This window comes from Streptomyces phaeofaciens (assembly GCF_014648915.1).
In the GTDB taxonomy this organism is placed as follows: Bacteria; Actinomycetota; Actinomycetes; order Streptomycetales; family Streptomycetaceae; genus Streptomyces; species Streptomyces phaeofaciens.
On the sequence record NZ_BMSA01000011.1, the window covers coordinates 230,687 to 273,223 of the forward strand.

A 42,537-nucleotide genomic window follows, 5' to 3' on the forward strand; every position below is an offset into this window, starting at 1 on the left:
GTCCGGGTCGTCATGTTCAGCGACGACGACTTGAAAACGCCGGCCAGCGCCGCGACCACCGGCAAGGAGTGGCTCATCGCGGACGTCCCTGTGGAAACAGTGCGGTACTTCTACGGCCACGGAAAGTGGTACGAGGTGGGAGCCGGATTCCTCAAGACGCTGGAGGAAGAGCTCCGGGAACTGCTCGGCAAGTCGGCCAGCGTCCAACTGCCCGCCTGGCCAAAGGGAGTACCGAACGCCAAGGGACGGGACTCTCACGATGAGGACTGGTACAACAAGCAGGCGGCACGCCAGGAGGGCTACCTCCTCTTCGACAAGAAGAACATCGTCACGGACAAGTTCAACGGTGGCGGCCTGGAGGTCTGCGATGTCCTCGGCCCGGACAACCAGCTGATCTGCGTCAAGAAGGCCACCAGTAGCAACGGCACCGCACCGCTGAACCACCTCTTCGCCCAGGCGGTCACCGCCGTCGAAACCCTGCGCAGCGACAAAGCCATCCGCAGCGCCTTCCTGGGGCAGGTTGCGGACCGTACTCCCGAGCACCGTCTCCTGAGCGACTTCGGCACGCTGAAGGTCGTGCTCGCCATCCTCCTCAAGGACGGAAAGGAGATCACTGTCGACTCCCTCTTCGCCTTCGCCCAGGTCTCCCTCCTCCAGTCGGCACGTCGCTTGCGCGCGATGAACGCAGAGGTCGAGGTCGTCGCTATCCGACGCTGAACCACGCCGCCCGGGGTGATCCCCACGCCCGCTTCGCGAGGGCCGTGACGCGTCCAGCACCCATTGGAACCTGGCCAGCCCAACTCAGCTGATCATCTTCCGTGAACGGCCCCGAGGCGTCCACATTGGCGGAGAAACAGCGAGCGGTAGCCCGACGAAGCAGGAGACGCAGGCATCCGCTGGAATACCCGCAGGCCGGTTTCGATTGCTTCTCTTGTAGTGATCACGGAGGGGGACGCTGGTGGCCGAGCTGATGTTGTTCCGGCAGGACGCGGACGGGCGGGATGTCGAGCTGTCCGGGTCGACGGTGGCGCTGGAGGTGGAGCTGCAGCGGCGGGTCGAGGCCGGTCTGGAGCAGATGCTCGGGATCCGGTTCTTGGCGTCGGAGTACGCGACCGGGCCGTGGCATCGGGGTCGGATCGACACGCTAGGGCTGGATGAGAACGGCAGTCCGGTGGTGATCGAGTTCAAGAAGGGCTCTGACAGCGGGGTGCTGTCGCAGGCGGTCTCGTACATGGCGTGGTTGGAGTCGGCGCAGCACGAGTTCGAGGCGCTCGTCCGGAAGGTGCTGGGGGCGGAGGCGGCCGAGTCGATCGACTGGCGGCGTCCGCGGATGGTCTGCATCGCGGCGGGCTTCTCGCACCACGATCGGGTCGCCGTGCAGCGGGTGCCTGAGCGGATCGACCTGGTGCGCTACCGGGTCTTCGAGGGCGGTCTGCTGAGCCTGCTGCTTGTGGACTCCTCGCCGGGGGTGCCCGGCACGGCGTCTCGGCGGCGGCGCGAGCGGGACGCGGCGGCCGAGGATTCGCCGACGGCCCCGGCGGCGTCCTCGTCGGCGGGTGCCGGCCTCGTCCCGGAGTGCCTGCGGGATCTGTTCACGGAGGTGGACGAGGCGCTGACGGCGTGGGGCGAGATCGAGGTGGTGCTCCTCAAGCACTACATCGCCTACCGGCGGCTGGTGAACGTGGCCTCGGTCCTGTTCCGTCCGAAGCACCAAGTGATCCTGCTCTATCTCAGACTCGACCCGGACACGGTCGTGCTGGAGGAGGGCTTCACGCGGGACATGCGCGGTGTCGGGCACCTGGGGACGGGGGACCTGGAGGTGCGTCTCGCCTCGGCGGCGGACCTGGAGAAGGCGGCGCCGTTGATCCGGCGGGCGTTCGAGGCAGCCTGAGACAAGCGGAAGGGCGGCTGGAGCATCGGCTTCTCGATGTTCCAGCCGCCCTTCGGCGTCTGCGGCCCTCCGGCCTCGGGGGCGTCGTTCTCATGATCAGCTCTCCGGTCCGGCGAGGTCGAAGTCGTCCTTGGTCAGTTCGGCGTGGAGCCGCTGTTCGGCGACGTCGGCGTAGTGCGGGGAGAGTTCGACGCCGACGAAGTTGCGGCCTTCGCGGAGGGCGGCGACGCCTGTGGAGCCGCTGCCGGTGAACGGGTCGAGGACGGTGCCGCCTTCGGGGCAGACCTGGACGAGCTGCTGCATGATCTCGACGGGCTTCTGGGTGATGTGGACCCGGCCCTTGCGGGGCTGTGAGGCGATGTAGTGGCCGGGCAGGTACAGGTCGCGGGAGTGGTCGAGGGAGCCCTTGACGCCCCAGACGATGAACTCGGAGTCCTGCTTCGGCCCGCCCTTGCGGGGCCGGCTGGCGGGCTTGATCCACGGGAGGGTGCCGCTCCAGGTCCAGCCGGCCATCTGCAGGGCGTCGGTCGTGGTCGGCTCCTGGCGCCAGTCGGTGAAGACCATGGCGACCGCGTGCTCGGTGGAGGCCCGGTACGCCTCGGTGAGCAGTTCGGTCAGCCAGGAGCGGTAGGAGCGCTGGTCGCGGTTCTCGCCGGGGAAATTGGCGAGGTCGTGTGCCGAGTTGCTGGTGACGTACTTGGCGCGCGCGGTGCGGCCGGTGCGTTCCGAGCTCGTGCGGCCGCCGGAGTTGTACGGAGGGTCGGTGATCACGGCGTTGACGCTCTCGTCCGGGAGGGACTTCAGGACGGTCAGGGCGTCGCCTCGGTGCAGTGTGTAGCTCATGGGGGCCTCTTTCAGGACGTAGCGGTTCTGTCCCCTGCTCCGGACAGCTCTCAACGGCGTTCTTCCGGGGTGGGGTTGTGCCGGAGGTTAGTGGGGTTCCCCGGCCGGACCTAACGGGGTCGGCGTGGGCGTCGGGGCTCGTTTGGTGCGGCCGGAACCCCGGTCTACTGTCTCGCCTTGTCACCGGGACTGAGTCCCGCTTCACCCCGCTGACCTGTGCTTATCCGTGCTGTCTCGTCCCATCGAGCCAGGCGGAAGGCACGTTGCCCACGTGTTTTCCGATGCCGTCCGGAGGTCCTTGTGTACCGCCTGAGATTACGAGCGCGGCTGGCTGCCGCGCATGACCTGAGACCGGCGTTCGGGAGCTACCAACTCCCCTGACCGGGCCCGCCCGAGAGGCGGATGCACATCGGCGCGGTGCCGGCGGCTTTGCACGAGAGGCTGGCACCGCGTCTCCTACGAACACCGAGGAGCCGCTGCGATGCAGCATGTCCTGATACCCCCGCGCCCCGACCTGACGCCGTCACCCGGCCGACTCCGCCGCCTCGGTGAACGGCGGAGGCGATGAAGAAGACCACCAAGGGCGTCGTCGGCCTGTTCGCGGCGGGCTCGATGCTGCTGGTCGTGCCGGTCCTCGCCTTCGGCGCCGGCACCGCGTCGGCCTCCTGCCCGACCGACGGCACGCAGTCCGTGGACACCGCGGCGGTCGCCGACCAGGTGAAGGCCATCCTGGATGGTGGCGGCAAGGCTTCGGTCTCCGTGCCGGGGCTGGACAATCCGGCCGAGCAGATTCCCTTCGCCAAGACGATTCAGGCCACCGGCGTCGCGATGAACATCCCGGCCCGCGGGCAGGTCGTGGCCCTCGCCACCGCCCTGCAGGAGAGCGGCCTGCGGAACCTGACCTGGGGCGACCGCGACTCGCTGGGACTGTTCCAGCAGCGGCCGTCGATGGGCTGGGGCACGGCGAACGAGATCCTCGACCCGGTGCATGCCTCGACCAAGTTCTACGAGGGACTCCGGCAGGTCTCGGGCTGGCAGTCCCTGTCCGTCACGCAGGCCGCCCAGGCGGTGCAGAAGTCGGGCTTCCCCGAGGCGTACGCGAAGTGGGAGCCGATGGCCACGGCCTTGCAGAAGGCCATCGAGCCCCTGCTGCCGAAAACCGGTGGCGGTGGCGGTGGTGCGTCACCGTCGCCGGTTCCGGACGGTCCTGCGCCCGGCGCCACGGGTGGCTGTGCCGCCGACGGGGACGGCACCGACTTCGGCACCATTCCAGCCGGCGCGCTGCCCGAGAAGTACAGCATCCCCGCGACCGCTCCGCGGGAGGTCCAGACGGCGATCCGGTGGGCGCTCGACCAGCGCGGTACGCCGTACCAGTGGGGCGGGACCTGCACCGACTCCCACGGGGACAAGGCGATGGGGCGGTGCGACTGCTCCTCCTTGATGCAGCAGGCGTACAAGGCCGCCGGGGTCCCCCTGACGCGTACGACGTACACGCAGGTCAAGGAGGGCAAGCCGGTCTCGGCCGATGCCCTTCGGCCGGGTGACCTGATCTTCACCGAGGGAACGGCCGCCGTACCCGAGCACGTCGGCATGGCCACGGTCAGGGCCTGGTCGTGCACGCCCCGCGCACCGGCGACGTCGTCCGCGTTACGACCGTCGCCGCCTGGAAGTCCGGGATTCTCGCGGTCCGCCGAGTCGTCTGACCGGCATCTCTCCCCCTCTCCCCTTTCTCGCACCGCCGCTCCACCTTCACGGGCTTCGGCGTGCCTTCATTCGAACTGGAGTTCTCGTGTATCTCGCCGAACAGGTCATACAGCTCGCCTACGACCCCGGGATCAAGCCGACCGAGGGCGGGCTGCCGGGCCTGAACGTCCTCAAGCAGGTGATGGGCTCCATCAACCTCTTCGGGCTCATCGCCGTGGTCGGCGCCCTCGCCGTCAGCGCGGGAGTGTGGGCCTGGGGTCACCACTCCGGCGGCCACCAGGCCGAAGCCAACGGCAAAAAGGGCGTCCTGGTGAGCGCCGGCGCGGCCCTCCTGCTCGGCGCCGCGAACGGCGTGGTCGCGTTCTTCAGCACGCTGGGGACGCAGGTCCGCTGATGCCTTCCCACTCCTCCAACCCCGGCGGCGCATCTCGCGTGCGCCGCCGGGCGCTGCTTGGCACCGTCGTCCTGGCAGTGCTCCTCGCCCTCGCCGGCCTGGCCGCCTACCTCACCCGCGACAGCAGGGAACCCGCCAAGGCCCCTGTCCCGCGTCCGAGTTCGCCGCCGGCTTCCTCCTCGGCCGTCACGCCGTCCGGGCCGCCCACGGTGATCACCCGCCCCCGCGCCCTGCCGGTTCCGCCGAGGACCACCGACCCGATCGACTTCGGGAAGGCAGCCGCAGCAGCGCTGTGGTCGTACGACACCCGGGCGTACCCGCAGGCCGAACTGCGGCGCGCTCTGCACGCGTGGCTGACCCCGGAGGCCAAGTACGCCGACGCGGCCTCCGTCGACCGAGGTATCCCCTCGGCGGTGCTGTGGAAGGAGATGGCCGCCAACGGCCAGTTCGCCACGGCCACCGTGAACGAGGGGCACTTCCCGAACGCCTTCACCCGGGCCCTTCAGGAGGACCCCGGCGCGATCACCCAGGCGTACGTCTACGCCGTCACGGTCTCGGGGAAGCAGGCGATCGCCTGGAAGGGCTCGCCCGTCGGCGGCGCGGAGAGCCGCTCCACCACCCTCGCGGTCCAGTGCCGCCCCAACCAGCCCTGCGCCCTGGCCGGCGTCATGCCGTCCGTCGCACCCTGAGTCCCGTTCACGAAAGGAGGTACCCCCATGGATGTCTGCGGCCTTCCGATGATGGACAAGGTGTGCACCGCCGTCGACTTCGTCACCAACCCGGCCGGGGCCGTCACCGACGGCATCGGCGCGTGGATCGCGAAGTCGGCCGGCGAACTGGCGGCCAGCGCGGCGGACCTCGCCGCCAAGGCCGTCAACGAGACGACCGCCATCGACCTCAACGCCGGCTGGTTCCGGGACAACTACCAGCTTCTGCTGCCCATCGGGCTCGCGCTGACCGTAGGCATCTTCTGCATTCAGCTCATGTTCGCGGCCTGGCGGCGCGACGAGCGGGCCCTGGCCCAGGCCGCGATCGGCACCATGACCGGCGTCCTGTTCAGCTTCTCCGCCATCGCCTTCACCACCGTCGCCATCACCGTGGTCGACGCCCTGTCCGACGGACTGTTCCAAGCCGCCAACACCTCGGTCGACGACGCGATCCGCCGCGTCGTGAAGATCAACCAACTGGGGGCGATGTACGGCCTGGGCTGGGGCGTTCCCGCCCTGGTCGCCTTCGGGTGCGCGATCGGTGCCTTCCTGTACTGGGGCGTCATGGTCGCCCGGAAGGTCGGCGTGCTGATCATGGTCGCCCTCGCCGTGTTCGCCGGCGCGGGCGGCGGCTGGGAGGTCGCCAAGCGCTGGCGTCGGGGCTGGATCGAGGCCACCGCCACCCTGATCGTCTCGAAGCTTCTGATGACCGTGGTCTTCCTGATCGGCGTCTCCGCCATGGGCAAGAGCGACGCCAACGACGGTCTGTCGGCCCTGTCGGACGCGATGGCCGGCATCGTCGTCATGGTCCTGGTGCTGCTCTGCCCGTACGCGACGTACAAGTTCGTCCACTGGGCGAGCGACGGCGGCGGCCACGACGACCTGCACCGCACCGGCGTCGCGGGTATGGCCGTCGCCGCCGGCGCGGCGAAGACCGCCGGCAGCCTGGCGATGCGGGTCGGCACCGGAACCCCCGCTCCCCAGGGACCGAGTCAGGTTCCCGGCGCGGGCGCCGACGGTGTCGCCTCCGGCATCAATCCTGCCGGCGGCAACCTCAGCAAGGAGGGCATCGACGCCGGACCGCCCAAGCCGCAGACCCGCTTCCGCTACGGCGAGGACCCGAACGCGACCGGCGACAAGGGACGGGCCCTGATCCAGCGCCCCGGCATCCCGCCGCTCATCACCCGGCCCGGCGAAGAGGAAGCGGAAGGTTCCCAGCCGGGTGCCCAGGCCGTCAGCGGCAGCTCCGGTCGTCCCACCAGCACGTCGGCTCCGGGCAGCGGCGTGAGCCACATCGGCACCACGCCGCCCGCCGGGCCCTCGGCGGCAGCCACCGGCTCGCCGGCGCCGACGCCCTGGGTGTTCCCCACCCAGCCGCCTGAGGGTTCCTGACCCTCCCCCACCGGGGGCGGGCTGCCCCTCCGCAGCCCGCCCCCTCCCGAATCGACCGTCGAAGGAGCCCCGCCGTGTCCTCCAGAAGAGTGCCGCCCGCCCCGTCTCTCGTTCACCTCCACCGTCTGGAACCCTCATGTCCGGTAAGCACCACGCCGAAGTCCCCTCGGCCACCGTGAAGTTCCCCCACCGCAGCAGGCGCGGCATCCTGCTCGGCCTGACCGCACCGCAGCTCCTCGCCGCCGGTCTCACCGGCCTTCTCCTTCTCGCCGTGATCCTCGCCCGCGGCGTGGTCGGCGCTCTCGCGCTCATCCCGCTGTGGGCCGTCATCGCCCTGTTCGTCTTCGTCCGCCACCGGGGCCGTGCCCTGGCGGACTGGGCTCCGGTCGTCGTCCGGTACGCGCTGCGCCGGATGCGCGGCCAGCTCCTCTGGCTCACCCGCCCCTCGCGCCGGCCGACCCGCGAGGGACTGCTCCACCTTCCCGGCACCGCCGCCAGCCTGCGCGTGGCCACCGCCCCGGACGGCCGGTACGGCGCGGTCCACGACCCGCACCACGGCACGCTGACCGCCGTCGTCAAGGTCGCCTCCCGCGCCTACGCCCTGCTCGACCCGGGCACCCAGCACGCCAACGTCTCCGGCTGGGGACGGGCCCTGGCCGCGCTCGCCCGGACCGGGCAGATCGCCCGCATCCAGGTGATCGAGCGCACCGTCCCGGACTCCGGCGACAGCCTGCGCCGCTACTGGGAGGAGCACGGCCGCCCCGACACCCCGGTGGCCGGAGCGATCTACAACGAGCTGCTCCAGAGCGCCGGTCCGGCCGCCGCCCCGCACGAGGCGTACGTCGCGCTGTCGCTGGACACCAAGGCGGCACGCCGGCTGATCAACCAGGCCGGCGGCGGCCTGACCGGGGCCTTCAGCGTCCTGGCACAGCTGACCTCGACCTTCGAGCAGGCCGCGCGGACCGCCGGGCTCAACCCGACCGGCTGGCTGACCGCCCGCGAGATCGCCGCCGTCGTCCGCACCGCCTACGACCCCAAGGCCCTCGCCACCCTCGATCGCTGGTCGGCCACCGGCCGCCCCGAGGCCGAGCCCACAGCCGCCGGCCCCATCGTGGTCGTGGAGAAGGCGGACCACATCGCGACCGACTCCGCCGTCCACGCCACGTACTGGGTGGAGAACTGGCCGAGGACCGAAACCAGCGCCGGCTTCCTGCACCAGCTCCTGTTCACCGGCGGGGTCCGGCGCACGCTGTCGCTCTGCTACGAGCCGAAGGGACTGGACGCCGCTCTGCGCGACGTCCAGCGCAAGAAGGCGTCGGTTATCGCCGATGCCGCCGAGCGGGCCCGGCGCGGGCAGGTCGACTCGGAGGCGGACTCGATCGAGTACCAGGACATCAAGGCGCGCGAGCGGCAGCTCATCGCCGGCCACGCGGACGTCGCCCTGACCGGGCTGCTGACCGTCTCGGCCGACTCCGAAGAGGAACTGCGCACCGCGTGCGCGGTCGTGGAGACCGCCGCCGTCGGCGCCCAGCTCGACCTCCGGCCGCTGACCTGGCAGCAGGCCGAGGCGTTCACCGCCGCCGCCCTGCCGCTCGCCCTCGCCGTGTAGCCCCGGCACTCCCCGCATCACTGAAAGAGCACTCCCGTGTCCCGCACTCCCAGCACGACCGCGCAGGACTTCGTGCCCTTCGCCACCGCCGCGCTCGACTTCCACCGCGCGCTCAACCTCCCCGGCGGCCCGCTCGTCACCACCCGCGCCGAGCTGGATGCCCTTCACTCCCATCTCGTCTCGCTGCACGGGCTGCTCGACGCCCACGCCGTACGTGTCGGCCGGCTCCTCCCGGCGGAGGGAGACCACCTGCGTGCCGCCCGTACCCGGATCTGGCAGGCAGTCGACCACCTCCACGCCGCCTACCACTCAGCTCCCCGCCCGGACTCCGGCGAGGTGCCCGAGCGCGAGGCGTGCCGGGCCGGCCTGCCCGAAGGGGCGCCAGAGCTGACCGTCTGCCAGCGCCATCAGCGCACCGCGCGCCTGGTCCGCCGCCGAACGACCCCGGCCGACCTGCACTCCCCGTTCACCGGCCTCACCCGCCGCTGACCCGCCCCCACTCGGAGAAACGTTCATGCCCCGTACCCGCGCCAGCGCCTCCCGCCTGTTCGTGCCCCACAAGGCATCGCGCACCGAGCGCAGGGCAGCCCGCGCCGGTTTCGCCGACGCCCACCGCCAGGCCCGTCTCGCCGGAAGGCCCCCGAACCACCGTGCCCAGGAGACCACCGATCCGGAACTTCGACCGGTCTACCCGCCGGCCGGGCGGCCCGGACCGGCCTCGGCCCGCGGCGGCAAGCTCCGCCTGCCCGCCCACCGGATGACCACCGCCACCGCTTCCGGGGCCTATCCGTTCGTCGCCGAGGGCGGTCTGGGGGCCGAAGGCGTCTTCATCGGCCGTGACGTCCATGCGGAGGCCGCGTTCTGTTTCGACCCGTTCTCGCTGTACGGCAGTGGCCGGATCGAGGGCTTCACCAACCCCAACGCCGTCCTGGCCGGGATCATCGGCATGGGCAAGTCCGCGCTGGCGAAGTCCATCGCCACCCGGTCGATCGCCCATGGCTACCGGATCTACATTCCCTGCGACCCGAAGGGCGAATGGACCGGCGTCGCGCAGGCCCTCGGCGGCTACAGCATCGCGCTCGGCCCCGGCCTGCCGGGCCGGCTGAACCCGCTGGACGCACCGGCCCGGCCCGTCTCCGTCAGCGAGGACAACTGGGCGAGCGAGGTCCGAAAGCGGCGCCTGCTGCTCCTGGCCGGCCTGGCGCGCACCGTCCTGAAGCGCGATCTGCTGCCGATGGAGCACACCGCCCTGGACCTCGCCCTCGACCTGGTCGTCGCCGAGGCCGCCGCCCGCGGCACGGTGCCGCTGCTCGGCGAGATCGCCTACGTCCTCGGCTCGCCCCAGCGCCTCGACCAGGCCCTCGGCAACTCCTCCGGGCACCTGGGGACGGCCGCCCAGGACGTCGCACACGCCCTGCGCCGCCTGGTGCACGGTGACCTGAGCGGCATGTTCGACGCCCCGAGCACCGTGGCGTTCGACCCGACCGCGCCGATGCTGTCCATCGACCTCTCCCGCCTCGGCGGCGCCGGCGACGACACCGCGCTGGTCCTCGCCATGACGTGCGCGAGCGCGTGGATGGAGTCCGCCCTCGCCGACCCCGCCGGCGGCCGACGCTGGGTGATCTACGACGAGGCGTGGCGGGTGATGCGACATGTCGGCCTGCTGGAGCGGATGCAGTCCCAGTGGAAGCTGAGCCGTGGTCTCGGCATCGCGAACTTGATGGTCATCCACCGGCTCAGTGACCTGCTCTCGGCGGGCGACGCCGGCTCGCGCGGCCGGGTCCTGGCCGAGGGTCTCCTGGCCGACTGCTCCACGCGCATCATCTACCGGCAGGAGCCCGACCAGCTCGACGCTGCCGCGTCCCTGCTCGGCCTGACCGGCGTCGAGACCCAGGCGGTGTCCGCGCTGACCAAGGGCCGGGGCCTGTGGAAGGTCGCGGGCCGGTCCTTCATCACGCAGCACATCCTCCACCCGGCCGAACGCGAACTCTTCGACACCGACGCCCGAATGTCGGCCTAGACCATGGCCGGAGAAACGATCATGTCGGTTTCCCCCAGCTCTCCCGCCCCTGCCGAGAACCAGTCGGCGGCCAGTGTGGACCTGGCGTGGCGGAGGCACATCCCGGCGCTGGCCTCTGCCGCCGCCGGGATCAGGCAGGCGTCCGACGCCTGGGACTCGGTCTCGGACTCCTTCTGCGACACCGACGGCTGGCCCGTCGACGAGCACGGGTACGAGGACGGGAAAGTGAAACGCGACGCCGAGGCGTGGCGGCACGTCGAGGTCTTCCTCGACCACGGCCCCGAGGTCCTGGCCGGCGTCCGCGCGACCGCCCGGAGCGCCGACTACACCGAGGGGCCCATCAGCGAAGAGCTCCACTGGCTGCGCGGCATCGACGCCACCCTGGAACACGCAGGGCAGCTCCAGCGCGAGTGGGACCAGATCCTGGTCCTCATGGACGCCTCCATGCCCGGTTCACGGAAGCTCTACGAGGACCGGGCGAAGGAGGAACGGAACGCTGACGGCTGGCACTACGCCGACGAGCTGGCCATCCGCGGCCCCGCCCTCGTCCGGGCCGCCGACCACCTGTCCCGCCGGGCGGACGCCGAGCGCTCCGCGCACACGACGCGGGCGCGTGCGGCTCTCGCCCGCTCCGCCTCCGGAATTCGCGGAACCCTGCCCCCCTCTCCCCCAGCACCGCCGGCACCCGGCGCACCGGTTCCAGGCCGCTCCCGCTGACACCCCTAGCACCGAGTCCGGCCGGACCAAACCGCGCGATCACCAGATCCTCGTGGACCACCGCCCGCCCCACGCGGTCCGGTCTGCGCTCACCGCGGCGTCGGCCGCCGGGACGTCTCACCACGGAGAAGACCCATGAACCCAGACCACCCCCTGGTCACCGCACGGACCAGCTCCTTCTCGCCCCTCGTCGACGCGGATCCGAAGCGGGATCGCGGGTATGGCTACCTCACCGGTCCCCTCCGCCGGCGGGGCCTGGAGGTCACCGTCGAGTACGGCCTGAGCGACTACATCGTCGACGTCGCCCTCCCCGACGGCAGTTCGATGATCATCTCGCCGTCGCAGGAACCGCCTTCCGAGAACCCCGGCTTCCCCGAGAGCTGGACGGTGGTCCGCCATCGGGAGGCCGGACCACCGGTGTACGAGGTGATCTACGACTCCGAGCCCGACGGTCCGGACGCCCGGCACGGCGGCAGCGTCTCAAGCCTGCTCGCCGCCGTCGACACGTGCCTGGACCAGCTCGGCGTACCGTCACGCCGCAAGCAGTACCGCTCCTCACAGGAGCACGCCGCCGACCCCGTTCCACCCAGGGTGAGCGCTGCTCTCTCGCCGTCCCCGTCGGCCGGATCACGCACGGTCCGCACACCTCTGGCGGCGGAATCACCCCCTCGCGCCGCGCTGCCTCCCTCGCGCTCGTCCACCGCCCCTGGTCGCTGACCTCTTCCCGTCTCGGAGCACGCCGTATGCCTCGCACCAGCAGAACCGTTCCGGCCCTCGCTCTCTCCCGTCATCGAGCCCGCACCGGATGGATCAGCCGTGTTGCCCAACTCCGCCGAAGAACTGCTCGCCGACGTCACCGTCGGCCGCCACCCCGATTACGGCATCGTCGCCGCGAACCCCAAGAACCTCCCCGCCGGCACCTGGATGCTGGAACGGCTCGACTTCCGCCCCGTCCCGGGCGAGCCCACCCTGTACGCCCTGACCGACCAGCAGCGTGACGGGCAGGGCCGCGCAACCCGGGCCGTCGAGCTGCTGCGCAACGCCGACTTCCGGGTCGATGCGGACGCCGTGTTCGAGCCCTCCCTCGCACCCGGCGCAGGCCCTGCCCCGAGCCGAGTCCCGCTCGGCGAGCCCGAGGTCGCCTTCGCCGAGCATCCGCAGCTCGGCATCGTCGCGGCCCTCGACGATCGCGCCTCCGGAATCACCGGACTCGCCCTTCTCGACCACGGCTGGCGGCACGACCCCCGCCTGGACATCTACACGCTGCCCGCCTCCACCGGCCGGGACGAGGCCCTGAGGAAGGTCGCCGGCGCCACGCTGAATCTGTACCGCTCGGATGTCCGGGTCGCGGTGCACCCTCGTCTCGCCCAGGAGGTCGCGAACCGTCGCGCCGCCCCCGCGCCGCACCCGTCCCCAGACCGCGACCGCGACCGCGACCAGCGTGCCGGCGCCCACCGTTCTCCGATCAGCGCCGCCGCGCTCGCCTCCAGCCCAGCCGTCGCCGGCCTCCCGGGTAAGCGACCAGTGGCCGCCCCCGCCATCCCCGTCACGGCGGCCCAACCTGTCGATCCGCGCATCGCCTTCTCCCGCAACCGCTGACCCAACTCCCCTAAGGAATATGCCCCATGGCTGTGAAGACCATCTGGCCGATCGATCACTCCTGCGGCCATCACTCCGACCGTGACCTGTCCGGTCGGCCGGCCGACCGTCGCGCGGGCTTCGCCGAGTGGCTCGCCACACAGGAGTGCACCGCCTGCTGGCGTGCCTCCAAGGAGGCCAACGAGCAGGACAAGGCAGCCTGGCTGGAGACCAAGCGGGCTGAGGAGCATGCCGCGTCCGAAGCCTGGTCGCAGCAGTACCGGATGCCTCCGCTGGAGGGAACCGAGCGGGCCGTCTCCTGGGGTGTGCACTGCCGTCACCAGATCCTGGCCGCCGCCTACACCGCCCTGGTCGCCGAAGACGACACCAGCGAGGTCGGCTGCGAGGCCATCGAGGAGTCCGCACGCACGATCAGTGGAGTCGGCCGAGGGCGCGGTACTGGCGTCTCCACCAGCCCGTTTCCCTCGGCCGCTCGCCCGAACCGGACGTGCGAGTCTCCCCGCATCCGGCTCTCCACGAGTCCCGCATCAGCTGATGCCGGTCTCCAGTCGCAGAGCCCACGGAGTGGGAATCGTGTTGCCTCGGTACCGGTAGCGAGTAATCGCTGTCCAGCCTGGAGGTCTGATCTCCACTCCGTCCGCCTCCGGCCACCACTTCCCACCGGGGTAGTAGCGCCGAAGGATCCACTTCTTGCTTCGCTTCGGATGCTTCTTCACCAGCCAAGCCAGGGTCCGCCACCACAGGAAGTGGTCGAGGTCCTGGAAGGCTGCCTTGGAGGCACCGTGCCGGAAGTAGAGAGCCCACCCGCGGGTGATTCTGTTCAGTTGCCGGAACAGTTCGTCCGCGGTCTGGTTCGGGACGTGTCGTGTGGCCTCTTTGACCTTGCGCTTGACCGTCGCGCGCGACTTCCGTGACGGGTAGCTGTAGATCAAGTGCCGGTCGCTTCCCCATTGCTGGTGCCGTTGGATACGGAATCCAAGGAAGTCGAACCCCTCGTCGATGTGCACCACATGTGTCTTGTCCGGCGCGAGCCGAAGCCCGACCCGACTCAAGACCCCGCCCACCTCGGTGAACAGGCACAGTGCCTGCTCCCGGGTGCCCTTCACCATCACCACGAAGTCGTCGGCATACCGGACCAGCCGGTAGGTCGCGCCTCCGCGCTGACGGAAACGGGTGCGGGATGCGTTGCTTCCGTGTGCCTGCCAGAGCTCGGTGAAGTGCTCATCGAGAACCGACAGGGCTACGTTGGCCAGCAGCGGCGAGAGGATGCCGCCCTGGGGAGTGCCGGTGGACGTGTCCCGGATGACGTTCAGTTCGTCCAGCAGACCCGCCTTGAGGAACGCTTTGACCAGGCTCAGGACGCGCCTGTCCGCGATGCGTCGCCGCACCAGCTCCATCAGAGCGGTGTGGTCGATCTCGTCGAAGCAGGCCGCGATGTCGCCCTCGAACACCCAGGTGTAGCTGCGGGGGTTCGTGGCGTAGTTGCGGATCTCCTCGATCGCGTCCTGAGCCCGACGTTCCGGGCGGAATCCGTAGCTGCACGGCTGGAAGTCGGCCTCCAGGATCGGTTCCAGTACCAGCTTCAAGGCCGCCTGCACGACGCGGTCACGGACCGTGGGGATGCCCAGGCGACGGAGCTTCCCGTTCGCCTTGGGGATCAACCGCTCCTTGACCGGAAGCGGCTGGAACGTACGGGCTTTCACATCTGCCCGCAGTTCCTCCAGCAGTCCTGCCGCGCCGTGCGCGCTGCGCTCGATCCCGTGGACGGTGCGACCGTCCACTCCCGCGCTGCGTGCGCCCTTGTTCTCCCGGACCCGTTCCCACGCCACTGCGAGGAAGGCCGGGTCCACCACGAGGTTGAACAGATCACCGAACCGGCGACCAGGATCGGCCACCGCCCAATGGTGCAGTTTCGTCTGAATCTCCAGTACCCGCTGCTGGGCCCGAAGCGGGCTCAGCAGCATGGCGCCGATGTTCACCGGCGCGTCTTCTGGCATGACAGTCCTTCCGCTGCTCGACTCGCTGCCGCCCTTCGCCCTGTGACCGGCTTTCCCGGCCTCCGACTACTACGGCGGCTCCGCCCCGCATCCGGTCCGTCAGCCGACGGTGGGCCTATCCCGCCTCCGCTGGATGCGGACTGCTGGCGGGAGAACCGGTGCGGTTCCCGTGTTCACTTGCTGCCGATCGACGGGTTAGGTGCCCAGCTTTGCCCCGGAGGCCCCCGCGCGTACGCCGCAGTTCTTCCGCGTGGGCTGCCCGGTCGCGATGGCTTCGCGCCGGGCGGACGTCATCTCCACGCTCTAGATGACAGCGCACCCCAACGCCGGCCCAGATCCACCAGGTTTCGAGCCGGCTCCACCTAACGAGGGTTCAAGCACTGGTTCCTCGCGTACACCCTCCCGTCTCGCTCGCCGGACCTGGACTGTCTGGCAGTGCCAGCCCATCCCGGCTTTGTCAGGGCTGCTTCCCACCCTCCCCGGCACCTCCCGGGTCAGGCTGCCCTCAGCTTCACCAGACCGCTGCGACGGTCCGGAGATGAAGGTCTTGCACCTCCATTCGGAACAACAAGCGCCTCACGGCGCACCCCGCGCCGGCTGGTGGATCGACCAGCGCTCCTCCGAGCCCGAAGACCTCCCCGAGCTAATCCAGGCTGCCACCGACGCCGACCGCCCCACCGAGAACCCCTACTTCTAGCCGTCCGGTGCCCCGCTGCGACGGGGCACCGGTCTCTCGCTTCCCATCGCCCAAGGGAGGCCCCAGCGCGGCTCGCGGTCTCTATCAGCGATCCCCGGCCGGGTCAAATCACGGATTCTACGGATCCTCTCCCCTGTCGATCCGATTCCCCACGCCCAGGAGCCCGTGTGCCCACCCCTTCGATCACCATCTCCTCCGAGTTCAGCGGCAGCGTCGTGGCCAGGGGTGCCGCCGACGACCTGTCCGCGATGCTCCTCAAGCACGCCGGCTTCCAGCAGATCCAGGACTGGCACGGTCGGCGCCACCGGCTTCCCACCACCATGCCGGTCGCAGACCAGGTCGCCATCGCCAGCCACGCCGCCGACATGCTCCGCGCCGCCCGCTACGGCGTCGATCTCGCCCCCTCCCTGGGCAAGGCCCGGATGAGCCCCCCGGCGAACCCCCTTGAGCCCTACGCCGCTGGCGCCGCACTTCTCCAGATCACGGACGAGATCAGGTCGGCCAAGAACGGCGAGGGCCTTCGGCGAGCCGTCGACCAGCTCCTCCACCCCGAGCACGGAGTCCTGGAGCGCATCCGGGAAGCACTGGAGGCCGCCGGCGAGCACATCAACGACCTCGACGACGAGGCGTACCGGCTGGCCGACCGGTTCGGTTTCGCTGCGGACTTCGTCGTCTCGGCACAGTCGGAACTCGTCGACTCGGAGGACGATCTGCGTCGTGTCGGCGGACCGTCCCGGTCCGAGGCCGAGTCGGCGTCGCGCTCCTCGAACCCGTCCGCCTCCCGGAGCGCGGCGCTGGCCGTCTCGCCCGTGGTGGCCAAGGCCGACGTCGCCACCGTGGCCTTCGGTAACGATGTCGCGGAACCCCGCCCGTCCGCCCGTCCGTCGCACCTCTCCGGCCCCCGGCGGTAATCGGGATGCTCTCTTCCGCCGCGTCCTCCGCCGGTCTGTCTCGTGCGTATCTCATGCGGGCGGCCGACGCCCTGGCCAGTGCGACGGCCACCTACGCGATCCCGCTCCTGGTCCTGGTCACCACCGGTTCAACCGCCTTGACGGGTCTGGCCTTTCTCCTGGAGTGGGTGCCTCGGCTGGGTGCCTTCGCCTTCTCCGGCTCGCTGGTCGACCGGTGGGGTGCCGGTCTCGTCTTTCGGATGTCGAACCTGGTGCGCGCCACCGTGGTCGCGCTGGTCGGCGGCCTTCTGTTCGCCCTGCCGAGCGCGGGGGCGGTGACGACCGGTGTCGTGCTGGTCTTCGGCGCGGTCTCGGGCCTGCTCGCGGAGGTCTCCTTCGTCGCGGTGGAGACGCTGGGTGCGGAGACGAGCCGCCGGATGGGTGGGCAGGCCCACCGCGTGCAGGCCGTACAGACCGGCATCGACCAGGGTGCGGTGCTCGTCGGCCCGCTCCTGGGAGGCGTGCTGCTGCTGCTGTCGCCCGTCGTGCTGCTGGCCGTCGTCGCATTGCTGGCCATGATCGCCGCCGTGAGCTCATCGGGGGACGTGAACGGGGCGGAGCGCAGTGCGGTGTCCAGCCGTCTGCGGACCGGGTGGGCGACGTTCCGCCGTACGCCGGCGCTCGTCTGGCTGATCGGTGGGCTCGCTGCCTCCAACCTGGCCACGGGGTTGCTGCAGGCTGCCGCCCCGATCACGGTCGTCCGCCACTTCCACGCCTCGACCGCGGCCGTGGGGGCGGTATGGAGTGCTGCGGCCGTGGCCTCCCTGGTCGCCGTGTGGGGCAGCCGCCGTGCGATCGACCGCTTCGGCATCTGGTGGGTCGGCGTGGTGTCGGCCGCCGCCGCCACGGTGGCGTGCCTGGCGACCGCGCTGGCGCCGTCCTTCGCCGTGTACACGGTGACGGTGGCGGTGGTCATGGCGGGCGAGGGCGTCATGGTCGTCGTCCTGCGCACGCTGCGTTCCCGGCTCATCCCGGCCCAGGCGTATGGCTCCACGCTCGCGGTGACGATGATCCTGGTGCTGCTGCCGCTTCCGCTGGCCGACGCCCTGGTCGCGGTCGTCCCCGCCTCCGGCCTGCCGCACCTGCTCCTCGGCTGCGCCGCCGTTCAGGGCCTGGCACTGACTGCGTGCTTCGCCGGCCTGCGCCGGCACCAGGACGCCTGCGAACCGCCCCGCCCAACGGCCCCGGCGCATCGCGAGGAGACCTCCTCCCCCGTGGGCGTCCTGTGACGGGCCGTTGAACGGCCTCGTACACCCTGCTCTTTCCCCTCCCCCTTTTCCCCTGACAGCCCTTAGGAGGCTCCCGTGCCCCGTTCCGCCCGTCCGCTTCTGATCATCGTCGGCGGCACCGATGCGGCATACCGCGGCTACTGCGTCGAGCGGGCCGCCGCCGCGTACCCGATCGCTCTGATCGACACCAAGCCGCCGTCCGAGCCGGGGTACCCGGTGGTCGACCACGAGGTCGTCGACACCCGCGATCCGCAGGCCGTGGTCGCCGCCGGCCTGGCGCTCGCCGGCCGCCATCTTGTCGCGGGCGTGGTGACCTGGGACGAGTACGCGCTCGTGCCAGCCGCCGAACTCGCCGCCCGCCTCGGGGTTCCCGGCAACAGCCCGCAGGCGATGACCGCCTGCCGGGACAAGGCGACCAGCCGCCGCCTGTTCGCCGAGCACGGCGTTCCCTCGGCGATCTCCACCCGGGTCGACACCCTCGCCGAGGCGACGCTCGCCGCGCGTCTGACCGGCTTCCCGGTCGTGCTCAAGCCCTCCTCCCACGCCGCCAGCATCGGCGTGGTCCGCGTCGACCGCGCGGAAGACCTCCCTTCCGCCTGGGAGTTCACCGCGTCCGGGGCCGGTGAACAGGGCCCCGAGGGCAGCGGGGTGCTGGTCGAGGAGTACCTGTCCGGGCCGGAGATATCGGTGGAGTGCGTCACGCGGAACGGTGTCACCACCGCGCTGGCCGTGACCCGCAAGGAGGTCGGCTTCGCCCCGTACTTCGAGGAAGTCGGCCACGTCGTGGACGCGGGCGACCCGCTCCTGGACGAGGTCGCCCCCGTCGCCGCCCAGGCCGTCCGCGCCCTGGGGATCACCGCAGGCGTGCAGCACGTCGAGATCCGCCTCACCTCGTCCGGTCCACGGATCATCGAGGTCAACGCGCGGATCGGCGGCGATCTGATCGGCGAGCTGGTCCGCCTGGCCACCGGTCTCGACCTGCCCCGGATCGCGGCCGACGTCGCCTGCGGGAACGAGCCCGACCTGGCGCGCACGACGCACTCCACCGCCGCGATCGAAATCCTCTACCCGCCGGCCAGCGGGACCCTCTCCGCCCGAAGCCTTCAGGCCGCCCCGGGCCCGGAGTATCCGTGGCTGCACCAGGTGACCTGGTTCCGCGAGGCCGGCGAGCGAGTCGTGCTGCCGCCGGCGGGCGACCTCGACACGAGCCGGGTCGGATTCCTCGTCGTCACCGCCGACAGTCCCACCGCCGCGCGCAAGCGTCTCGCGTCCCTCGGCGACGGCCTGGTCCTGTCGGTCGCGCCGTGACCCGGCCGCCGCGTTCCTCCGCCACGAGACCGGACTCGTCTCCTCGGGTGGGAGCACGTGCTCCCACCCGGCCCGTCAGCACCACCCTTCAGGAGGACCCGTGCCCGAGTACTACTCCAGCATCGGCGAGGCCATCGGCGCCGCGATGCAGCACAACATCCGGCTCGCCCACAGCGGCCGGAGGCCCATCGACGATCCGCCCCTTCAGGCCCGTCGTCTCCCGTCGGCCGCCGCCGACCCCTACTCCGTGCCGGGGATGATCGCCCGGCTCACCGAGGACGCCTCGCCCGACGAGGTGGCCGGGATCATCGAAGAGGTCAACGGCGCGCTCGTCGGTGCTCTGCCCCAACTGACCGAACTCGTCGCCGCTGCGGCCGACTGGGTCCGCGTCCGCCTGGCCTTCGACGACCCGCACCACAACCCCGCCATGGAGACCTGGACCCGGCTGGCCGCCGCCCACGGCCTACTCGAAGATGTACGGGAACAGCTGGAGGCCGCGGAAGACGGCGTCGCCGCGTGCCCGGCCGAGCGCACCGATCCCCGGCACCACAAGATGATCAGCGTCCTTCGGACGCGGGAACTACTCGACGACGTTCTCGGTGCCGGCCCGGATGCCTCACCTCCCTCCGTCCCGGCCCCGGACCGAGGGCTCTCCCCGAGCACAGCATCGGCGCCGGCACCCTCCTCCCCTTCTCTTGCCCCGCCCCGTTCTGCGGAAGGAGCCCCGATGGGCAACTTGGCCGACACCTACGGCACCGACGTCGAGATCTACACCTGGGCCGACGGCATGGTCTGGGCCGACGGACGCACCGACCTACCCGAATCGGCCCACCGCGTCCTGCGCTCCTGCGGGTTCACCGCCCCGGCCGACCCGGGCAACCCCGCCTCCTACAGCCTCGCGTCGCACATCACCGGCCCGGACCGGCAGCTGGCCGCTTCCGCTGCCGCGAGCCAGCTGACCGACCTGGGGCACCGGGTCGCGATCGACCCGGACCTGGCCGTCGGCTACGTCGGCGAGACCGTCGACACCGACGCCCGGCGCCAGGCCGCCGCCTGCCAGACCTCGCCCGTCGCGGCGAAGGTCCGCCCCGGCACCAGTACCCCGCCGCCCGCCGCATCGCCTCCGTCCGCGGGCCGCACCTCCCCTCGTTCCCGCTGAAACGTTCCCGCCCAATCCGTAAGGAGTAGTCCCGTGGCCTGCACGAGAGCCGAGCGCGCCCCGCCCCCGCCCGCTCGCACCCCAAGGAACCGCCCGTGCCTTCCCCGCGCACCAGCGCGCCGTCGACGACCACCGGCTCCGACGCGCTCCTCTACCTCCTGTTCGGCGTCCTCGGCGCCGCCATGGCCTTCGGCTCGCTGGCCTGGCTGACCGGCAACCTCACCAACTCCCTCGCCGGAAGCGGCCCATGGGCCCCGTTCCGCGCCACCGACGCCCTGCTCCACCCGGAGATGCTGTGGCCGGCCCTGAGCACCACCGCGCTGCTGACCGGCGCCCGCGTCGTTCCCGCCCTGCTCACCCTGGCCCTGCTCACCACCGTCCTGGTGCTCTGGCTGCGCCGACGCGCCGGCGCCAAGACCGGTCTCGCCCGCAAGGGCGACCTGGCGCCGCTGCTGGACAAGGAGATCACCGCCAAGGCCAAGAGCCTGCGCCCGTCCCTCGGCGACCGGGACGACAAGGAGGTCGCTCCCGCCGACCGCGGCATCCTGCTCGGCACCCTCGACCCGGGCCGTGCCGAGGTCCGGGCCTCGTGGGAGGACGTGATCGTCGCAATCATGGCGCCGCGTTCCGGCAAGACGTCCGGCCTGGCGATCCCCGCGATCCTCGCGGCCCCCGGCCCGGTCCTGCTCACCTCCAACAAGGCGGCGAACGACGCGTTCACCGCGACGGTGGACGCCCGCGCCGAGGTCGGCACGGTCTGGACGCTCGACCCTCAGCAGATCGCCCACCATCCGCGGGAGATGTGGTGGGACATCCTGGCCGACGCCCGCGATCTGGCCGGGGCGAAGCGGCTGGCGGGGCACTTCGTCGCGGCAAGCGTGGACGAGTCGAGCGGCTCCGACTTCTGGTCCACCGCCGCGTCCAACACGCTCGGCGCCCTGTTCCTGGCCGCCGCGAGCCACCGGCGGCGGATCACCGACGTGCTGGCATGGCTCGCCTCCCCCGCCGACCGGACCCCGGTCGACCTGCTCACCGACGCCGGCCACGACGCGGTCGCCGCCCAGCTCCAGGGCACCGTCTCCGGTGCGACCGAGACCCGCGACGGCATCTATGAGACGGCGAGGCAGTACGCGAGCTGCCTGCTCGACCCGGACGTCGCCGCCTGGGTCACTCCGAACGAGGACCTCCCCGAGTTCAAGCCCCTCGCCTTCGCCACCTCCCACGACACGCTGTACCTGCTGAGCAAGGACGGCGGCGGCAGCGCGTCGGCGATCATCGCGGCGGCGGCCGACGCGGTGATGCGCGCGGCCGTGATCGTCGCCGAGCGTTCCGGGGGTCGGCTCGACCCGCCAGCCCTGTGTGTCCTCGACGAGGCCGCCAACGTCTGCCGCATCAGCGATCTGCCGGACCTGTACTCGCACCTGGGCAGCCGGGGTGTCATCCCGGTGACGATCCTGCAGTCCTACCGGCAGGGCCAGCGGTGCTGGGGCGAGGCCGGGATGGACGCCCTCTGGTCCGCCGCCACCGTCAAGATCGTCGGCTCGGGCATCGACGACGCCGACTTCGCCGACCGCCTCAGCCGCCAGGTCGGCGACCACGATGTCCAGACCGTCTCGGTCTCCACGAGCGAGGGCGGCAAGTCCACCTCGGTGAGCATGCGCACCGAGCAGATCCTTCCGCCCGACGCGATCCGCGCCCTGCCCAAGGGCAAGGTGCTGCTGCTGGCCACCGGCCTGCGGATCGCCATGCTCTCCATCCGGCCCTGGTACAAGGAGCCCTCCGCCAAGGTCGTCGGGCCAGCCTCCGCCCGGGCCACAAAGGCGATCACCGAGCGGGCCCTGGCGAAGACCGTCGGCCACGACGACTTCGGGCTGTCGGCATGAACGCGCCCATGCCGCCCTCCGTCGGGCTGGCCCAGTCGCCGGCCGTCCTGCGCGCAGGCCGGTGGTGGCTGGTCGGCGAGGCCGGGTCGGTTCCGCTCTCCGACCCCGCGTTCATCGCCGTGCTGAACGGCTTCGCCGAGGCGCTGTCCGCCGCCGACCGGACGGTCGCCGCTCTGCGCCAACCGGATGAGCCGTCCGCCGCGTCCGTTCCCCGTACGGGAAGCCGCCGGCGATGAACCCGCTGATGGACGCCGAGCAGGCCCTCCTCGGCGCGGTGCTGCTCGACCCGGGACAGCTCACGGACCTGGAGTGGCTCGCGCCGGATCACTTCTACCGGCCGGTCCACCAAGCCCTGTTCGGCGCGCTGCGCAAGCTCCGGGGCGACGGTCACCCCGCGGCCGAGGGCGAGCGGCCGGTGCCGCTGTCGTGGGTGACCGACGCGGTCGCCGAGGCTGGTCTTCACGTACGGGGGCTGACCGCCTCGTACGCCCATGTACTGATCTCGGCCTGTCCGCGTCCCGGGCATGCTCCGGTGTACGGCCGCATGGTGCTGGAAGGGGCGATCCATCGCACCGTCACCGAGCATGCGATCCGGCTTCACCAGGAGGCGCGCACAGGTGCGCTGCGCGGCGAGGTCGAGGGGACGCTGCACTACGCGGACGTCCTGGCGGGGGTGCTCACGGATCTCGCCCGGCGGTGGGGCACCGAACCGCGACCGGTCGCGCCCGCCGTTCCGCCGGCCGTCACCCCGTCCGCCGTTCCGCCGGCGCAGGCCGATCAGGTGGCCGAGGACGAGGTGTTCCTCCTGGCCCTCCTCGTCGAGCGGCCGGGCGCGATGGGCGAGGTGGTGGACTGGCTGCGGCCGGGGGACTTCGCCGACCCGGTACACGGACAGCTCTACCGGTGCCTCGGGGCGCTGCACCACCGGGGTGAGCCCCTCGACCGGATCACCCTGCTGTGGGAGGCCCAGCGGCGCGGCCTGCTGGCCGACGGCACGCTGTCGAAGGGCCGGTTCGCCCTCATCTGCGACGGCGTGGGGGCCGGCAACGCCGAATGGCTCGGCCAGCAGGTGATGCGCTCCTCGCTCACCCGGGCCGCCGCCGCCTCCGCACGCGCCGTCCGTGCGCTGGCCGAGGACGAGGCCCTAGCTCCGGGGCGGCTGATCAACCACGCCCTGCACGCACTCGGTCCGCTCGACGAGGTCCGCGCCCGCTGGCAGACCGCGCACGGCCGGACGGCCTCTCCGGCGCCGGCCCCTACCTCTTCTCCGGACGGCCCGCCACCGGCGCGGGTGCACGCGGCTCTCAACCGCAGCACCACACGCGAGACGCCATCGCCCCTGCCTCGGGCGGGTCCCAGCTCCCCACCGCATGCCGGTCGGACGCCCTCTCGCAGCCACCGCTGACTCCACCCCTGTACCGGTCCTCCCTCACGTCTTCCTCTCCGGAGTTCACCTTGACCGACGCCTCCGTCTCCAACGCCTTGGCCCTCCGTGCCTCGGCACTGGGCTTCGACGCCCTGCGAGACAACCTCCCGTCCACCGACCCCCATCACCCCTCACCCGACGCCGTCACCGTCGCCCGCCGCCTCACGGAACTCAGCGCGCTGATCACCGACCTGGCCGACGAGGTGCTCCTGCGGTCCGCCGAGCACGGCCTCGAAGGACGCTCCGCCTCTGCCACCGTGGGCTTCGCCGCCGCCATCCGGCCCGCGTGCGAAGCGGCGTCCGCTCTCGGGGCCGTAGCCCTCCGGCTCTCCGTCCTGGACCAGGAAGAGCACCTTCACGGCCCGCTCGGAGCCAAGGACAGGCGCGCGGCGGGGCCGCTCCTCGACAGCGCACTCGGCATCGCGAGGGGGTCTCTGCGTGAGACCGCCGAGTCCCTGCGCGTCGCGGCGGCGACGGTCTCCCTTCCGTCCCTGCGTACCCAGGCCGCTCTCCTCCGGTCCGTGGCAGCGGCGTCTCCTCCTCGCTCCCTTCCTCCCGCTGCCGTCTCGGCGGCGGCTCCTCAAAACCTGATGACACGAGGTCGGTGACGTGGCCATCACCGTCTCCCGTCCTCCGCTGATCGGGTCGCTCTGCTCCGGGTACGGCGGCCTCGACCTGGGGGTGCAGGCCGCTCTCGGCGGCACCCTGGCCTGGCACGCGGAGGTCGATCCGAACGCCTCGCGCATCCTGGCCCGCCACTGGCCCGGCGTCCCCAACCTGGGCGACATCACGACCGTCGACTGGTCCGCCGTCCCCCGGGTGTGCGTCCTGACGGCCGGCTTCCCCTGTCAAAGACGTCTCGGTCGCCGGCCGCCGGGCCGGACTCAACTCCCACACCCGTTCCGGGCTGTGGCTGCACGTCGCCCGTGCGGTCGAGGCCCTCCGACCCTGCCTGGTAGTGATCGAGAATGTGCGCGGCCTCCTCACCTCCCCCGCCGGCTCCCCTGGCGACGTGGAACCCTGCCCGTGGTGTCTGGGAGACACCACAGGTCAGCCTCCTCTGCGGGCACTCGGTGCCGTACTCGGATCCCTGGCCGACCTCCGGTACGACGCGAAATGGCTCGTGCTTCGCGCCTCCGACGTCGGAGCCCCGCACCGGCGCGAGCGGACCTTCCTGGCGGCCTGGCCTGCCGGAGACCCTGCTCAAGACGCCGACCAGCAACATCGGGAAGAACGGCGGCTCGCAGCACCCGGCCAAGAGGAAGAGCGGGGGCCACGGGCCGAACCTGGCCGACGAGGTCGAGTGGCTCCTGCCGACCCCGAAGGCGTCGGACGGCATCAAGGGCTCGCCCAACCAGCGGCACGGCAACGGGGACATGACCCTGCCCAGTGCGGCGGCTTCGCTCTCCCCCGCCCGGCGGATGACCGGCACGGGCCGTCGATCCGACAAGGAACGGCGCCCGCCCATGCCGACGGTGTTCCTGCCGCTGTGGGCGGAGCCGAGCCCGGAAGCCGGGGAGACGAGCGGCGATGGGGACCGTACGCAGCCGCCATCACCCGATGGGAGAGGCTCACCCGTCCCGCGCCGGCGCCCACCGACGCGGCTGGTCGGCTGCACGCCGAATTCGTCGAGTGGATGCAGGGCCTTCCCAGCGGCTGGGTCACCGCCACCCCGGGACTCGGACGTCCGGCGCAGCTCACCGCGCTTGGCAACGGCGTCGTTCCCCAGCAGGCGGCACGGGCCCTGCAGCTGCTGGCGCCGCCGTTCCCACGCTGCCCACGCTGCACGGGCGATGGGGCCTGTTGAATCCCCCGCTCAATGACTGTTCTTGTCCGGTGTGCCAACGGTTGCTGTCGGCATCGATGAAGACGGGAGCGCGCACGCAGCACAGAGCACCAGACATTTCCGGCACCGTGGCGGACATGAGACTGGCCTCATCGATGCCCAGCAACCCGACGCGGGGCACCTGGCTGCGCAGGCAGACACGTCCCGGCGACCGCCTACCGAATCACCTGGCACACCCTGTTGTCGTCCATCACCTCGTACACATCGATGCGCAGCAGCTCGCGGACATGGAGCGGGACTCGTTCGGCAGCCTTGACTGACGACGAGGGCACGACGAGCGCATAGCGTATGTGAGGGTCCTGGCTCGTCATGCGGCGCAGCAGCTGGCCGTAGGCGATGTCGGCGTCGATGCCCTTCTCGCTGGTGCGGCCTTTGGCTTCGCAGATCAGCCGCTCGTGGTCGCGTACGGCCTCCAGGTCGGTCCAGCGGTCCGTGGGGTCGACCGGGGTCCAGCCCTCGGCGAACAGCCACGTGCGGAAGGCGTCGGTGACGCGGTCCTCGTCGCTGTCGCGGGCCAGGATCTTCCGCAGCGCCTCCAGGTCGGCCTTCTCGTTGCGGCGCAGCCGTCCGCGGCTGTCCGCGTCGAGGTCGGCCGGGCGGACGACTATCAGCCGTAGCCCGTGTGCGGGGATCTCCGTGTCACGTCGGGCGTCGTATAGGGCCCGCTGCTCGCCCCGGTGGACGCCGCTCACGGTCAGCCGGTCCGGCTTGTCGAAGTGAGGCATCGGCTGGTCGTGCTGCAGTTCGCGGTACTCGACAACGAGCTCGTGACCGGGCCAGTAGGCGTCGACGGGCAGCTTGACCCGGCGGCCGTTGGTTCCAGGATCTCCCAGCAGCCAGTCGAACTTGTGCTGCGTCAAGGCGCTCTCGTGGAGGATCCGGTTGCACAGATCGACGACGTACGCCTCGTCACTATCATCTCTCGTTCCCATGACCGGGCATCCTGCCACCCCCGACTGACAACTGCCCCCAGGCCAGCGAGCCTCACCTCACGGACCGCACCCAGCGCCAGAGCACCGCGCCCGGGCAGGGGAAACCGACGTCCCCGCCCAGGGCTCGCGCGCCCCGTGAGCGTTCACGGGTTGCGCCGTTCGGTCTCAGGCGGAACGCAGCAGATCAGCCGCCTGACGCAACGTGTCCAGGATCTCCTGGCGGGCCGCAGGCCGGGAGGCGAACACCCGCGGACTTGGGTGCCATGTGGCAAGAGTGTGGACCTTGGGCGCGTACTGCTCCTGATAGGCAGCCCAGCCGGCTTGCGCCTTGCGCCCCATCAGGACGACCACCTCCAGCGCGGGAAACATCGAGATCACCTCATGCAGGAACGGCGCCGCGCGCTGTATCTCCGTCCGCCCGGGTGCGGCGATCCGGTCCGCGGTGCCCAGGTACCACGGCACGACGTTCCAGTGCACAGACAGCTCATAGGGCAGACCCGCCTCGTCTCGCAGCGTCCAGCAGTTCTGCGCGGTCGGATCGTCGTTGTCGATGGAGATGATGCCGCTGCCCGTACGGCGCAGGGCAGCTTCCGCCCCCATGGACTTCTGGCCGGGCGCCTCCAGAAGGAACAAGCTGCGCGCTTCAACGCCCCCAGACGCGGGATCGAACCACGGCACGGACTCGCCGTCCCCGAGACGTTCGCGCAGATTCTCCACCCAGTCGTTCAAAGGACGTACGGCAGGTACGGTCCGCACAGCCTCCAGCCGTGCCTGCAGGGCTTCGGGATCGCGCAGAGCCCGAGGAGCCGTGGAACGAAGATGATCGCGTGACGTCATGGACCGCAGTGTGCCAGGCCCATCTGACATCAGTAGCCGGCCTCCAAACACCCCACCTGTCCCTCCCCCATCCGAAACCGGATCAAGCGCGGAAGGGAAACAGCTCCGGCCGTTTTCAAAATGCCTCACCAGCGGCCGAATAGTAGCGCTCTACCGGGATTTTCCGGCCGGGCCAAACCGCGGTTTCTCCGGATCCTGTCGGGCATGTCGCCGTCTCACAGATGGAGCACGCCCCGATGTCCGACACAAACCCGACCGCCTCCACCCCCGGCCCCGTGCCGTTCCGGGTCTCCGACGAAGACCTCGACGACCTCGCCAGCGCCCTCGCCCAGACCATCGCGGAGGTCAAGCGGCACGGCGTCATCCTCGACCGCCTCGGCTCCGAACCCGACCCCGTGCCTCCTGCCGACCAGCAGGAGGACGGGGCTGCGGAAGCCGAGGCGGACGACCCGGAACAGACCGACGGCCCTGCCTCAGTGTTCATCGTCGCCCTGGGCGGCGAGGCGTACGCCGTCGAACTCGCCGCCCTCAGCAACTGGGTGAACCACCTCCTCCTGCCGGTGTACGGCCGGGAGATCAGCACAACGCGCCCGTGGTGCGCGCAGTGGCACGACCACCCCGAGGCCGTCGCCCGCCTCCACGCGCTCTGGCTCGCATGGCAGCAGCTCACCGACAAGCAGGCCGGTCTGGCAGGCCCCTCCACGTGGCACCGCGACCACCTGGACCAGGCCCTGGTGCACCTGCGCGCCCCGGACGGTCCGTTCGCCGCGTGCACGACGAGCCCGACCCGGCCCAACCACCGGGTCCTGTCCACTCCCGCCCCCGAGTACGCGGAGGTGGCGGCGTGAACGACGACTTCGACTTCGACTTCGATCTCGACGAACTCGCCCCCGCCGATCCCGCCTCCGCGGACGCAGTGGAGCGGTTCTGGTCCGGCGACCTGAGGGCGCTGTCCCAGCACCACACCACGCCCAACGGCTCCCACAGCTTCGTCGTCGCCCACGATCAGTCCGTTACCTGGGGAGTGCCCGGCAAGCCACAGATCATGGCGATCGCGGTCGCGCGAGACCTGAGCCGGTTCACGTTCACCCTGGAAACGAGCTACCACGCCACGGTGTCCTTCGCCCAGGCGTGGCTGGTCGAGCGCGGCTGCCCGCCCGAGAAGATCGCCAAGATCCGCGACGGCCTCCTGGAGCCCGCCGACGATCTCACTCTCCAGGTCGAGCGACAGATCCGGGGATCGGGCACCCGGTACGAGGTCCTCGACACCCACACCTCTGACTTCGACCCGAGCGAGACGTGGACACTGACCCGGGACACCCAGCCTTCCGAGGCGCCGATCCGGGTCTTCCACGAAATGTGGGACCACGCCGACGGCACATACACGATGCGCGAGGGCGCGTTCGCAGACGAGGACGCCGCCCACGCCTGGCTGGACGACCGAGACGGCCCGCTGCCCGAGCCACCGGAGTACCGCTACGCCGACGGCGCCGTACTCCGGGCCCGCGCCGCCCTCTCCCGGTCGGCCGACACCCCCGCGATACCGAAGGCCGGCGTCGACGCCCCCCGCACACCGCCAGCCGCACCAGGCCGCCACCCGGCCCAAGGACGGCTGCTGTGAGCCGTGCCCGCTTCGCCTTCGCCGCGCACCCCGACGCCATCGCGGACCTGCGGGAACTCCCGGACAACATCCGCGACCTGGCACTGCTGGAACTGCAGAACCTGGTCCACGGAAGCGACGACTGCCTGCCGTTGAAGGGCCGCCTCGCCGGCTACCACAAGGTCTACGTCGACCCGTCCGTGTCCTACCGCCTGGTCATCCAGTTCCGCCCGGCCCCTCCGGCCTCGAACCACAAGCGCGAGATCTACCTGGTCGCCGCCGGGAGCCGGAAGGACTACGCGGTCTACCGCACGGCCCACCTGCGCACCGCCCCGACGCAGGACACCGCGGCGGCCTCCGCCGCCGAGGCCCGCGTCCAGGCCGCCCGGTACCGCTCCTCCCTCACCGCCGGCCGCCCGCCGGCCACCCCGGCAACTCCCGTCCCGGCGGTCCCCACCACGGCCGCCGCCTCCCGAAAGGCCCCCTCGCGATGACCGACGACCGCGCTCTCCTGTCCCGTAACGAACTCGCGGGCCTTCTCACCGAGGCCGCGCAGAGCGTCTCGGGCATCGTGACCGCCGAGTACCCGACGGCCGCCAGCCGCTCCTACCTGCACCCCGTGCTGGGCCCGCTGTCCGCCGGACCCCGGGTGGTCGGTGAGCTGAACGACCGGCTCGAAGGGCTGGTGGCCGCCGTGCCCCGCCCGGCCACGCCGGCGGGACTGTTCACCCTTGCCTCCTACGCCGCCGCGCTGGGCTGGCTCACCGAGTCCTTCACCGAGCTGACCGCCTCGGTCGACCAGATCTGCACCCGCGTGGGCATCCCCTCCGAGCCCCGGGACCCGGCCTTCGCCGCGTCCGGCGACGCCGGCCGGGACGGCGAGTTCGATCTCGCGTTCAACGCGCTGGAGCTGGCGGCGATCCGGACCGCCGCCGAGGCCGCCGGCCTCTCACCGAACGACTACGTCGAGGTCCTCTCCCAGTCGCTGCTCGCCGCCTCCCGGATCACCGACGCCTGCATGGAGATCTCCAGCGGCCTGCTCGAAGACGCCGCGTACGTCCTGGACGAGGCGAGCGACCACGTCCGGACCGACGACGGACCGAACAACCTGCCCACCCTGGTCCGTTCCCTGCTCGCCCGGATGGAGACGGCCCGGTGAACCCCTACGACCCGAACGAGGAGCCCGGTCTCCACCTCGTCGCCGAGACGCTCGGCGTCTCGGAAGTCACCACGCTCAACACCACGTACCGCCCCGGCAGTCCGCTGTACCGGGCTGCGACAGGGGTGATCGGGGCCGCGTGCGAACTTGATGCGCGGCACGACCAGGTGACGGGCGCCGCCAAGGACGCGCTCCGGCTGCTCGGACCCGTCGGGGACGGCGAGCTCGGCGGTGCACGCGTCTCGTACGCGATCCTGCGGAGTTCGATCCCGAAGCTCGGAGACCTCATCGCTCAGCAGGATCGGGCCTACGACCGTCTCGTCGAGGCCGTCTCCGCGTACCGGCGTCTTCTGCCCGAGGCCGGCACCGAGCGCTCGACGGTGAAGGCCCGCGAGGCGGACCAGGAGCAGGATGCCAACCGGGACGACGACTGGGCCATCGCGGGTGATCGCCGGCTCAGGGCTCTCGAAGCCGCCGAGGCCGGCGGCCTCCGATTCCACGAGAGCGCGCTCTACGGCTACGCCTACCTCTCGGACAGCCGACGTCCGGGCACCGCTCCTCAGGTCTGGCCCGAGACCGTTCAGCGGCTGGTCGCTGACGGACTGCTGCACCAGGACACCAGCGAGAGCCTGTACCGGCCCGGACAACTCCTCTCACTCACTCCGCGAGGCGAAGTCGCCCTGCGGGAAGCGCGTACGGCGGCACCGCGCGTGAACGCCGCCCTCATCCGCAGCAGCCCTCCGGCCGGCCCCGGTCTCGTCGCCGACTCGACCGCCGCGCCCGTCGCCGGGACGGCCAACACGGCCTCCCGCTCTCGCTGACTCCATCCCGACAGGACGCTTCCATGCCCACTCCTGCTCAGCCCCCCACCTTCTCCTTCGAATCGATCGACGCGCAGCACGTCGAGGACGCACTCGCCCGGATGGGGCCGAATTGGACCACCTGGATGGTGATGACCCTGGCCCAGGAGCGCAGCCCCCTGCGTGTACGGGATGCCGCCGCCCGGCTCCCCTTCATCAGCGAGCAGTACGTCGGCAGGCGGCTGGCCACGATGCACTCCGACGGACTGGTCGTCCGGGCCGACGAACGTCGTGGAGCCCCGTACCGGCTCAGCGCGCTCGGCGAGTCCCTGACGCCGGTCTACCGCACGCTGGCCGACTGGTCCCGCGCCTACCTGTCACCCGGCGCGATGGCCGAAGCCGAGCGCGTCGAGGACGCCGTGCAGCGCCTGCGGCTGCGGCACACCACCGCCATGGTCCAGGCTCTCGACGTGCACGGCCCGATGCGGTTCGTCCACGTCGCCGAGCAGACCGGCCTGGACTACAGCCACACCCAGCAGCGCCTGCTCCGGCTCCAGGCCGACGGCCTGGTCACCCGCACGGACCCGCGCCACGGCGCCCCCTACGTCCTGACCGACGCAGGCCGGGCACTGGGCCCCGTCTACGCGGTCGTCGGCCACTGGAGCGCTGCCCTGCCCACGCGATGGGCCCCGCCGTCTCCCGCCCCCATCGCAGCAGCCCAGCGAACCCACCCCGGCGTCCCGTTGGGGGCGGACGGTGCCCGGACCGCAGCGGCCCTGCGCCGGAGCACCGCTGTGCCGGCCTCCCTGTTCAGCCACGCCCCCCAGCCGCAACCGCGGGTGCCGTCCTACGTGACCGCCCAGTCCACTCCGGGGCGGTCACGGTGAGCCGGGTGGTGCCGAGAACCGCGGCGCCCCTCCGTCGACACGGCGTCCGCGCGCTCCTGCCGTCCAACTCGCTGCGCGCGCGGGCCCTCCCTCCTCCCTCCGCGCCTGGAGCTTCGACCATGTCCCCCTTTTCCGACCCGTCCCGCTATGAAGAGGTACTGGTCAGTCCCCTGTACCTTGCCGGCTCCAACGGGGCCGGTGACGCCGGCTTCGCCCCCGTGGCCCACTGGCCGCACCGTTACCTCGACGACGGCCCCTGCCAGCTCCTCGTCACCTCGCCCGACCAGCGGATCCGGATCGGCTGGTTCGGCGACGACTTCGAGCTGTGGAGGATCACCGCAGCCGAGGAGGCGGTCGCCCCGCCCCGCTGGACGGCCACTTTCAACCACGTCACCCCGGCCGAGATCGTCGCCGGCCTCACCACTGCCCTGGCCCAGGACTACGCCGCGTCCGACCCGTACGAGAACGACGGGCGCTTCCTGGCGGACCCGTCTGTCTACTGGACCGATTCCTTCCAGCCACTCCTCGACGCCGGCTGGCGCCGCGAGCCGGCCATGCACGGCACTGTCAACGTCAGGTCTCCCGACGGACAAGCAGGCGCCCTGTTGCGAAGCCGCCATCCCCGTTGGAACAACGAGAACGAGACCGTCACTTTTTGGGCTGGCCCCCGGGGCTGGGGCACGCGGGCAGAGGCGGTGTTCTCGTCCCGTACTCCGGCCCACCTGATCGCCGCGACGGCGGCCGTCATGGCGGAGTCGGTCCCGGTGATCCGTGAACGGCACATGATCCATCGCGAGGTGGAGCACCTGGTCACCCTGACCCCGGTCGCCCCGGCCACAGCTCCCCGGGGCTCTCGCGCGCCGACCCCGCTCGACGTACGACGTACCGCCGTCACCGAGGCCGTACGCCGTGCCGCACGCGCCCCGAATACTCCGGCCGACCTCCGCGTGATGGCGGCCCGGAGCCGCACCACATCCTCGGCCCAGAAGCGATCACCCACCCTCGCGCCCGCCGCCACAGCCCGGGCACCGGTCGCTTCGTCGGCGCGCCGACCCAGCCGCTGACCCCCGGCCCTGATCTTTCCGAACGTCCCCTCCGCCCCTCCGGACACCAGGAGTTGCCTTATGCCCGGCACCACTGCGTTCGACCAGGCCACCTCCATGATCGAGAAAGCCTGGGCTCAGCCCATCGAAGTCCTGAAAGCCCTCTCGACCCGCCAACCCTGTGCCGACCCGCTCCTGCGCTCGGCCCTGCATACCCGTGCGACCCTGGCCGTCACCGACGAAGCGGCAGCCGCTCACAAGGGCCTTTTGCAGACCCTGACCCGGCCCGGGTACGTGCCGGCGCACTACGAGCTGGACCGAATCGTCAGCCTGGCCGCCGGCTATCGCGTCGCGCGCGCGGAAAGCGGCGCGCGCCTACAGGCGATCCGGCGCCTGGTCGAGGCACGTGAAGCCTCCTCGACGGCGGACCGTGGCCCGGCGGCGAGCCTGTCCCGGGCCGCCATCGCCCGATCGGGACTCGCCCCGCACGCCCCGGGCCGGCTGCCCGACCAGCCCGTTCCTGCGGCTGCCGTCGGGCCGTCGGCGCCCGCCTCGGGGCCGCGTCGCTGACCGGTCAGGCGAGGTCCTCGTCGCGGTCGGAGTCCTCGGTACGGACGCCCACCGCGCGGGCCAACTCCTCCACCGTCAGCTCGACGCGCCGGCCGTCCGCGACCCGGTGCTCCACCACCATCTCCTCGTCCGGCCACCGGTCGGACTGCGCTCCGACGCTCCACTGACCGTCGGCGACCATCGCGATGTCGCCGACGGTCCACGGCCGCCCGGCGGCGCGGATCTTGCGCTCCAGCCCGGCCCCGTCCCAGTGTCTGCTCGGCTCCGTCATCCCTGCTCCCCCTCCGGTCCTGTACGGCTCGCTGCCGTAGCCCGGTTACGACAACTCCGGCCGCCATTCCATTCCCGCGCCGCCGACGTCCTGGACTGCTGCCCGTGGCCAGTTCGCCCACGGCAGACGGGTCACTCCCTGAAACGACTACGGACTTCGGCACACCCCATGTCAACGTACGGGTGTCGGAAAAACCGCAGGTCAACGAAGGGATCGTCCAACCGTGAACGTCTCTGTCACCCTCCTGCCCTCTGTCGTCCGCCCCTCCGTGGAAGACCGCCACTGGCTCTCCTCGGACCACTGCGCCACCCCGGTCCTCGAACTCCTCCACGGCCTCGACTGGGTGGTCGTCGAAACCCCGGAGGCCAACGTCCACGCGACGAGCCCGGACGGTCGCGTCTACGTCGGCTGGCTCCCCGAGGACCCCGCCGCCTGGACGCGCGACATCGTCTGGCGCGTCCAGGTGCTGCCCACCGAAGGCGACGCGTGGACCCAGGAGTTCGGCACCCATACCCCCGCCGAAGCGGTAGCCGGATTCATCGCCGCCCTCGTCGCCCACTCCACCCGCTGAACCGGTGGTCGGGGCGGGCCCTCGCCAGCCACACCCAGGGGCCGAAAGGTCCCCCGGGACCTGCTCTGTCTCGGCGCCTCCTGATGCTCCCGACCCGTACGCCCTCACCTCTCCCGGAGGCTTCCCGTGCCCCAATACATGACCGTCGGCCACCTGCTCCGCCAGCTCCAGGACCTCGACCCCACCCTTCCGATCCGCCTCGCCGTCAACCCAGACTGGCCCTTCACCCACTACCTGGCGGCCGAGGTCGTCGTCCGGGACGGCAAGGCGTTCATCGCCGACGACGGCCAAGAGGGCTACCTCCCCCCATCGGTCAGCGACGCCCTCGTCTGGTCCTAGCCCCTCTTCCCTGCACCCCGGCGGCTTCCATCCCGCCGCACATACACCCGCTGCACGGCCTCGCCGTACGCCCCATGCCGGGCGGTGTCCGCGGCGCGCTCGTTCAGCGCGTCTCTCCACGGTACGACGGCCCTCTCGACGTCAGCTGGCTCCCCGTTGATGCCCAGAAGCTCCCCCTCGGCCGTATCCGCCTCCACTGGGAGCCCGCTCCCCGCGCCGGCTGGAACGTCAACGCCCGCCTGGGCCTAGCCACCACCGAGGTACACCTCGCCTCCTGGCCGTCCGCCCCGGACGACTGGCCGCGCCTGGTCCGCCCGACCCTCCACGAGGTGACCGGCCTCTGCGCCGCTCTCGCGTTCGCGACCGAAGCCCTCGACCTCTCGAACCGCCTCGCCGAGGTCTGACCGAGCACCGCAGAAGGCCGCCTCTCGCCGACCTGGCTGGGGTGTCAACGTCCTGGCACCCAGTTCGGCGCCCCCAGGTCTGGTGCGGCTGTGGTGGTGAGAAGGCTGGTGCGGCAGCCCCGGGGGTACCGCGGGTGTCAGTGGGCTTCGGGCATCTTCAGCTCGACGGCCATCCAGGTCCAGGTGACCCGGTCGATAATGCTGTTGTCCTCGGCCAGGACGTTCCAGGGATCCATCCAGCTTCCCCCAGCGTGGTTGCGAGCCTGACAGGAGCAGGTGCACCGCCAGCCCTGGGCGCGCTGGCACTGCCAGTAGCACTTTTCGTGCTCGTTGTACTCGCGGCCGATCGACAGGTTCGGGTAACGCCGAAGAAGCTCGTCTGCGAGGTCGATGAAGTGGACGTCGGCCATAGTCCAGCAAGCATGCTCCGATTCCCACCTGGGGCGGACCTGCTTGCCGAGTAGATCCTGGATCTTCTCTTCGTGGAACGCCTTATTGGTCTCGGGGAACCAGTAGGCCATGCGGCGGCGGGCAAAGAGGGCGATGGTGGGGTAGGTTTCGCCGTCCCAGCGCGGAAACCAGACGGGCATGGCCATGGGTGTGAGAGATCCGCTCAGCTCGCGGGCGAGCCTCACCTGCTTGGCCTCGCGGGCGCGGAGGATTTCGCTGGCTGTCAGGCCCGATGCCCAGCAGTTCTCCGTCTGGCCGGACGGGGTGTGGATGTACATCTTCTTCCAGTTGGGCGAGATGAGCGTTCTCTCGCCGCAGATGGGGCAGGTGGTGCCCTGTGCGCCGGACTGGCCCATGGGATGCCTCCTTCAGGTATCGGGTACGACGGTGGCGCCGGTCTCCTCCTTCAGCCCCCGCGCTGCTCCCGCCCGCAGCGGCTCCTCTTGCTCTGCGGTCACCCGCTCCGCTCGACTCGGTCCTTGGCCCACCACAGGAACGCGGCCGAGTGCTGCTGGTTGGCGAAGCCTTCTCCGACGAGGGTGCGGAGGAGATCATTGCTCCAGAGAATGAGGCGCCCACGGGTCCAGCTCACCGACTCGGGGGCCGGAAGCTCCAAGCCGTAGACCAGCCGCGCGATCTCGCGCTTGCCACCCGCATCCGTCATGTACTTGAGGATCGTGAGGAATCGCTCGGGGTACACCACGCACAGGACCCTTGTCAGGAGCGCTTCCTTGAAGCCGGTCATGGCGAAGGGCTTCGATCCGTCGAGCAGTTGCTGGAGCCGGTCCTCCAAGGGCACCTCGCCGGGCCCGTGCAGGAGGTATCCGATCGTTGAGCGGGTCGCCTCGGCTGCCGCCGCATCACCCATGTCGTTCCACGCGGAATTGAACGTGGCCTGGTTCCCGGGCCGCGCGCCGATCTCGGAGTTGGCGAAGTCCTTGAGCACCTGCGGGTTGCACGTCCGCAGTCCGTCGGGGGCGAATACCTCCTGGTACTTGGCCCAGTAGGCGGCTACTCGCGAGTCGAGGTCCGGCTTGACCGCGAGGTACTGCGCCTTCAACCGGGCCACGCGCTCCAACCGCTCGGGGTCGACGTCCTCAGGTTTCGGGAACCGTGCCTTGAGCGCCTCGAAGGAGCGGGGCGTCTGCTTCTGCGGGGACGGGAGCCCGCCGTGCTCCCACTCGAAGCCGCACCGGTGTCGGACCACCCGGCGTCCGCCGTCGAGCGTCGCGCGCACCTCGATGTCCTCGTCGTCACTGCACAGCGGACACATGGCCATGGACATGGCTACCCCCGGTTCTCCTCGCGCCGCCGCCCGCCCCCCCGAGCCGGCTCGCTCCCCATCGGTTTGAAGGGTGCGGCAACAGGGCCGCATCGACGGTGAGCGTACCCGTCGCCCCCGCATGGTGCTGCCAGGCCGCGTGCGCGGAACGGCGGGGGCGGGCGTTCGCTGCCAGCCCTGCTGGAAATGGTTCCGCGCCGCCAGATGCGCCCGTGCCCGGCAGGTGTCGGTCCGGAATCAACTGGGTGGATTCGGGCCGGACCGCGGGGCGTCGGGCCGTAGGATTCGGCAGTGAGTGCCGACGGTGTCTACCCGTCGCGTGCCCTCGCTGGGGAGGAAACCACATGCAGGACCCTTCGGACTCGATGGAGATAGCCGTTCCGGGGGAGAACGGTCGGAGCGATTCCGCCGACTCGCTCATTGCAGACGGCCCGGTGTCCGACTCGGACGTCGACTCGACGGCGGTGTCGACGGTCCTGGTGGAGGTGCTCCCGGGGGTGGCCGTCGTCGCCGGTGAGGTCCCGCCGGAGCTGAAGCCCGATCTGATCGACTTCGGGATCGTTCCGGCTGCCGACCGCAAGCAGATCTCGGCGGTCCTCGCCTCGATCGGTAACGCGGCGACCTTGGCAGGCAATCTCGGAAACGCGTTCGCCAGCGTGCAGGGGCTCTACAGGATCGGCGACACGGCGCAGGCCCTGCTCAAGAGCGGCGCGACCCTCGCCGCCAAGGACGGCGGGAACCTCGGCGCGGTGATGGTTCCTGGCCGCTTCTTGCATCAGGCTCGCTTCTACTCCGTGAACGCGGTGAGCAAGGCGCAGACCGCGGCCTCGGTCGGGCCGGCGCTGGCCATGGTCGCCCTTCAGATGATGCTGAGTGAGGTCTCGGGCCTCGTCAGGGCCAACCTCGCGGTGACGAGTCAGGTCCTCGCAGACATCCGCAAGGATCAGTGGGCTGAACTGACCGGGCTCGTCGCCGCCATCGATCGCGCGGTCGCCCAGGCGCGGGAGATCGAATCGGTCCCGACGTCCTTGTGGGATGACGTCGCGGGCAGCGGAGCGCTGCTGCAGAAGCAGCTTGAGCTCTACCAGGGGAACGTCCGCGACCACGTCCGGCAGATCGGTCGGGCTGACGCACGCAGCCACCGTGAGTATTTGCAGACGAACGCCGAGGCGATCGCTTTCGACGCCTACGCCCTCCTGTCCTCCCTCAAGGCATGGACCGGGTACCACGCGCTCCGCGCCGCGAGGGCGAGAGCCGCTGGGCGCGAAGACGCCGCCGAGGCGCAGTATGCCGAGGTCATCGCACGCGACACCCGCGCGGAGTTCGACTCCGTCCTCGCCGAGTCGACGAGCCTCGTCGACTCGCTGACGCGGGAGTTGCGGATCACCGTCGAGCTCCCCGGGCCCGACTCATGGCCGCTGCCGGGGAAACGGAAGGACGTGAAGGCTGCCCGTGAAACCTCCGCCCGGCTTCTGGAAGCAATCGCGCCGCTTGCCGACGCTCTCCACCCGCCGACTCCCCCGCTCGAGGCCCCGAGCATCGTCTGCGCCCCCGAATCGCTGACTCTCGAACCGTACCTTCCCATCCTGCGCTGGTTCCTCAAGGACGGTGAGGCCCTGCGCGTCCTCGGCTTCCCCGACCAGCTCGATGCCTTCGGCCCCATCTCCGCGATCTTCAGCGGAGCAAAGGAGAAGTTGGCTGCGGCAAGGGACAAGACCTCGGCAAAGACCCTGGTCGCCGTCACGGATCGCCGCATCATCACAGCCAGGGCGAACGCATTCCTCGAGCAGGGCGAGATCGTTCGAGACATCCCGATCGATCTCGTGCGATACGTACGGGCAGCGACCGCGCAGGACGGAAACGCGCGTCCGGCGATCGATCTCATCACGCGCGACGAAAACATCCGGTGGCTCTTTCAGACCGACGTAGCCGACACCGAAGTGGACGCGCTCGCCGCCGTGCTTGCCGAATCGATGACGATCCCGGACGTGGAACGCAATGAGTTTCAGCGGCGCCGCTACGCCCTCCCCCAGGCGGGCGGAAAGAACGAGAACGCCAGCACCAGATCTACGGAACCGGCTGGTTCCGACGCCACAGCCTGTGACAGCGAGTAGAACCGGAGCGGTCGATCGTTTTCGGGGAGCCGGTCACCGCAGCAGAGCGTGGACGGGCTCGCCAGCGTACGAGATTCGACCGAGCAGCCTGGGCCCATACCGAACCGCTCCATGATCCGGGCGATCACGCAGCGAGTTTCACGTGATCGCCCGTCAGGTCCTACGCCAGGTAGGTGCCTGCAAAAGCGCCGTCGAAGCCGAGCGCGGTGAGGGCCTGCTCGACGCTGGGGTAGTTCGTGACGTCCGGGGTGCCGCTCAGAGCGTCGAAGTCGGCGCGGCTGATCTCGGGTTCGAGCCACTGGTCGCCGCACCGGCAGCAGACCCAGACGTTGCGGCCGTGGTTGATGAGCAGCCAGTCGCGTCGGGCCCGGCAGCCCGAGCACATCGCGGGGATGCCGCCGAAGGCCAGCTCCTGCGGGTGGCTGAGGCAGCGGGTCGCGCCGGGGCCGTCGGCCGGCTGAGTCTCGTTCTGGATGTACAGCAGGGGGTCGGTGCCGGCAAGGAGGGCGGGCAGCACGGGTGCCGGCTCGGTGGTGTGGTCGGTGGCTCTGAGCACGAGCGTCATCTCCCGGTCGAGGGCTTGCTGTTTTCAGCCGTAACAGCCGGTGGAACCGCTTGTCCAGGCATTTCGAGGCATCCGGCGGCCAGTGACCGGCTTTCCGGGCGCACTGGTCAGCGGCGCGGCGGGCGACTGCGCGGGGCAGGGACGGCAGGGCGCGGCGCTGCTGCGGATGTGTTCCGTCCGCTGGTGGGGCGGGCCGAGGGCCTGTTCGGCCGGGTGCCAGCCTGCTGGCGATGAGTAGCTTCCCCTGGGTGGGCGGGGAGCTGCGCGATCCGGCGCAGGCGCCAGACCAGGACGTCGTTCACGTCCGCGGCGGTGTCGAGTTCGCGCATGTCGATGGCCCGCTGGAGGAGGACCTCGGGGTCGTGTCCTGCTGCTTCGGCCTGGGCGAGGGTGGCGGCCAAGGCGTCCGTCTGCGTCGAGGCGCCTTCTGTGCGGACGTCCTGTTCCTTCAGGACTGTTCGGATGGTGCTCTCGTACTTCCGCCGGTCGGCCTCGGGCAGGGCGCGGCCTTGGTCGTGGAGTGCTCGCATGGGGGTGTTGGCGGCGAGGCGGTAGGCGGTGCGGAGGTGTTGGGCGGTCTGGCGGGCGGCGTGGGCCTGCTGGGCGTGGCCGTGGGCGGAGTGCCAGCGGGCGGCGGCGAGGGCGACCAGGACGAGGGTGGAGACGAGCATGGCGGTGGTGCCGCCGTCTTCGCCGCGCCCGAGGGCGCCGCCGGCCTGGATGATGCCTCGGGCGGCGAAGCGGATGGCTCGGGTGTCGGCGCGCTCTGCTCGCACGTGGCTGCGGGTCGCACGTTCGAAGGATCGGGCGGCGGCGGCCAGCTCGGCGCGGGTGGCGGCGGGGGAGGTCTGGGCGAGGGCGTCGAGGAGTTCTCCGACGCCGACGAGGTGGGCGGCGGCTTCGTCGTCGTCGCGGTCGAGGAGGACGGCGGCGTGCTCGGCGGTGCCGGTGGCGCTGCGGCGTGCTCGGGCGGGTGGGGGCCAGTCCGGTCGGCCTTCGGCAGCGGGGGGCGCGGCCTGGTCGGTGAGGCCGTCGGCCAGGTGGTGGCGGATCTTCGGGAGGGACAGGTCGGGGGCGAGCTTGGAGCCGGGGTACCAGATCGGGTCGCCGTGGCGGTTGCGGTCGCCGGGAAGGGCTACGTTGTAGCCGAGGGCGTCACCGGACGGTGCGTGGCGCACCTTCACGCGCAGGCCCGCCTCGTGAAGGCGGGTGAAGAACTCCTCTTCGGTGGCGGCTCCGGCAAGGGCTTGGCGGACGGCTTCGCGGAGCGTCTCGCGGGGGGTCTCGAGGCGGCCGGTGCGTTCGGCCTTGAACTTCTCGGCGCTGGTGGGGTTCTTCGCTGCGGTGCCGTCGCCGGCGTTGAGGCGGCGCAGGTCCATCTCCTTCTCGATGCGCCGGCATTCGGCCTGGGCCTTGTTGAAGTCGTAGTTCAGGCGTGGGTTGCGCAGGTCTCCTCGGACCAGGGTGGCGACGATGTGGATGTGGTCTTCCGCGTGGCGGACGGCGATCCACCGGCAGCCGTCGGGATCACCGTCCGGGGCGATGCCCGTGGCGTGGACGATGCGCTGGGCGATGGCGTTCCACTCCTTGTCGGAGAACCGCCGGTCGCCGGGGGCGGTGCGGACCGAGCAGTGCCAGACATGCTTGGCGGGTGCGCGGTCGCCGGCCTGCTTGACCCGCAGGTCGAGGGCTGCGGTGAGGCGGGCGAGGGTGGCCTTCGGGTCGGGGTCGGGGCTGGTGTCGCGGCCGGGGTCGGGGGCGAAGCCGTCCCAGGAGCCCACGAGGTGTGCGTCGGTGTGCTCCTCGCGCCGGCCGGGACCGTAGAGGTAGACGAGGAGGCCGTGGGTGCGGGAGCCGCGTCCGATGTCGGGAACCATCACAGCCGCCTGTTCACCAAGTCGTTCGCCGCGTCGTCGAGGCGTCCGAGGGACCGGGTCAGAACGCTCAGCGCGTGGTCGAGTTCGCCGGGGCGGGGCTGTCCTCCGGCGTTGTGGACGTAGGCGATCTGGTTGATGTTGTTGCCGATCCGGGCCAGGGCGGTACGCAGGGCGGCGAGTTCGTCGATGGCGATGTCGAGTTGTTCGTTGGTGTGCAGGGTGGTCGAACCGCGGGCGGTGGCAAGACCGGCGGCGGCGAGGAATCGGGCGACGGTGATGTTGCGCTGCGCGGCGGCGGCGACGATCTCGGCTTTCTCGTCGTCGGAGAGACGGGTGGTGGTCTTGCGGGTGCGTTCGCTCGGGTTACGGGGGCGGCGGCGCGGTGTGCGGTCGGGGAAGGCGGGCGGGCGCGGCTGCTCGCGGTGGTCGTCGTGGTCGGCTTCTCCTTCGGTTACCGGCGCCCCCTGGTGCCGGTTGCCCGGCTGGTCCCCGTGCGCCCTCGCTCGGGGACCAGCCGGGCTTCCCTCGCCCTCTGGGGCGGGGGCAAGTGCGTGCGACGGGCCGTAGGACCGTCGTACGCGATAGCTTGCTCCGCCAGGAGCCGTCGTGGGGTCACGCTGCTCTCCGGCCGTGGTCGCTGCCGGGTCGTCGGTGGTCACCGGCTCGTCTCGGGGTTCTGCTGCTGGATTTCGCGGACGATTTCCTCGATCCAGTCCATGGCGAGGACCGGGTGGTGGAGGGTCCAAGGGCGGTCGTGCTGCCCGCGCTGCACGATCCAGGTGGTATCGGGGCCGGATTGGGCGTGGTGGAGGTGGCCGCGCTGGTGCAGGACGGTCAGCCAGGACTCAACTTCGGCGGGCGTGGCCGGGTGAGTGCGCATCAGGTGGGCTCCGCTTCTGTTCGGGAGGGGTGTCCGGAGCGGGTGACCGGTCGGGGTGACCGGCTCGGTCACCCGCTCCGTGGAGGTTCGGTCAGGGGCGGGTTGAGGTGACCGGTTGTCCGTGCTGGGCGCGGAGCTGGGCCATCAGGGTGGTCAGGGTGTCGCTGGAGAGCGGGATCTGCTGACCGCGGATCGCCTGGGCGACCACCTTGCGGGTCAGCTTGTCCTGGGTCCTGACCGCCGACCGGGCGATCTTCAGCAGCTCCTCGGTGTCCGGGTCGGGCCGCCGGTCACCAGGTGTCCGGGTGCCCCGGTCAGTGACCGGCGGCTGGGTGACCGGCTGACCGGGATCCGCTGTCTGGCTGTTCTGGTCACGGGTGACCGGGGCAGCGTCTTCGGCGCGGTCAGTGACCGGCCGCGCCGTGTCCGGCTGTCCGGGCAGGTCAGCGGCCTTGTGCCGCTGACCGGAGTGACCGGGATGACCGGTGACCGGCGTCGGACTGTCCGCCGGGGTCGTGTCCCCGGTCAGTGAGGCGCATTCCAGGGGTCGTCGCAACACAGTGATCAACTGGCTGTGGCCAGGAG

At 71.0% G+C, this 42,537-nt stretch carries 43 protein-coding genes and 4 pseudogenes (1 of these 47 running past the window's edge); 35 read left to right on the forward strand and 12 right to left on the reverse strand.

The genetic code is table 11. The features are described from left to right. Together IE275_RS20335 and IE275_RS20340 are read left to right on the forward strand one after the other, a co-directional pair. On the forward strand, positions 1-717 hold the final stretch of the coding sequence (locus IE275_RS20335) for a DUF6119 family protein (protein WP_189712758.1). It extends 975 nt beyond the left edge of the window; only the last 717 of its 1,692 coding nucleotides appear in the window; its start codon lies off the left edge, out of view; it ends in the stop codon at positions 715-717. 241 nt (positions 718-958) lie between these two features. After that, the gene (locus tag IE275_RS20340) at positions 959-1,891 is read left to right on the forward strand and encodes a DUF5655 domain-containing protein (protein ID WP_189712759.1); all 933 of its coding nucleotides are present in this window, start codon (positions 959-961) and stop codon (positions 1,889-1,891) included. 96 nt (positions 1,892-1,987) lie between these two features. On the opposite strand, the gene IE275_RS20345 is transcribed toward IE275_RS20340, so the two are convergent. Further along, positions 1,988-2,734, reverse strand: a complete 747-nt coding sequence (locus IE275_RS20345; RefSeq protein WP_189712760.1) for a DNA-methyltransferase — start codon at positions 2,732-2,734, stop codon at positions 1,988-1,990. A 564-nt stretch (positions 2,735-3,298) separates the two neighbouring features. Here IE275_RS20345 and IE275_RS20350 point away from each other — a divergent pair. The 10 genes and pseudogenes from IE275_RS20350 to IE275_RS20395 all read left to right on the forward strand — a co-directional run bounded on the left by IE275_RS20350 (position 3,299) and on the right by IE275_RS20395 (position 12,876). Further along, positions 3,299-4,437 (forward strand): annotated as a pseudogene (locus tag IE275_RS20350) (C40 family peptidase). Positions 4,438-4,523: 86 nt separating this feature from the next. Next, positions 4,524-4,832, forward strand: a complete 309-nt coding sequence (locus IE275_RS20355) for a DUF6112 family protein (RefSeq protein ID WP_189712761.1) — start codon at positions 4,524-4,526, stop codon at positions 4,830-4,832. After that, a complete protein-coding gene (locus tag IE275_RS20360) occupies positions 4,832-5,521 on the forward strand; it encodes a hypothetical protein (protein ID WP_189712762.1) in 690 nt (229 codons plus the stop codon). Before IE275_RS20355 ends, IE275_RS20360 begins: the two co-directional genes overlap by 1 nt. Positions 5,522-5,548: 27 nt before the next feature. Further along, positions 5,549-6,931, forward strand: a complete 1,383-nt coding sequence (locus tag IE275_RS20365; RefSeq protein ID WP_189712763.1) for an SCO6881 family protein — start codon at positions 5,549-5,551, stop codon at positions 6,929-6,931. A gap of 136 nt (positions 6,932-7,067) precedes the next feature. Further along, positions 7,068-8,540, forward strand: a complete 1,473-nt coding sequence (locus IE275_RS20370) for an SCO6880 family protein (RefSeq protein WP_189712764.1) — start codon at positions 7,068-7,070, stop codon at positions 8,538-8,540. A gap of 36 nt (positions 8,541-8,576) precedes the next feature. Next, a complete protein-coding gene (locus IE275_RS20375; RefSeq protein ID WP_189712765.1) occupies positions 8,577-9,029 on the forward strand; it encodes a DUF6238 family protein in 453 nt (150 codons plus the stop codon). Between the two features lie 25 nt (positions 9,030-9,054). Beyond that, the gene (locus IE275_RS20380) at positions 9,055-10,560 is read left to right on the forward strand and encodes a putative type IV secretion/conjugal transfer ATPase (protein WP_189712766.1); all 1,506 of its coding nucleotides are present in this window, start codon (positions 9,055-9,057) and stop codon (positions 10,558-10,560) included. A gap of 21 nt (positions 10,561-10,581) precedes the next feature. Next, positions 10,582-11,277, forward strand: a complete 696-nt coding sequence (locus tag IE275_RS20385) for a hypothetical protein (protein ID WP_229870388.1) — start codon at positions 10,582-10,584, stop codon at positions 11,275-11,277. A 135-nt stretch (positions 11,278-11,412) separates the two neighbouring features. Next, the gene (locus tag IE275_RS20390) at positions 11,413-11,994 is read left to right on the forward strand and encodes a hypothetical protein (RefSeq protein WP_189712767.1); all 582 of its coding nucleotides are present in this window, start codon (positions 11,413-11,415) and stop codon (positions 11,992-11,994) included. Between the two features lie 99 nt (positions 11,995-12,093). Next, complete coding sequence (locus IE275_RS20395) at positions 12,094-12,876, forward strand: hypothetical protein (RefSeq protein WP_229870389.1); 783 nt, start codon at positions 12,094-12,096, stop codon at positions 12,874-12,876. 527 nt (positions 12,877-13,403) lie between these two features. Here IE275_RS20395 and ltrA read toward each other — a convergent pair. Beyond that, complete coding sequence (ltrA, locus tag IE275_RS20400; protein ID WP_189712768.1) at positions 13,404-14,873, reverse strand: group II intron reverse transcriptase/maturase; 1,470 nt, start codon at positions 14,871-14,873, stop codon at positions 13,404-13,406. 538 nt (positions 14,874-15,411) lie between these two features. On the opposite strand from ltrA, the gene IE275_RS20405 reads away from it, so the two are divergent. The 11 genes and pseudogenes from IE275_RS20405 to IE275_RS20450 all read left to right on the forward strand — a co-directional run. Further along, complete coding sequence (locus IE275_RS20405; RefSeq protein ID WP_189712812.1) at positions 15,412-15,570, forward strand: hypothetical protein; 159 nt, start codon at positions 15,412-15,414, stop codon at positions 15,568-15,570. A 167-nt stretch (positions 15,571-15,737) separates the two neighbouring features. Next, positions 15,738-16,481, forward strand: coding sequence for a hypothetical protein (locus IE275_RS20410; protein WP_189712769.1), 744 nt, complete (start codon positions 15,738-15,740; stop codon positions 16,479-16,481). A gap of 5 nt (positions 16,482-16,486) precedes the next feature. Further along, positions 16,487-17,749 (forward strand): MFS transporter, encoded by a 1,263-nt coding sequence (locus IE275_RS20415; protein ID WP_189712770.1) that lies wholly within the window; start codon positions 16,487-16,489, stop codon positions 17,747-17,749. A gap of 75 nt (positions 17,750-17,824) precedes the next feature. Next, complete coding sequence (locus tag IE275_RS20420; RefSeq protein WP_189712771.1) at positions 17,825-19,057, forward strand: ATP-grasp domain-containing protein; 1,233 nt, start codon at positions 17,825-17,827, stop codon at positions 19,055-19,057. A 100-nt stretch (positions 19,058-19,157) separates the two neighbouring features. Then, the gene (locus IE275_RS20425) at positions 19,158-20,216 is read left to right on the forward strand and encodes a hypothetical protein (protein ID WP_189712772.1); all 1,059 of its coding nucleotides are present in this window, start codon (positions 19,158-19,160) and stop codon (positions 20,214-20,216) included. 95 nt (positions 20,217-20,311) lie between these two features. After that, positions 20,312-22,099, forward strand: coding sequence for a type IV secretory system conjugative DNA transfer family protein (locus IE275_RS20430; RefSeq protein ID WP_189712773.1), 1,788 nt, complete (start codon positions 20,312-20,314; stop codon positions 22,097-22,099). 8 nt (positions 22,100-22,107) lie between these two features. Beyond that, entirely contained in the window at positions 22,108-22,335 is a 228-nt protein-coding gene (locus IE275_RS20435) for a hypothetical protein (RefSeq protein ID WP_229870390.1), read from the forward strand. Beyond that, positions 22,332-23,504 (forward strand): DnaB-like helicase N-terminal domain-containing protein, encoded by a 1,173-nt coding sequence (locus IE275_RS20440; protein WP_189712775.1) that lies wholly within the window; start codon positions 22,332-22,334, stop codon positions 23,502-23,504. The genes IE275_RS20435 and IE275_RS20440 overlap by 4 nt, the downstream gene beginning before the upstream one ends. Positions 23,505-23,554: 50 nt before the next feature. Beyond that, the gene (locus IE275_RS20445) at positions 23,555-24,133 is read left to right on the forward strand and encodes a hypothetical protein (RefSeq protein WP_189712776.1); all 579 of its coding nucleotides are present in this window, start codon (positions 23,555-23,557) and stop codon (positions 24,131-24,133) included. A gap of 73 nt (positions 24,134-24,206) precedes the next feature. After that, positions 24,207-24,308: pseudogene (locus IE275_RS46825) on the forward strand (DNA cytosine methyltransferase); the annotation flags it as partial. A gap of 121 nt (positions 24,309-24,429) precedes the next feature. Further along, a pseudogene (locus IE275_RS20450) lies at positions 24,430-25,332 on the forward strand (DNA cytosine methyltransferase); the annotation flags it as partial. Between the two features lie 194 nt (positions 25,333-25,526). On the opposite strand, the gene IE275_RS20455 reads toward IE275_RS20450, so the two are convergent. Next, entirely contained in the window at positions 25,527-26,303 is a 777-nt protein-coding gene (locus IE275_RS20455; protein ID WP_189712777.1) for a hypothetical protein, read from the reverse strand. Between the two features lie 165 nt (positions 26,304-26,468). Next, positions 26,469-27,140, reverse strand: a complete 672-nt coding sequence (locus tag IE275_RS20460; protein WP_189712778.1) for a uracil-DNA glycosylase — start codon at positions 27,138-27,140, stop codon at positions 26,469-26,471. 236 nt (positions 27,141-27,376) lie between these two features. Between IE275_RS20460 and IE275_RS20465 the strand changes: the two genes are divergently transcribed. The 8 genes from IE275_RS20465 (at position 27,377) to IE275_RS20500 (ending at position 33,199) form a co-directional block, all read left to right on the forward strand. Continuing rightward, positions 27,377-27,988 carry a DUF4913 domain-containing protein gene (locus tag IE275_RS20465; protein ID WP_189712779.1) on the forward strand — a complete coding sequence of 204 codons (612 nt, stop codon included), beginning with the start codon at positions 27,377-27,379 and terminating at the stop codon, positions 27,986-27,988. Continuing rightward, a complete protein-coding gene (locus IE275_RS20470; RefSeq protein WP_189712780.1) occupies positions 27,985-28,761 on the forward strand; it encodes a glycosyl hydrolase in 777 nt (258 codons plus the stop codon). The genes IE275_RS20465 and IE275_RS20470 overlap by 4 nt, the downstream gene beginning before the upstream one ends. Further along, positions 28,758-29,234 (forward strand): hypothetical protein, encoded by a 477-nt coding sequence (locus IE275_RS20475; protein ID WP_189712781.1) that lies wholly within the window; start codon positions 28,758-28,760, stop codon positions 29,232-29,234. The genes IE275_RS20470 and IE275_RS20475 overlap by 4 nt, the downstream gene beginning before the upstream one ends. Next, positions 29,231-29,899: a hypothetical protein gene (locus IE275_RS20480; protein ID WP_189712782.1), complete on the forward strand. Its 669-nt coding sequence runs from the start codon at positions 29,231-29,233 to the stop codon at positions 29,897-29,899. Before IE275_RS20475 ends, IE275_RS20480 begins: the two co-directional genes overlap by 4 nt. Further along, on the forward strand, positions 29,896-30,720 hold the full coding sequence (locus IE275_RS20485) for a large ATP-binding protein (protein ID WP_189712783.1): 825 nt from the start codon (positions 29,896-29,898) through the stop codon (positions 30,718-30,720). The genes IE275_RS20480 and IE275_RS20485 overlap by 4 nt, the downstream gene beginning before the upstream one ends. 23 nt (positions 30,721-30,743) lie before the next feature. After that, positions 30,744-31,586: a winged helix-turn-helix transcriptional regulator gene (locus tag IE275_RS20490; protein ID WP_189712784.1), complete on the forward strand. Its 843-nt coding sequence runs from the start codon at positions 30,744-30,746 to the stop codon at positions 31,584-31,586. 119 nt (positions 31,587-31,705) lie between these two features. After that, positions 31,706-32,650, forward strand: coding sequence for an SPDY domain-containing protein (locus IE275_RS20495; protein ID WP_189712785.1), 945 nt, complete (start codon positions 31,706-31,708; stop codon positions 32,648-32,650). Between the two features lie 60 nt (positions 32,651-32,710). Continuing rightward, the gene (locus IE275_RS20500; protein WP_189712786.1) at positions 32,711-33,199 is read left to right on the forward strand and encodes a hypothetical protein; all 489 of its coding nucleotides are present in this window, start codon (positions 32,711-32,713) and stop codon (positions 33,197-33,199) included. A 4-nt stretch (positions 33,200-33,203) separates the two neighbouring features. Here IE275_RS20500 and IE275_RS20505 read toward each other — a convergent pair whose 3' ends face one another. Beyond that, positions 33,204-33,470, reverse strand: a complete 267-nt coding sequence (locus IE275_RS20505; RefSeq protein WP_189712787.1) for a hypothetical protein — start codon at positions 33,468-33,470, stop codon at positions 33,204-33,206. A 223-nt stretch (positions 33,471-33,693) separates the two neighbouring features. Here IE275_RS20505 and IE275_RS20510 point away from each other — a divergent pair, with 223 nt between their 5' ends. The 3 genes from IE275_RS20510 (at position 33,694) to IE275_RS20520 (ending at position 34,784) form a co-directional block, all read left to right on the forward strand. Then, complete coding sequence (locus tag IE275_RS20510; protein WP_189712788.1) at positions 33,694-34,041, forward strand: SPDY domain-containing protein; 348 nt, start codon at positions 33,694-33,696, stop codon at positions 34,039-34,041. Positions 34,042-34,167: 126 nt separating this feature from the next. Next, positions 34,168-34,380: a hypothetical protein gene (locus IE275_RS20515; protein ID WP_189712789.1), complete on the forward strand. Its 213-nt coding sequence runs from the start codon at positions 34,168-34,170 to the stop codon at positions 34,378-34,380. Between the two features lie 74 nt (positions 34,381-34,454). Beyond that, the gene (locus IE275_RS20520; protein ID WP_189712790.1) at positions 34,455-34,784 is read left to right on the forward strand and encodes an esterase; all 330 of its coding nucleotides are present in this window, start codon (positions 34,455-34,457) and stop codon (positions 34,782-34,784) included. A 137-nt stretch (positions 34,785-34,921) separates the two neighbouring features. Here the strand turns inward: IE275_RS20520 and IE275_RS20525 are convergent, their stop codons facing one another. Together IE275_RS20525 and IE275_RS20530 are read right to left on the reverse strand one after the other, a co-directional pair. Next, entirely contained in the window at positions 34,922-35,590 is a 669-nt protein-coding gene (locus IE275_RS20525) for a hypothetical protein (protein ID WP_189712791.1), read from the reverse strand. A 98-nt stretch (positions 35,591-35,688) separates the two neighbouring features. After that, positions 35,689-36,519 carry a hypothetical protein gene (locus tag IE275_RS20530; protein WP_189712792.1) on the reverse strand — a complete coding sequence of 277 codons (831 nt, stop codon included), beginning with the start codon at positions 36,517-36,519 and terminating at the stop codon, positions 35,689-35,691. 341 nt (positions 36,520-36,860) lie between these two features. Here IE275_RS20530 and IE275_RS20535 point away from each other — a divergent pair, with 341 nt between their 5' ends. Further along, complete coding sequence (locus IE275_RS20535) at positions 36,861-38,630, forward strand: hypothetical protein (protein ID WP_189712793.1); 1,770 nt, start codon at positions 36,861-36,863, stop codon at positions 38,628-38,630. A gap of 160 nt (positions 38,631-38,790) precedes the next feature. Here the strand turns inward: IE275_RS20535 and IE275_RS20540 are convergent, their stop codons facing one another. The 5 genes and pseudogenes from IE275_RS20540 to IE275_RS20560 form a co-directional block, all read right to left on the reverse strand. Continuing rightward, positions 38,791-39,195: a hypothetical protein gene (locus tag IE275_RS20540; RefSeq protein WP_189712794.1), complete on the reverse strand. Its 405-nt coding sequence runs from the start codon at positions 39,193-39,195 to the stop codon at positions 38,791-38,793. A gap of 107 nt (positions 39,196-39,302) precedes the next feature. Next, positions 39,303-41,072, reverse strand: coding sequence for a relaxase/mobilization nuclease domain-containing protein (locus IE275_RS20545; RefSeq protein ID WP_189712795.1), 1,770 nt, complete (start codon positions 41,070-41,072; stop codon positions 39,303-39,305). Next, complete coding sequence (locus IE275_RS20550) at positions 41,072-41,731, reverse strand: plasmid mobilization protein (protein WP_189712796.1); 660 nt, start codon at positions 41,729-41,731, stop codon at positions 41,072-41,074. The genes IE275_RS20545 and IE275_RS20550 overlap by 1 nt, the downstream gene beginning before the upstream one ends. After that, on the reverse strand, positions 41,728-41,952 hold the full coding sequence (locus tag IE275_RS20555) for a hypothetical protein (RefSeq protein ID WP_189712797.1): 225 nt from the start codon (positions 41,950-41,952) through the stop codon (positions 41,728-41,730). The genes IE275_RS20550 and IE275_RS20555 overlap by 4 nt, the downstream gene beginning before the upstream one ends. Positions 41,953-42,043: 91 nt before the next feature. Beyond that, a pseudogene (locus tag IE275_RS20560) lies at positions 42,044-42,537 on the reverse strand (hypothetical protein); the annotation flags it as partial.

What these genes read in the sequence shown, in the direction of transcription:
- IE275_RS20345 (WP_189712760.1), bottom strand. Translation starts at nt 2,734, where the DNA reads ATGAGCTACACACTGCACCGAGGCGACGCCCTGACCGTCCTGAAGTCC.
- IE275_RS20360 (WP_189712762.1), top strand. Translation starts at nt 4,832, where the DNA reads ATGCCTTCCCACTCCTCCAACCCCGGCGGCGCATCTCGCGTGCGCCGC.
- IE275_RS20365 (WP_189712763.1), top strand. Translation starts at nt 5,549, where the DNA reads ATGGATGTCTGCGGCCTTCCGATGATGGACAAGGTGTGCACCGCCGTC.
- IE275_RS20370 (WP_189712764.1), top strand. Translation starts at nt 7,068, where the DNA reads ATGTCCGGTAAGCACCACGCCGAAGTCCCCTCGGCCACCGTGAAGTTC.
- IE275_RS20380 (WP_189712766.1), top strand. Translation starts at nt 9,055, where the DNA reads ATGCCCCGTACCCGCGCCAGCGCCTCCCGCCTGTTCGTGCCCCACAAG.
- IE275_RS20385 (WP_229870388.1), top strand. Translation starts at nt 10,582, where the DNA reads ATGTCGGTTTCCCCCAGCTCTCCCGCCCCTGCCGAGAACCAGTCGGCG.
- IE275_RS20390 (WP_189712767.1), top strand. Translation starts at nt 11,413, where the DNA reads ATGAACCCAGACCACCCCCTGGTCACCGCACGGACCAGCTCCTTCTCG.
- ltrA (WP_189712768.1), bottom strand. Translation starts at nt 14,873, where the DNA reads ATGCCAGAAGACGCGCCGGTGAACATCGGCGCCATGCTGCTGAGCCCG.
- IE275_RS20405 (WP_189712812.1), top strand. Translation starts at nt 15,412, where the DNA reads ATGAAGGTCTTGCACCTCCATTCGGAACAACAAGCGCCTCACGGCGCA.
- IE275_RS20415 (WP_189712770.1), top strand. Translation starts at nt 16,487, where the DNA reads ATGCTCTCTTCCGCCGCGTCCTCCGCCGGTCTGTCTCGTGCGTATCTC.
- IE275_RS20435 (WP_229870390.1), top strand. Translation starts at nt 22,108, where the DNA reads ATGCCGCCCTCCGTCGGGCTGGCCCAGTCGCCGGCCGTCCTGCGCGCA.
- IE275_RS20440 (WP_189712775.1), top strand. Translation starts at nt 22,332, where the DNA reads ATGAACCCGCTGATGGACGCCGAGCAGGCCCTCCTCGGCGCGGTGCTG.
- IE275_RS20455 (WP_189712777.1), bottom strand. Translation starts at nt 26,303, where the DNA reads ATGGGAACGAGAGATGATAGTGACGAGGCGTACGTCGTCGATCTGTGC.
- IE275_RS20460 (WP_189712778.1), bottom strand. Translation starts at nt 27,140, where the DNA reads ATGACGTCACGCGATCATCTTCGTTCCACGGCTCCTCGGGCTCTGCGC.
- IE275_RS20465 (WP_189712779.1), top strand. Translation starts at nt 27,377, where the DNA reads ATGTCCGACACAAACCCGACCGCCTCCACCCCCGGCCCCGTGCCGTTC.
- IE275_RS20480 (WP_189712782.1), top strand. Translation starts at nt 29,231, where the DNA reads ATGACCGACGACCGCGCTCTCCTGTCCCGTAACGAACTCGCGGGCCTT.
- IE275_RS20490 (WP_189712784.1), top strand. Translation starts at nt 30,744, where the DNA reads ATGCCCACTCCTGCTCAGCCCCCCACCTTCTCCTTCGAATCGATCGAC.
- IE275_RS20495 (WP_189712785.1), top strand. Translation starts at nt 31,706, where the DNA reads ATGTCCCCCTTTTCCGACCCGTCCCGCTATGAAGAGGTACTGGTCAGT.
- IE275_RS20500 (WP_189712786.1), top strand. Translation starts at nt 32,711, where the DNA reads ATGCCCGGCACCACTGCGTTCGACCAGGCCACCTCCATGATCGAGAAA.
- IE275_RS20505 (WP_189712787.1), bottom strand. Translation starts at nt 33,470, where the DNA reads ATGACGGAGCCGAGCAGACACTGGGACGGGGCCGGGCTGGAGCGCAAG.
- IE275_RS20520 (WP_189712790.1), top strand. Translation starts at nt 34,455, where the DNA reads ATGCCGGGCGGTGTCCGCGGCGCGCTCGTTCAGCGCGTCTCTCCACGG.
- IE275_RS20525 (WP_189712791.1), bottom strand. Translation starts at nt 35,590, where the DNA reads ATGGGCCAGTCCGGCGCACAGGGCACCACCTGCCCCATCTGCGGCGAG.
- IE275_RS20530 (WP_189712792.1), bottom strand. Translation starts at nt 36,519, where the DNA reads ATGTCCATGGCCATGTGTCCGCTGTGCAGTGACGACGAGGACATCGAG.
- IE275_RS20535 (WP_189712793.1), top strand. Translation starts at nt 36,861, where the DNA reads ATGCAGGACCCTTCGGACTCGATGGAGATAGCCGTTCCGGGGGAGAAC.
- IE275_RS20540 (WP_189712794.1), bottom strand. Translation starts at nt 39,195, where the DNA reads ATGACGCTCGTGCTCAGAGCCACCGACCACACCACCGAGCCGGCACCC.
- IE275_RS20545 (WP_189712795.1), bottom strand. Translation starts at nt 41,072, where the DNA reads ATGGTTCCCGACATCGGACGCGGCTCCCGCACCCACGGCCTCCTCGTC.
- IE275_RS20555 (WP_189712797.1), bottom strand. Translation starts at nt 41,952, where the DNA reads ATGCGCACTCACCCGGCCACGCCCGCCGAAGTTGAGTCCTGGCTGACC.